Below are 46,103 nucleotides of genomic sequence, written 5' to 3' on the forward strand. Positions count from 1 at the left end.
TATTGGTGCAGAGATTCAAGGCGTTAAACTTTCAGCTGATTTAAGCGATGAAGTGGTACATGATATTAACCAAGCATTATTGCAACATAAAGCTATTTTCTTTAAAAATCAGCAACACTTAGATGACGCAGCTCAAGAAGGATTTGCAGCACGTTTAGGTACGCCATTGAATCACCCAACAGTGCCAGTTAAAGACGGTTCAGCACATATTTTAGAAATCGATTCACGCGGAGCACGTGCTGACAGTTGGCATACAGATATCAGCTTTATTGACGCGTATCCAAAAGCGTCTGTACTGCGTAGTGTGGTGGCCCCTAAAGTCGGTGGAAACACTGTATGGGCAAATACCACAACTGCATATAATGACTTACCAGACGAACTTAAAACGCTTGCAGACAGCCTACGTGCTATTCATAGCAACAATTTTGATTACGCAGCAAAAGCAAGTGTACCGAAAGAGGTTTTGGAGAAATATAAAAACCTTTTTAACTCAACTGAATATGAAACAGAGCACCCATTGGTCCGTGTACACCCTGAAACAGGTGAAAAAACATTGCTCTTGGGGGCACTTCTTTAAAAACTTTGTCGGTTATAGCACAACTGAATCTCGTCGTTTATTTGACTTGTTCCAAAGCTATGTTGAAAAACTTGAAAACATTGTGAGCTGGCGCTGGAGTGAGGGGGATATCGCGATTTGGGACAACCGTGCAACCCAGCACCGTGCAATTAACGACTATGGTGATCAACACCGTGTGGTACGTCGTGTGACTTTAGAAGGTGATGTGCCAGTTGGTGTTGATGGTCGTCCAAGCCAACAGGTTCGTAAAGAGTTAAAGCAAGATATTAGCAATTTGCGCTATAGCGAAGGCCAGGTTTATGAAAAAGTTTCATAAGGTTTTTAATTTAGATTAAAAACTATACATATAAAGTGCTAATGAATTAAGAATAAATGATTCGTCAGTAAAACATGATCCATCTAATATACATTTTTAAATATTTAGGTGGATCAGTTTATGAAATTTCAGGATTTTAATAATGTGAATTATCACATATTAAAAAATATATTTAAAAATGTCTCTGATGAGAAAGTTCAATATATTTTAAAACATGCAATTGTTCGAAAATATCAAAAAGGCGATTTAATTTTAAATAAAGAAAATTGTCGATCGGCATTATATATTCTGCTTGATGGAATTATCCAAATTGGATATTTAAGTCCATCGGGGCGTTTTCACGCCTTTAATTATTATTCAGAAAAGCATCTGATTAATTTATTGCCTTGTCTCAATGCACAAGTGGTCGACTATGATTATTATGCATTTAACCAAGTTAAAGTTTTACAAATCCCACAGCATATTTTTGCCGAAGAAATACAGCATAACAATGACTTAAAGCAAGATGCATTACAGATTTTAAGTCTGAGAATGCAGTACCTCATCCAGCAGGTTAAGTTTTTACAAGTCGCGAACTTACATCAAAAAGTCTGTAAAGTCTTGCATGATTTATCGTTGCAATACGGTGTTCAGCATCCTCTTGGCACTGAAATTAGCTTAAAAATTTCCCAGCATGACTTAGCAGATTTATTGTCAGCATCACGCCAAACCATCAATAAAGAAATAAAGCAATTGGTCGCGAATAATGTCCTTATTTGGCAATATGAAAATATTTTTATTAAAAACAAAGAGTACTTAAATTATCAGATTAAGTGGATTTAAAATAATATTTTTAGATTTGATAAAATAAGATATTAAAATCTATTTATATTATTTTTGCGTATATTAAAAATCGGTCATATTTAATCCAAGCAAAACAAGAGGAATTAAAAATGACGATTCAATCTATTAATGTACGTAATCAATTAAAAGGCACAATTCAAGAAATTGTAAAGGGAGATGTTGTTTCAGAAGTAGATGTGGTGACCGCATCTGGAGTGTTTACTTCAGTCATTACCACACGTTCTGTAGAAGAGCTGGATTTGCAAATTGGTAGTCAAGTCATCGTATTAATCAAATCGACCGATGTGTCACTTGCGAAACTGTAGGTGTGTACATTCCATGAAGCGATATTTTAAACAGGGAACTGCTGTACTTAGCCTACTCACTGCAAGCATTGCACTGACGCATGCCAATACAGATGTCACACAATTACAGCAGCAAGTCAGCCAATTAGAACAATCATTAAAACAACTGAAAACACAGTTAAGTCAACTTCAACAACAAGACACGGCTGCTGTGACAGATGAACAAAACCTAGATGAAAGTGAAAATGCAGATGATCAAAGCTTTGTAACCCGTACCGAGTTACAAGGTCTGCAAAGCGATTTAGAAAACTATAAATATCAAGTACAACGTGATCGTGAAACCAAAACTGCGTTATCTACCCGTCAGTTGCTGATCAATGGTGTAGTGCAAGCCAAAGCGTCTTATATAGATGAAGCACAGCGCAGTGCGCCAGTCGGCAATAATATCGGTGCAGCAGTCAATGATCGTCATTCATCCTTTGACTTAGGGGCGGTGCAAATTGGTTTCATTGGTAATTTGTATAAAGATTATGAGCAAGGCAAAAACCTCGACTTTAACTTACGTTTTGGTACTTCACCACAAACAGGAACCAATAACAGTTATCTAAACTTGCTTGATGCACAATTGACTTATCAAGTGTTACCAACCTTAAGTGCGGATAAAGGACGCTTAAGCGTGACCTTAGGTCAGCAATTATTGCCATTTGGTCAGGAAGTCCAAGCCACAGAAGACTTGAAGCCAACAATTAACAATGCACTCTTTAGCTTACCAGGCTATGGCTATGGTTTGGCACTGCGTGAAGTCGGTCTGATTGTGCGTGGTGATGCCTTCCCAACCGTGGATTATGGCTATAACTACCGTTCGCCAATGATTAGTTATGCCTTTGGTCTAGTTAATGGCAATGGCGCAAACAAATCTGATGATAACGATGACAAAAACTTCATCGGCCGTCTGCGCTATACCTTACCTGCGGAATATAACTCTTGGTTACGTGAGCTGAGTTTTGGCGTGTCTTGGTATCAAGGTAAGAGCAACCTATTTGACTTAAGCGGTGCCAATGCAGCCTTTGCCGGTAAGGGCGATATCCTACGTAAAGGTTTCGATATCTACTATAACCACCATCCTTTTGGTGTCACCTATGAATATGTCCAAGGCGAAGATGAGACTTATGTCAGTGCAGCTGCTCCGACCTATAAGCGTGAGAGTGAGTCACATACAGGCACCTTATTCTGGAACTTTGGTGAGCAGTTTGTCAAAGGCTTCCGTAATCAAGGACGTTATGACGATTGGTGGCCGAAGTCTTATCAAACCTTTTATCGCTATGACTCGATTGACCGCGATACAAGTCGTGCCAATCAAACCATTGATATCCATACCTTGGGTTTAAACGCCTTTTTTGCTGAAACCACGAAGTTTCAGATCAACCTAAACCACGTCAATAACGACATTACTAACAAGAGCTACAACGAATTGGTCGCACAGTTTCAGTACGGCTTCTAATGTTTACAAGATTTTTGAGGATTCTTCCCATGTTTAAATGGTCAAAAGTGGTATTTGCTGGCCTTCTCTCTACAGCAACTCTTTTACCCGCAGTACAGGTATATGCTGAAGCAAAACCGACAGTGATTCGTTTGGCTTCTCCTTTGGTTGGAAGTGGAAATCGTCCAGTAGGCTATGGTAGTTATTATGCAACGACTCAAACTTTAGGTTTGCTCGAAAAAGAATTCCAAAAAGATGGTATTAAAATTCAGTGGAATAACTTTAAAGGAGCAGGTCCTGCCATTAATGAGTCCTATGCCAATGGTTTGGTCGATATTACATGGTTGGGTGATTTGCCTGCATTGATTGGCAAAGCCAGCCGTTTAGATACCAAACTGATTTTGGTCGGGGGGACACATGACAATACTTATTTGGTCGTGCCACCCGGTTCATCTGCAAAAAGCTGGGCAGATTTAAAAGGCAAGCGCATTGGTTTCTTCCGTGGTACCAGTGTGCATTTAGCACTCAACCAAATTATTAAAAAATATGGTTTTACCGAAAAAGATTTCCGCTTTGTCAATGTCGATGGTCCAGTGGGCTATTCAGCATTGGCAAGTGGTGACTTAGATGCGCTGTTTACTAACCAGTCGATTTTCCCTGTGATTGATCGTGGTATTGCGAAACTGATCTACAGTTCGAAGAAAGAACCTGCTCAATATCAAAGCTCAGGTTATATTTTAGTTAATTCAAAATTTGAGCAAAAATATCCAGAAACTGTACAGCGTGTTGTCAATGTCTTAGTCAAACAAGCTGCTTGGGAAGCAAATTCAGCCAATCGTGAAGCCTTATTTAAACAATGGTCGAAATCGGGATTGTCTTATAACGTTTTTGTTCGTGCCAATGAAGGTGTTGATCTAAAACGTCATAGTGCACCAATTTTTGATGCGTATAACGTCAATTTAATCAAACAAAAACTGAAAGCAGGCCAAGAGCTAAAATTAATTCGTGGCAATATCGATGTTGATCAATGGATTGAACCGAAGTACCTCAACAATGCATTAAAGAGCCAAAACTTACAAAACTTCTGGAAACCGCTGAATGCGAACGGTCAGTAATTTTGACCGTTAAAAGGAGGTATTGTGATGTTACATGAAATCGAACTTGATGCCCCCAACGCAGTTGAACACCCTAAGACCATTTCAAAGCGACAAGTTTTGCTCCAATGGCTAAAACAGCAAAAAATATTGATCTGGGGGATCGGTCTGATCTTCCCAACCTTTTTGCTGTATGTCTGGCATATGGCTGTCGAAAAAAGTTGGGTCAATCCATTATTGCTCCCTGCACCCGAGTTGGTCGGAGTTGCCTTAAAAGATCTGTATCAATCGGGTGAGCTTTGGAGCAATCTGAGCGTCAGCTTAAGCCGTATTGGATATGGCTTTAGTGCTGGGATTTTGATTGCGTTGGCATTGGGATTGACCATGGGCTTGTCGCGTACTGCAGAGGCTTATATTTGGCCAACCTTTAAAGTGATTAACCTGGTGCCCGTAGTGGGCTGGATTCCACTCTTGGTGCTGTTGGTGGGTATTGATGAAGCTTTAAAAATTATTCTGATTGCCAAAGCGGCTTTGGTTCCAATGACCATTAATGTCTTTAAAGGTGTGCGTAATATCCCTCAGCAATTGACCGAAGTGGCTGAGGTCTATCAATTGGGGACTTGGTCGAAGTTTAAAAACGTGGTGTTACCGGGCGCATTTATGAGCTTTATTGGTGGCTTACGTTTGTCACTGGCCAGTTCATGGGGAGCATTGGTTGCTGTAGAACTGTTGGCTTCGAGTGAAGGGATTGGTTATGTGATGGTCTATGGGCGTCAAATCTTCCAACTCGATGTGGTCATGGCAACAGTCGTGGTGATTGGTCTTGTGGGATTTGCATTTGACTTTGCCATTCGCATTTTACAAAGACAATTTTCCGGTTGGGATCAGGCAAGGTAGGGCAGATCATATGAAAAAATTCGATTATCGTGGCTGGGTCATTCCTTTGGTGCTGTTGGCAGTTTGGACATTAGTGACCGCCAAACAATGGGTCGATCCTGCGTTATTGGCTGCACCACAAGCGGTATGGCAAGCATTTTTAGAGAGTTGGCAGGCGGGTGAAGTCACTGAAAATATCATCGCCAGTCTGCTTCGTAATACTGCAGGTTTTATTGCAGGTGGTCTGATTGGTGCAGCATTCGGGTTGTTGCTGGGGCTTAATATTTGGCTTGATCGCGTGTTCTCACCGACTTTAAATGCCATCAAGCATGTCGCTGTTTTTGCTTGGATTCCGCTCATGATCATGTGGTTTGGACATGGTGAAGTATCTAAAGTGATGTTTATTGGTTTGGTGGTGTTCTATCCCGTGTTCTTTAACACCTATGATGGTGTGAAAAATGTCCCTGTAAAAATTAAAGAAGTCGCACAAATTTTTCAGCTGAGTCCAATACGCACCTTTTTTAAAGTGATCCTACCAGCGGCAGCACCGAGCATTTTTGCAGGACTCAATATCGCTTTAGTATTTTCATGGGTAGCAACAGTCGGTGCGGAATATTTCTTTGTATCTGCCGTGGGTGTGGTCAATCCAATTATGGATGGTCAGAACCTGTTCCAGATGGAAGTGGTGCTGTACGGTATGGCGATTATTGCGATTGTTGGATTGTTATTTTCCAAAGCCGCACAATTTTTTGAGAACTATAACCTACGCTGGCGTCAGTCCGTGCAGAAATAACAAGATGTGAGAAAAGAAAATGAATCAACAGGTAAATGTTAAGGGACATGTCGAAATTCAGCAACTCGACAAATTCTTCCCGAAAGATGGCGCAGAGCTGCAAGTTTTAGATCAGATTAATCTGAATATTCAGCCGGGCGAATTCATTAGTATTGTGGGCAACAGTGGTTGTGGTAAATCGACACTGCTTCGCTTACTGGTAGGTTTAGATGCAGCTTTTCAAGGCAAAATTTTAATTGATGGTCAACCGATTCAAGGCACCAGTTTAGACCGTGGGATTGTGTTCCAAGATCACCGCTTATTTCCATGGTTGAATGTGGAACAAAATGTAGCATTGGCACTGGAAAAATCAGGCTTAAGCAAAGCCGAAAAGCAAGAACTGATTGATTATCACCTTGAATTGGTACAACTCAGCCAGTTTAAACATGCTTATCCAAGTCAACTTTCGGGTGGTATGAGTCAACGTGTAGCGATTGCACGAAGCTTAGTCAACCGACCACAAATCTTATTGCTTGATGAGCCGTTTGGTGCTTTGGATGCTTTAACGCGTGCGAACTTGCAACAAGAGTTACAGCGTATCTGGCAGTCTGAAAAAATCACTTCTATTTTAGTCACACATGATGTGGAAGAAGCGGTGCTTTTAGGTGATCGTGTGGTGGTGATGCAACCGCATCCGGGACGGATTAAACGCATTGTTGATGTGGATTTGGCACGACCACGTAAACGCGAAGATTATCGTTTGGCAGCCATTAAAAATGATATTTTGCGTGATTTCCAAGAGCATGTAGAGACGGTACCGCATGAGCTAGAACAATACAAATTGGCTTGGTAATGCCCACGCCCACAATGCCCGCGAAAGCGGGTTTTTTTATATATGGAGCTTTGTTGTGATTTGGTGAAGGAAGTACAGTCTATTGATTGTATTTCTTTTGGAATTATTTGAAAAATAAAGACTTATTAAACATAGATAAATCATCAAATTCAATCGAATAACCTAATGAAAAATCAAGATAAATCCGTGCATAAAAGTCCTTTATAGTCTAAAGACTCACTTCTTCATAAGTGACGATGAAGATGGAATTGAAAGGCTTCTGCTTCAATCTTCCATAAGACCCATTTAAGCTTCAACAAGAGGACTTTTAAAATGACGGAGCAACCTGAATGTAGAATCTCCATTCAACAATTACATAAAAGTTACCGCACTGAACAGAATCAACATGTACTGGTACTCGAAGATATTAACCTTGATATCCATAGCGGTGACTTTGTCAGTGTCATTGGCAATCCAGGCTGTGGCAAATCCACTTTACTACGCTTACTGATGGGCTTAGAAAAACACCACAAAGGACAGATTTTGATTGGTGGACAACAGCATCTCGAAAATGCACAAGGTCTCAGTATTGTGTACCAAGATCATCGCTTGTTTTCATGGCTGAGTGTCACAGAAAATATCCGTATGGCATTACATCAGACGTTTTTAAGCAAAGAAGAAGAAAATCAGCGTATTCAAGATCAGCTTGAACTGCTTGATTTGACCGCATTTAAAGATGCTTATCCATCGCAGCTTTCCGCAGGGATGAACCTCAAAGTCGCGATTGCCAAAAGTTTGGTCAATCAACCTGAAATTTTACTTTTAGATGAACCATTTGCCTGTCTTGATGCCTTAATGCGTCAACATTTACAAGACGAACTGCAGCGAATTTGGCAAAGCCGAAAAATGACGGTGATTTTGGTGACCCATGATGTGGCAGAAGCCTTACTGCTGAGTACCTCTGTGGTGGTCATGCAAGAAAATCCGGGACGGGTAAAACGTATATTGAGCTTACCATTTCATGCACCCCGTAAACGAAGCGACTCTCGCTTACAGCAGTTAAAGAAACAGATCTTAACTGAACTGAATGCCCTTCATCCCAAGCAGTTGCTTCATGCGACAGGGCAGTTTAGTTGGTAAGGACATCTCTTTGGATGACTAAATTAGTACACGAATCGCTTTTTTCTTCCAGATAAACTGATAGTACAGCCCCTGCATGATGCAAAGACTGACAAAAGCCAAAGCATAGGCATACCAAATACCTTTTAAGCCCCACCATTCACTGAATAGGTAGGCACACGGCACTTCAATGCAAATAATGGCCATAATATTAATAATCATCGGCACGGTCACCGTTCCGCTAGCCCGCATAATGGAAGCAAAAATAGCACTGGCACCAAAAAATAAAATCGACCAAAGCACAATGAACAGCAATTCTTGACCGAGAATCACAACTTCAGGATCTGTAATAAACAGCGCCATTAAATGTTTAGAGAATAAATAGCCCAATGCCACCAAGATACCAGTAATTATGAAATTCATCCCGATGGCCGTACGTTTCACGCGATTAATTAATTCAAATTGACCCGAACCGATGGCTTGCGCGGCAAAAATAGAAGCCGCAATCGCGATGGACAAGGCGGGGAATTGGATATAGTTCAAAACCTGATTGACCGCGCCATATGCAGCAGTGGCATCAGCCCCATGGCGGTTCACTAAACCGACAATCACGAGACCGGCCACAGAGGTCGTGACCATCTGAATACCCGTAGGAATGCCTAGTTTTAAGATAATTTTGCTGAGATCATGTTGATGGCGAATATGACGAATCAACTCGAAGTCGAGTTTGAGCGGGTGATCTTTCTTTTTTAAATAGAAATATAAAAATACCAAAGCAATTAAAAAGCCGATATGACTGGCAATGGCAGGGGCAATAATACCTAAACTTGGAAATCCAAATTTTCCTGCAATCAGTATTGGTGTAATGATCAGCCCTGAACCAATGGTCATACCCGATGCAATCAGCGGTGTTGTACTGTCACCGACCCCACGCAAAATCGAGGTATAAATAATATAAATAAAGAGCAGTGGGCTACCGGCAAGCATCCATTGCACATAAGGCAAAGATAAATGCATCACGTCTGGGGCTGTGCCTAAGGCCAATAAAATGGGCTTGGCAAATATAACCCCTAAAAAGGCAATAATGCTGCCACCAATCAAGGTCATAAACAGGGTGGAACCCACCACAGTACGAACTTTTTCAAGGTTTTGTGTGCCCCAAGCTTGACCTACCAACACGGTTGCGCCTGCCGAGAGTCCAATCACAAAAGCCATTAAACAGAACAAGATCGGGAAAAATACCGCAACCGCTGCAATGGCATGCACCCCAAGCATCTGACCGACAAAAACGGTGTTAATGGTCCCAGATAAATTCTGCAAAATATTGGTGGCGATCAAAGGCACCAGAAAAACTAAAAACGTTTTCCATAAATTTTGCTGAGTAACGAGGGACTGTTGTTTTGACATGCTCAGGTCCTAGACGCGGCTTTTTTATGATTTTAAGTTACTGATAACACTATCATGTTTGCATTCAAAAAAGCCTTAGTTTTTGAGTAACCAAGGCTTCATTATTTCTACATGTCTCTTTTAAAAAACGTTTGGGCAGATACTGCTTTAAATTGCGGAGAGAATCTCTGCAGCTCGATCTAAGGTGGCATCTTGTTTGGCAAAACAGAAACGTAATAAGCGTAAATTTTCCGGCGGTTTTTGATAGAACACTGAGACAGGAATCGCCACGATTTTATGTTGTTCTGCCAACAACTGACACATTTCCACATCGCTTAAATCTGGGCGTATGGCACTGTAATCAAGGTTTTGGAAATAGGTACCTGCCGATGGAATCAACTCAAATCTAGAGTGGCTTAAGCCCGCATTGAAACGGTCACGTTTAGCTTGGTAAAAATGTGCCAATTCAGCAATGTGCTCAGGATGTTCTGCCATAAAGTTAGCCAATGCCATTTGTATGGGCGTAACACCGCAGAAATTTGCAAATTGATAGATTTGGCGAAACACTTGCATCAAGGCTGGCGCTGCAATGCAATAACCAGTTTTCCACCCTGTGACATGAAAAGTTTTACCAAATGAACCCACGACAAAACTACGTTCACGCAGCTCAGGAAATGACAAAGCAGATAGATGCTGACGACCATCAAAAATTAAATGCTCATAGACCTCATCCGACAGCACAATAATATTTTTATCTCGAATCAGTTCGATCAAGTTGAGCCAGTCCTCACGATCCCAAATAGCACCTGTTGGATTATGCGGTGTATTGACAATAATCATCCGGGTTTTATGGTTAATTGCAGCGGCAACACGATTCCAATCCACAGTAAAATGGGGCGTCTCTAAGGCAATGTGAATGGGATGAGCCCCAACCAATTTTACACTGGGCGCATAACTGTCATAGCTCGGATCAAAAATAATCACTTCGTCACCCGCATGAACCACGGCTTGAATGGCACTAAAAATACCAATGGTTGCACCCGGGGTAATGGTCACTTCGGTGTGAGGGTCAATATTTAATTGGTCTCGATGGGCAAACAGTTGGACCAATTGTTCACGCAAATGTATCAGTCCATCGCCGGGTGCATATTGGTTAAAACCTTGTTGCGTCGCATCACTTAGCGCATTTAACAGCGCTGGAGGTGCAGGAAAATCAGGAAAACCTTGAGATAAATTCAGTGCATTTAGACGCTGCGCCATTGCGCTCATGACGCTAAAAATAGTCACACCTTGTGCAGGCAGTTTGGATTCAATTGTGATCATGGAGCTTAAAATTTTTAATAGGTTGCATTTTGAGTGTAGCAGCATCTCAGCGGCTGCGAAAAATTAGATCGGTAAAAATGATCCACTATTGACATTCCTATTCACTTGAATCCTAAAGTGATGTAAAAGCCAAAAAGAAGAATTCAACAAATTATTTGCAAAATAGGGTAGACGAAAAAATAAACATTTCCTAAAATGCCGTCATTAAAAAAAATTAAATACATAATAACAATGCTTAAAAATATTCACGCCATGGTGGAAAACTTTGGCTTTAGCGTACAGAAACGTGCGCTACACATTCATTTCTCAAATGAACATCTAAATTCTGAAGTTTTTATTCAACGGATTGAAGGTCAACACCGTATTAATCAAGGCTTTCGTGCGGAAATTATTTGTCTCTCGACCAATGCTCATCTGGCTTTAAAGCAGTTTATAGGCGGCCGAGTGGCTGTCGATCAAGTGACAGATTTGGGACAACTCAGTCGCCTGACTGGTGTGATTACTGGGGCTAGCCAAGGTCAAAGTGATGGTGCACTGACCGTTTATAAACTGGTGATTGAGGACGCCACAGCACTCTGGCATAAGCGTCGTAATAGCCGTGTCTTTATGAACAAATCGGTACGGGAGATGACCGAGATTATTTTTAGTGAATGGCAGAAAAAAAGTGCGCTGTTTGCTGCCAGTTTAAGTCTGAACTTAGAGGGGTTGGCACGTACTTATGATGTGCGTCCATTCACCATGCAGGCGAATGAAAGTGATTATGCATTTTTAACCCGCCTTTGGCGCAGTGAAGGGATCAATTGGTTAATTGATGAAGCGGAGTTATTTGTTGCATTTTCGGCTGCACCGATGCAAGCACAGCGGCTGCGTTTAATTGATACGAATCAGTCTTATAGTGCTTTAGAGCGGAAAAAAATTCGCTTTCATCGGAGTCATGCCACGGAACGTTTGGACACGATTACCAGTTTTGTGGCAGAACGCTTTTTACAATCGACCACGATTCAAACGCAGCGTTGGCAAGCTCAACAATTGGCACAAGACCAAAGTAATCCGCTCTTAAGTGCCCATGCACAGAGTGAGCAACAGCATAATGAAACCTTAAGTTTAGAGCAGGCGTGGACCGTAAGTTCGGCTTGGACAACTGACCTTAAAGGTGCAGATCAGGCGACCACTTCAAATACACAGCAATTGGATCAGTTGAATCGGCAACTCAATCAATATCAGGAATTACAAGCCAAATATTTTACCGCCAGCAGTAGCGTAAGGGATGCACAAGTTGGGTATTGGTTTGAATTAGAAAATCATCCTGAAATCGATCAACATCAAACGACAGATCGTGAATTTCTCATATTGGGCAAAGCATTTTATAACCAAAATAATTTACCCAAAGATATTTTGGTTCAATTAGAAAAGTTACTTGCGGCGAGCCGTTGGCTATCTTTAGGGGATGAACGGCAGGCCAATGAGTTGTATGTGGTCCGTCGGCAAATTTCTATTGTTCCTGAATATGATCCTTTATTACACCGGCCACCTGCGTTTCCACAGCGGGCTAAAGTGGTCGGTCCAGAAGGTGAAAGTATTTATGTCGATGCTTGGGGGCGTATCAAAGTTCGGTTTACGTTTACCCGTAGCGATGACCACAGTCATGATGGCGGAGCAGGGAGTAATGATAATGACAGTGACTCGGCTTGGGTTGATGTACTGACCCCATGGGCAGGTGAAGGTTATGGGGCACGTTTCCATCCTCGTATTGGCGAGATTGTGGTCATCGACTTTTTTGAGGGTGATGTGGATCGTCCCTTTGTGGTAGGGCGTATACATGAGGCTGAGCGCTCTCAGACCATGTTTGATCTCAAAGGTCAGCTTCCTGAAACCAAAAAACTCAGTGGTATTCGCTCGCAAGAAGTTGCAGGAGCAGGCTTTAACCAACTGCGCTTTGATGACACGACGGGGCAGATCAGTACCCAATTACAGAGTAGTCATGCAGCGACACAGCTGAATTTAGGTAATCTCAGCCATCCTAAAGAACAAGACAGTAGTCATGGTCGTGGTGAGGGTTTTGAGCTGCGTACGGATGCTTGGGGGGCAATGCGTGCAGGTAAAGGTTTACTCATTAGTACCTATGCGCAGGATAAAGCCGTTGCCGATCATCTTGCTGCTGCTGAAGCTCAGTCTCTTTTAAATCAAGGGCATCAGAGCATGAATATGCTGAGCGATTTAGCCGTAAAGCAGCAGACCGATGCATTAAATGTGATTAATCGTTTGCCGAAGTTAATAAACTCTTTAGAAATCAAAAGTACTGCCGAAGGTGTCAAAGCGACTTTAAATTTGTTCAAGGAGGATTTAAGTCGAGACCCATTGGCAGCGTTAAAAAACTGCAAAAGTTTTGTCAAAGAAATGGGCTCAATCGCACATGATGTCAAAAGTACAGTAAAAGAATTTAAAGCATTTTTTAATGATGCTGAAGATGCCTTTGATAACTTAAAGTCTGTCATAGATCATATTGAAGAAAATGGTAAAGATGTGATTCAAGGGCGGATCGCAAGTCTGAAAAGCAACCTAAAAGAAGATCCATTAAAAGCATTAAAAGATGTGGGTAAATTGATCGAAGACATCAAATTTAACCCTGATGATTTGTTGAATAATGGTGGTTTTGGTTTGCCACCAGCGATGACACCCATAAAAGCATTAGAAAAAGTACAAGGCTTTATGGAAGGCTATGCGCAAGGTTTAGAAAAATCCAATACAGCGGCAAAACAAGAACAAGGCAAATTATTCCGCCAAGCGTTGATGTTGCTTGCATCACCTAATGGTATTGCACTCACCACACCGGAAGATATTGTTTTACAAGCCTCGCAGGATATTGCAGAAAGTGCGCAAGGTTCGATTAATTTCAGTGCTCAAAAGAATATTGTCGGTCATGCACAAGACAAAATCAGTCTGTTTGCGGCTCAAAAGGGCCTGAGTGCTTATGCCGCAAAAGGGAAAGTTGAATTACAAGCCCAAGATGATGCTATTGAAGCAATTGCACGAAAGGTGATTAAGCTCATTTCAACGGAAGATAAAATTGAAATTACCAGTCCTAAAGAAATCGTGCTGACCGCAGGGGGCTCACAACTGAAAATTAATGGCAGCGGAATATTTACAACAACAGGCGGCAAGTTTGAGAGTAAGGCGGGGCAGCATAGTTTTGTGGGGGGAGCGACTGTAAATGCACAATTGCCTAAGCTGCCTGGTAATGGTGTCTATAGTAATAAATTAGATTTATATAATTTATTTATTGGCGAAAATTTTCAAAAAATTGAATATCAATATTTAGATAGTAAAACAAATACATATGTAACTGGAAATCTTGATGATGATGGTCAAACACAAGATCATTTTTCAGATGAACAAAAAGAATTTGATATTTTAGTTGGTTATGAAACACCTGAATGGCTTAGTGAAGATGATTTAAATTTTGACTATGTAGAAGAAAAAGATATATAAAAAATCAGGAAAGTATTTTTATGAAAGGCAATGTAGAGTTTCAATTTTTAGACTTATTATTCAATCCTATATCTAATTTAGAATATAAGGTTGAAGATTTAAAAAATAAAGTAATTGCTGCTGGAATGAGTGGTAAGGATGGAAAGACAGTCATAATTAGTAGAAACTTAGGTTATATATTAAGAGTTTCTGTAAAAAAGACAAATGGTGAATATAAATATGTTGGCTTATATTGTGTTTATAAAGTTGGTGATTTGAAAATTTTCAGAAGTCCAAAAGTATTAATAAAAAAATTAAAAAAAATTGAAAGTAACAAACAAGAAGGGAAATCACAACCATTTACATATACTGTTAAAGAAAATGATAAATTATTTGATATAGCAAAAAAGTATAATACAACTGTTGCATTATTATGTGGTTTAAATAAAATTAAAGATGCAAATAAAATATATAAAGGTCAAAAAATACAAGTTCATCCAAATTATAAGGCTACTGGTGAGAAAAATGAAAAATCTATCACTAAAAATAATGAAATTTCATTAAATTCATATGTTTATGAAGTTAAAAGAGGGGATACTTTAAGTGGAATAGCTGTTAAAACAGGCCTATCAATAGGTGAATTAAAAAATTTAAATAATATAGCTAATATAAATCAGATATATGTTGGTCAAATTTTAAAGTTGAACCATGATACACCTTCGACACCTTCGACACCTTCGACACCTTCGACACCTTCGACACCTTCGACACCTTCGACACCTTCGACACCTTCGACACCTTCGACACCTTCGACACCTTCGACACCTTCGACACCTTCGACACCTTCAAGAGATAAAATTGAAATAAAACAAGAGCATGAGTTGGATTCGGGGAAGCCTAAAATCAAAGTCGATAACCAACAGATTCGATGTATGTGTAGGGATTATGATCTTATTTGGGGTGCGAAAGTAACATGTGAATTTAGGAAGAAAGTTGTAGAAATTTGTGAAAAATTATGGCCAAGAAACCCACTAAAAATGGCCAATAATTTAATGGCGGTATTTGCTTGGGAATCAGGGGGTACATTTAAAGCTGATGTTCCTAATAGAAAAAATTCAGGAGCTACGGGTTTAATCCAGTTTATGCCTGATACAGCTAAGGGATTGCTAAATACAGAAGTAACTATAGAGATTGTGAAAAATTACTATAATTCTCAAGATAAAAATTTACAAAATTTAAAAAGAGTTAAAGAGTTTGCTCAAATGAGCGAGGTACAGCAATTAGAATATGTAGAAAAATATTTTAAAAAATTAGAAAACAAAGATTTAGAATTTGTAGATTTTTATTTGCAAGTACTTTTTCCAGCTTCAAGTGGAGTACGTGAACACGTTGTATTTGCGGATGATAAAAATAAACTATCTGATAAAAATGATAAACACGCTAGCCTAAGAGTTAATAAGTACAATGGAAATAGCGGTTTAGATATAAATGGTGATGGAAAAATATATAAAGCTGAGATTGCAGAAAAAACTAAATATTTTCTTGAGGATGGAGCTATTTCTGCAAATAAAGATTTAATTGATAGATGTTGTTTAGAAGAAGGAAAAACAGTCACGCCATATCAAAATGCAACACATACTGCTAATAAAGAAAAAAATAAGAAAATAATTGTAATTGATCCTGGGCATGGAATTGTTGGTAGTCAAAAAGTAAAAGCGAATGGAGGGACACAAATCAGATTGCTAAAGTTGAAAAAAAGCTTCGGAAATAAAAATTTTATTGTTGGTCAAAATTACTCTTGGAAAGACTTATCAGATGAAGTTATTAATAAAGCTGATGAATATTTCGAGTTTATAGATGTTAAAGATCCACGCAGTCCTACAGAATTTGAATATGTATATGACAGAGCTTTAGAATTAAAAGAATTATTTGAAAATGATGGTCATATTGTCTATCTAACAAGGGATAAAAAGGAAACGATTGATTATACAGATATACCTAGTATTTCTTCATGTAAAAATTTTAAAATAACAACTACCTCACCATTGACCTACAGGAAATTAATTTCAAATTCCGCTAAAGCAGATTATTTTATTTCATTACATTGTGATGGTATTGAGAATTTGAAAGGTAATTATGCTGTAATGTGTTATTTTGATGATAATGATAAAAAATTAGCTGAAAAAATTGCAAAAAACTATTCTCAAGTTACAGGTAAAGTTGAAAAAAGAATAGATTTAACCGTTTTGGGGAATGGTGGGAAAAATGATGCTAAATATAAAGTTTTAGTTGAATTTGGTTTTATGACAACTCCAAAAATTGCAAAAAAACTAGTAAATAATTCAAAAATTATTGTTAATGATTTATATAAGTCTTTGAGAGAGCATATTAATGAAAATTAAGCTTCTATTGTTTTTTACAAATCTAATTGTGTTAGGTAATGTTTATGCTTTGCCTGATAATTTTTATAAAAAAGAAAGTAGTAAGAGATTTGTTAAATCGATACATCATGATTATTTTTCAATTGAGAAATTTGATGGAGATTTGGTAAGAGTTTATGAAAAAAAAGACATTAAGAGTAATATGTTGATTGCTAAATATGAGGCTGTTTTTATTAATCCTATTGATGGGAATACTTCATATAATAATTTTTATCAAATTAATAAAAATTATGATTATAAAGGTGGGAAAATAGTTTCAGTTAATTATGAAATTGGGAAGATGGAAAGCTGTTTCGTTAAATGTGGAAATGAGGTCTATTATAATGAAGGTAAGATAATTAAAATAAATAAATATCCAGCCTGTTTAAGTTTATTTGATATAGATAATAGGGTGCTAAAGTTTAATGATGAATATGTCAAGAAAAATTGTATTTAAAACAATATTCTTTGAAAAAAAAAGCCGACTCTCGTCGGCTTTATTTATTCAACCTTCCAGCACTTCTTCCAATAACTCTTCACTCGGTGCAAAGTAATAAGCGCCATCCATAGGAGTGACAAAGTGAAGTAAGCGGTCATGAATGCCGTCACCACTGGTGCCAAACATACGTACTAGCATGCTGTCGATAATGCTGAGGTCATGGGTATAAGCAATAAAAAACAAACCTTGGTCACCGCGGCCATCGCCATAAGGCAATGAATGACGCAAAATTGCTAGTTCTTCACCCTCACCATCTTCAACAACGGTACGTGATACATGTGAGTTTTCAGGTTGTTCGTCTTCGTTCAACTCAATCGATTCAAGTTTGGTACGCCCAATCACATGCTCTTGTGCATCAACTTTGAGCTTTTTCCACTTATCTAAATTGTGTGCATAACGCTGTGCAAAGACAAAAGAACCATCAGCAAAAATACCCGCATCTTCTGCTAATAATGCTGTTTCAGCACGGTCATCTGGAAATTGAGGGTTTTCAGTACCATCAATAAAGCCAGTTAAGTCACGGCCATCGAAATTGCGGAAGCAAACACGCTCATCTAAAACCTCCACTTTATCTTGAATGCCATCAAAGAAAGCTTGGCTTAAAGCAAAGCAAATATCTGTACGCTGTGCTGCAATGTGAATCAGTACATCTGCTGGGGCTACAGGCATGTTAAATGAACCTTGAATTGGATCAAGTTGTTTAAAGCCTGCTGGAGATTGAATATAAAGTTGTGCCCAAAGTTCAGGTCCAAAAGCTACAGCTGTTTTAATCTGTGCATTAGGATGTTGGGTAATTAGACGATCACGAGTGCTAAATAAGTCTTCAAGTTGTTCTTTTAATTCGCTAATCGTTAAATCTTTTAAACGTAAAACAATAAAACGAGCATGATCTGAGGGTAATGGCAAAATTACAGATTGAGCAGACATTCATGGCTCCTAAAAATTATAATTTCTGAGTGGCTGTGTATATTGTGCCTTAAGCAGCGCTGAGAGTGTAGCCTTCATTTGGCCTTTTAGCGTGCATTATTGTCATGAAAATAGAGTAAATGTCATATAATACAGACCCATTTCAAACTTGAGCTAATGATGTCCTATCAAATCTGGATTGCATACATGTTGGCATGTTGGGTAATTAGTGTTTCCCCAGGTGCAGGTGCAATTGCGTCTATGTCGAGTGGTTTGAATTATGGGTTTAAGCATGGGTATTGGAATGCAATCGGCCTGCAATTGGCACTTTTGGTTCAGATCGCCATTGTTGCAGCTGGGGCAGGGGTCTTATTTGCGACGACACCATGGGCTTTTCTGATCGTGAAATGGTTTGGAGTGGTCTATTTATTGTATTTGGCTTATTTACAGTGGACAGCGCCAACACAGTCAATTGAAATCCAACAAGATTTACCAAATAAATCACGTTTAAAATTAGTTTTACATGGCTTTTTGGTCAATATGAGCAACCCTAAAGCGATTGTATTTTTGTTGGCGGTTTTGCCGCAGTTTTTAGATTTATCCAAACCCCAATGGATTCAATATGTCATCATGGCTGCAACAATGATTAGCATTGATCTGATTGTCATGGCGGGGTATACCGGTCTCGCTGCAAAAGTGCTGCGGTTATTAAAATCACCTAAACAACAAAAATATTTGAATCGAACCTTTGCGGTATTATTTGCTTGTGCTGCGAGTTTATTGAGTTTGGTGCATCAATAAATCCAGTGAGATGATTCTGAACATTGTATTTGACGTGCAAAAAAAGCCATGCAACTGCATGGCTTTTTTTTTGATATGTCGCGAATTGAACAATGAACGTTGTTACTTAAGCCACTTTCTTAAATTTTTGCAGAATAAAAATCAGGGCAAAGAGCAGCGCCATGGTTAATACAATAGTCAGTCCTGTAGAGGTGTTTAAACCAGCACTTGACCATAACCCCACGGTCACACCGACTTGGGCAATGATGAAAGACCACAGCACCATTTGTTTCGGGGAATTTGCCAATAAACGAGCGGTTAATGCAGGAATCACTAACAATGCACCCATCAGCAATGAGCCGACAGCACGTAAAGCCAATACGGTAAATAATGCCAGTAATAACATAAAAATCAGACGTTGCCATTTGGCACTGACACCTTCACTGACCGCAATATCGGGGTCAATGGCAATCTGAATTTGAGATTGCCAACTTTTATACAGCACGGTCAGTGCCACAATGATCACCACTGCAAAGACAGGCAAATCTGACCAAGAAATGGTGAGTAAATCACCAAATAAATAGCTGAGTAATTCAGGTCTTAAGCTGGGCAAATATTGTATGAAGAGTAAGCCAGAGCACAGGAGTGTTGCTGAACATAGCGCGAGCAAGGCGTCATTGGGCAAGCGAGGGTCGTGTAACACCCATAAGATTGCAACCAATAAGAGCGCAATCAATGTAACGCCTGTCCAAAGCGGTAGACTCATTGCACCGGCAATGGCGACACCGAGTAAAGTGCCATGTGCCATGGTATCCGCAAAAAAAGACATGCGACGCCATAGCATCAAACAGCCGAGGGGTGCAGTCAGGAACACCAGCAAAGTGCCCATGATCCATGCTGGCAAAAGGAGTTGTAGCCATTCCATCATGGATTATGCTTCCGGTTCAGGGTGAATATGGGGACGAGAGTCGTGCTGGCAAGGCGTTGCACTATCGCCATGCGCACAGTGATCATGATGGTGTTGATAGAACACACGATTTGTTCCAAAGATCGCTTGATATTCAGGATGTTGCTGCACATTTTCAGGCAAGCCACTGCAACAAATATGTTTGTTCAGGCAAACCACACGATGTGTTCCTTGCATGACCCACTGTAAGTCATGAGAAACCATCAAAACTGCACAGCCATATTTTTCTGGCAAGCTACGCACGTAGTCATACAGTTCTGCTTCAGACTGGATATCCAGACCTTGCATGGGTTCATCCAAAACCAATACATTCGGTTGGCGCAATAAAGCCCGTGCAATCAATACACGTTGACGTTCGCCGCCCGACAATTGCTGAACTTTAGATTGTTGTAACTTGGCAATGCCTGTATCACGAATAATTTCTTGCTTGATATTGGCATCACATTTTTCTAGGGCCAATAAATCACACACACGTAGCGGTAAGCTGTGTGATGGATTAAATTTTTGTGGCACATATGAGAATTTTAATTTTTGTGTGCTGATCACTTTGCCAGATACAGGTTTTACAATACCCAACAACACTTTGATTAGCGTGGATTTGCCTGCACCATTGGGACCAATCAATGTGACAATTTCTTTTTCGTGTAAGGCGAAATCTACATTTTTTAAAATGTCACGTTCATCGATTCGGACATGAACATGCTCTAAAGCCACAATGGGCTTCATATTTAGTGTTTGCTGCGGCACTGCTGACAGATCCCTGAAATTTCAATAATACTGTGATGTGCAGTAAAGCCATCGGATGCAGACAATTCATCGAGTTGCGCCATCAAGCCTTGAGCAGATGCTTCTTTGACTATTTTACAGTCTGTGCAAATCAGAAATGCTGCTTGATGTCCTTCGCGCGGATGGCAACACGGGATGTACGCATTAATCGAAGTCAGACGGTGAATCAAACCTTTTTCAAGCAGAAAATCCAGCGTACGGTACACCGTCGGCGGCGCTGCAGGTCGGTCAGACTCACTTTTGATTTTAGCCAAAAGGTCATAAGCGCCCATTGGCCCCGTTGCATTTAAGATCAGTTCCAATACTTCTTTACGCAAGGGCGTAAGTCGAGCACCCGTCGCACTACAGAGACTTTCAGCTTCAGCAAGGCGCTGTTCGACATTATGATGATCGTGTACACCATGCAAAGCATTATGATGTTCGTGTGAACATGCGCTCATAGCCAACCTCGAGTACGAAACTGTATAAAGAAAAAGACTTTAAATCTTAACATGAAGCGTAAGGACTTACGAACAGACGTAGGTTTTTTTACGATTTTGTTATATTATAACACTATTCATTTTATGGTGCTCTCTCCCCATGTCCCGTGTAATTCTTTTTTGTAGTTTGGCTTTATTTAGTGTGATGAGCTGGGCGCAAGGCCTCGTTGTTTCTACACAACCGATTTATCTAATCGCGAAGGATGTACTCAAGGGTGTAGAGCAGCCGAAACTATTGCTTGACCATCAATCTGGACATGATGTGAGTTTGACGCCTGCGCACCGTAAAACCGTGCAAGATGCCAATCTCGTTTTATGGTTAGGCCATGCACACGAAGCACCTTTAGCAAAAATGTTGGGTGAAAGTGGCAAAAGTATCGCTATTTTAGACTCAGGCATTATCAGTGCTTTGCCATTACGGGATGTCCGTGGCAACGCATTAAAAGGCACAATCGATACTCATGTCTGGCTTGAACCTAACAATGCGGTTCGAATTGGCTTTTTTATTGCGGCTTTACGTTCACAACAGTTTCCTGAACATCGTGAAAAATATTGGGCCAATGCGCGTGCATTTGCGCAGAAACTCTTGGTCACAGCACAAAAAACTGATGTGTCGAGCCGTGCTCAGCCTTACTGGTCCTACCACGATGCCTATCAATATCTTGAGCGATCACTGAATTTGAAATTTACCGGTGCGTTGACAGATGATCCACATGTCGCGCCGACATTGGCACAAATCAAATACTTGAAAGACCACCGCGTGCAGCCAAAAATATGCTTACTTGCAGAAGCACATGCCAGCCAAAATCAGTATCAAAAGCTCGGTGGCATTGTCTTTCAACCGGTGGACGAAACCATGAGTGGGGCAGGGGATTTTGTAACAGCATGGAAGATGATGGCTGATAAAACCCTTAAGTGCACACTAAATGCGCGAAAGTAATGTAAAAAACAAACAACTATTGATTAGTTTGAAAGCAGTTTACCAATTTAAAAAAACACGACTAAGGTCGGGAAAAGATTGCAAGTTAAGGGGTGTAACTCTATAATGCCTGCGATTAAAAATAATCATCAGTTAAACTTGTCAAGCAGAATTGCTGTGAGTGAACAAAAATGAGTCGAACTAGTCGCATGATTGATCGACGATTAGCGAAAGCTTTAGTCATCTTACAAGCAGTAATGATTCCTGTTTCAGCCCTGATTGGTTGGGTCCTTAAAGACACAATCACAGCATATAGTGCAGCTTTGGGTGCGTTGGTATGCTGGCTAGCAAGTAGCTACTTTTCATGGCAGTCGTTTCGTGCGGCTGGTGCCCGTGCCTCTAAACAGGTGCTGTCAAACATGTATCGTGGCTTAATAGGCAAGTTTGCAATCGTGATTGTTGGATTCATTTTGATTTTGATCAATGTCAAACCGTTGTCAGCGGTGGCATTGTTTTGTGGTTTTATGCTCGTACAAAGTATGTCGTGGGTCGCTCCTTTTTGGGCAACACGCTTAAAAAAACGAGTATAAGCACAACAGAAAATTGAAAAGTTTTTTGGAGAGTAACGAGATATCAGGCAGCACGCGATATTCGTTTTCTCTATTAGTTTTGACATTGACCAGGTGTGATTTATGGCTGCTGAAGAACATGCCCTTACTTCGACCGAGTACATTCAGCATCACTTGACTAACATGACCTATGGCAAAATGCCAGATGGTACTTGGAAGTTAGCTGAGACTGCTAAAGAAGCTCAAGAGATGGGGTTCACTGCTATTCACTTGGATTCAATGGGTTGGTCTATCGGCCTTGGTATTGTTTTCTGTTTGTTGTTCTGGGTTGTAGCGAAAGCTGCAAACTCTGGTGTTCCGACCAAGTTCCAGTCTGCAATCGAAATGATTATCGAGTTCGTTGACTCAAGTGTCCGTGACACTTTCCATGGCAAATCGCGCTTAATCGCGCCGTTAGCGTTGACCATCTTCGTGTGGATTTTCCTCATGAACTTGATGGACTTGATCCCTGTTGACTGGATTCCTTATACAGCTCAATTGATCGGTGCTAACGTGTTTGGTATGGATCCTCACCACGTTTACTTCAAAATCGTTCCATCTACTGATCCTAACATTACCCTTGGTATGGCATTGTCAGTATTTGCGTTAACTATTTTCTATAGTATCCGTGAGAAAGGTCTTGTCGGATTCGGTGCAGAATTTGCACTTAACCCATTTAACCCAAGTAACCCAGTTTTAAAAGCATTACTTATTCCAGTAAACATTATTCTTGAATTAGTAACTTTTATTGCACGTCCAATCTCATTGGCTCTACGACTGTTCGGTAACATGTATGCGGGTGAGTTGATCTTCATCTTGATCGCATTATTGCCGTTCTGGATCCAGTGGGCGTTGTCTGTGCCTTGGGCGATCTTCCATATTCTTGTTATTACGTTACAAGCATTCATTTTCATGATGTTGACTATCGTATATATGAGTATGGCTAGCGAAAAGCATTAATGGTATTGCTCAACTGTCAAAGGGTGGTTGGGCACACAATTTTTTAACTTAATTTGGTATAAACCTAACCTCTGAGGAATTATCATGGAACTCACTTTAGGTCTAGTTGCAATTGCATCTGCTATCTTGATCGCTTTTGGTGCTTTAGGTACTGCGATTGGTTTTGGTCTTCTAGGCGGCCGTTTCTTAGAAGCTGTTGCTCGTCAACCAGAATTGGCTCCACAACTTCAAACTCGTATGTTCTTAATCGCGGGTCTTCTTGATGCTGTGCCTATGATCGGTGTTGGTATTGGCTTGTTCTTCATCTTCGCTAATCCATTTGTAGGTTAATCAGCTTAATTCCTAAATTAAACTATTGAGGAATAGCAATGAATATCAACCTCACATTGATTGGCCAAGCGATTGCTTTTGCGATTTTTGTCGCATTCTGCATGAAATTTGTTTGGCCACCACTAATCAATGCGATTAGTGAGCGTCAGCGTAAAATCGCTGATGGCTTAAACGCTGCTGAAAAAGCGAAAGCTGACCTTGCGGATGCGCAAGCACAAGTGAAAGCTGAATTAGATGCGGCTAAAGCACAAGCGGCTCAATTGATCGAACAAGCGAACCGTCGTGGTGCGCAATTGGTAGAAGAAGCGCGTACTCAAGCTGCGGCTGAAGGTGAGCGTATTCGTCAACAAGCTAAAGAAGCTGTTGATACTGAAATCAATGCTGCTCGCGAAGAATTACGTCAACAAGTTGCTGCTCTTGCAGTTACTGGCGCAGAAAAAATTCTGAACCAGCAAGTTGACGCAGAAGCTCACAATGCCATGCTGACTCAGCTGGCTGCTAAACTTTAAGAGAGGCGGATTATGGCTGAACTCTTGACGTTGGCACGCCCATACGCTAAAGCAGCATTTGCTTACGCTTCTGAGCAAAATGCAACTGACGCTTGGTCAAATGCATTAAACTTGCTCAGTGCTGCGGTGCAAGACGAAGCATTTTCAGCTTATCTAAATCGCCCTGAGCTTACTCCTGCTGAGCAGGTAAGTGTTTTCGCAAAAGTTTTAGGTGAAGACCAGACTGCAGCAGTGTCAAACTTTTTGACATTGCTTGCTGATAATGACCGTCTGGCACTTCTTCCTGAAATTTCAGAAGAATACGAACAGCTCAAATCACAGAATAACAATACTGTGGATGTAGTGATTGAATCTGCATTCCCATTGACTTCTGTACAAGAACAATTACTTGCGCATGCATTAGAGAAAAAATTCGAAGCTGCCGTAAATGTTTCAGTAGAAGTTAACCCAGCGTTAATCGCGGGTGTAGTTATTCGTGCAGGCGACCAAGTGATAGATGATTCTGCGCTTAACAAGCTTGAAAAAATGCGGACTCGTCTTCTTGCTTAACAGCTTGAAGACTGAACTTTAAAAAGATTGAGGTATAGCGCAATGCAACAACTGAATCCATCCGAGATCAGTGCGCTCATTAAACAGCGTATCGGCGATCTGGACACCAGCGCGACCGCTAAGAACGAAGGGACCATTGTTATGGTTTCCGACGGTATTGTGCGCATTCACGGCCTTGCTGATGCAATGTACGGTGAAATGATCGAATTCGACGGCGGCTTATTTGGTATGGCACTGAACCTAGAACAGGATTCAGTGGGTGCCGTTGTCTTAGGTAACTACTTAAGCCTTCAAGAAGGTCAAAAAGCTCGTTGCACAGGTCGTGTATTAGAAGTTCCGGTTGGTCCAGAACTTTTAGGCCGTGTAGTAGATGCTTTGGGTAACCCAATTGATGGTAAAGGCCCTATTGACGCAAAACTTACTGATGCTGTTGAAAAAGTAGCACCAGGCGTAATTTGGCGTCAATCAGTGGATCAACCTGTACAAACTGGTTATAAATCAGTAGATACAATGATCCCTGTTGGTCGTGGTCAACGTGAGTTGATCATCGGTGACCGTCAAACTGGTAAAACAGCTATGGCGATCGATGCGATCATCGCTCAGAAAAACTCTGGCATTAAATGTATATACGTAGCAATTGGTCAAAAACAATCGACTATCGCTAACGTTGTGCGCAAGCTAGAAGAAACTGGCGCTATGGCGTACACAACTGTTGTAGCAGCTGCTGCAGCTGATCCTGCAGCGATGCAGTATCTTGCTCCGTATGCTGGTTGTACAATGGGTGAGTACTTCCGTGACCGCGGTGAAGACGCGCTTATCATTTATGATGACTTGTCTAAACAAGCTGTTGCTTACCGTCAAATTTCATTGCTTCTACGTCGTCCACCAGGTCGTGAAGCATATCCTGGTGACGTATTCTATCTACACTCACGTTTACTTGAACGTGCTTCACGTGTATCTGCTGACTACGTTGAGAAATTCACTAACGGTGAAGTTAAAGGCCAAACTGGTTCATTAACTGCATTACCGATTATTGAAACTCAAGCCGGTGACGTATCTGCATTCGTACCTACAAACGTAATTTCGATTACTGACGGTCAGATCTTCTTAGAAACATCATTATTCAACGCAGGTATTCGTCCTGCTGTGAACGCGGGTATCTCTGTATCACGTGTTGGTGGTTCTGCTCAGACTAAGATCATCAAAAAATTGTCAGGTGGTATCCGTACCGCTCTTGCGCAATACCGTGAATTAGCTGCGTTTGCTCAGTTCGCTTCTGACCTTGACGAAGCAACTCGTAAACAGCTTGAACATGGTCAACGTGTAACTGAGCTTATGAAGCAAAAACAATATGCTCCATACTCAATTGCTGACCAAGCTGTTTCAATTTATGCATCTAACGAAGGCTATATGGCTGACGTAGAAGTGAAGAAAATCGTTGCATTTGATGCTGCGTTGATCTCTTACTTCCGTTCAGAACATGCTGCGTTAATGCAAAAAATTGACGAGACTGGTGCTTACGATAAAGAAATCGAAGCAGCAATCAAAGCAGGTATTGAAAGCTTTAAAGCGACTCAAACTTACTAAGATTCAACGATGTTGAATCTGGTTCTGGTTTGGTTCACGGATCAACCTTCGAAAGCTCGAAAGGGCTTTCGAATACTAGGTTAAGCGTATGGCAAATTTAAAAGAAATTCGCGCCAAAGTAGCTAGTATCAAAAGCACGCAGAAAATTACTCGCGCGATGCAGATGGTAGCAGCTTCTAAGATGCGTCGTGCGCAAGAGCGCATGGCTCAAGGCCGTCCGTATGCCGAAAATATGCACCGTGTAATTGCTCATTTGGTACAAGCGAACCCTGAATACAAACACCGTTATATGGTTGAACGTCCTGTAAAGCGCGTTGGCTATATCATTGTTTCTTCAGATCGCGGCCTTGCTGGTGGTTTGAACATTAACTTGTTCAAAAAAGTGGTCAAACACGTACAACAGCAACAAGAGCAGTCAATTGAAGTTCAATTTGCTTTAATTGGTCAAAAAGCGGTTTCGTTTTTTAAAAACTACGGCGGTAAAGTTCTTGGTGCAACTACAAACGTAGGTGATGCTCCGAGTCTTGAACAGTTAACTGGTTCTGTACAGGTGATGTTAGACGCGTTTGATAAAGGCGAGTTAGATCGTATTTATCTAGTGTCAAACGGCTTTGTCAACGCCATGACTCAAAACCAAAAAATCGAACAGCTTGTTCCTTTAGCAGCTGCTGAGGAAAGCGAAGGCCTAAATCGTCAATACGGTTGGGACTATATCTATGAACCAGAAGCTGAAGAGCTTCTAAATGGTTTATTGGTTCGTTACATTGAGTCTATGGTTTATCAAGGTGTGATTGAAAACATCGCATGTGAACAGTCTGCTCGTATGGTTGCAATGAAAGCTGCAACGGATAACGCGGGTGAATTGATCAAGAGCCTACAACTTATTTATAACAAGCTGCGTCAAGCCGCGATTACTCAGGAAATCTCTGAGATCGTTGGTGGTGCCGCTGCCGTTTAACATTATTAGTTTGAATTGAGGAGACAGCAATGAGTAGCGGTCGTATCATTCAGATCATCGGCGCGGTTATCGACGTCGAGTTTGAACGTAACAGCGTTCCTAAGATCTATGACGCTCTCCATGTTGATGGTACTGAAACTACATTAGAAGTTCAGCAGCAACTTGGTGATGGCGTAGTTCGTACTATTGCAATGGGTTCTACTGAAGGCCTTAAGCGTGGTCTTACTGTAACTAACACTGGCGCGCCTATCTCTGTACCTGTAGGTACTGCATGTTTAGGTCGTATCATGGACGTTCTTGGTCGCCCTATCGACGAAGCTGGTCCTGTTGGTACTGAAGCTCGTTTACCAATTCACCGTCAAGCGCCTTCTTATGCAGAACAAGCGGCTTCTACTGACCTTTTAGAAACTGGTATTAAAGTCATTGACTTACTTTGCCCGTTCGCTAAAGGTGGTAAAGTTGGTCTGTTCGGTGGTGCCGGTGTTGGTAAAACTGTAAACATGATGGAGTTGATCAACAACATCGCGAAAGCTCACTCAGGTTTATCTGTGTTTGCTGGTGTTGGTGAACGTACTCGTGAAGGTAATGACTTCTATCACGAAATGAAAGACTCAAACGTTCTAGACAAAGTAGCGATGGTTTACGGTCAGATGAACGAGCCACCGGGTAACCGTTTACGCGTAGCGTTGACTGGTTTGACTATGGCTGAGTACTTCCGTGACGAAAAAGACGAAAACGGTAAAGGCCGTGACGTTCTATTGTTCGTTGACAACATCTATCGTTATACACTAGCGGGTACTGAAGTATCAGCACTTCTAGGTCGTATGCCATCTGCAGTAGGTTACCAACCGACTCTTGCAGAAGAGATGGGTGTTCTTCAAGAACGTATTACGTCTACTAAGTCTGGTTCTATTACGTCAATCCAAGCGGTATACGTACCTGCCGATGACTTAACAGATCCATCGCCTGCGACTACCTTCGCTCACTTGGACGCGACTGTTGTATTGAGCCGTGACATCGCATCTTCTGGTATTTACCCAGCGATCGATCCACTTGACTCTACTTCACGTCAGTTAGATCCACTTGTAGTGGGTACTGAGCATTACGAAATCGCTCGTTCAGTTCAAAACGTTCTTCAACGTTACAAAGAATTGAAAGACATTATCGCAATTCTTGGTATGGACGAATTGGCAGAAGAAGACAAACTTACTGTATACCGTGCACGTAAGATCCAACGTTTCTTCTCTCAACCGTTCCACGTAGCTGAAGTGTTTACTGGTGCTCCTGGTAAACTTGTACCGCTTAAAGAAACAATTCGTGGCTTTAAAGGTCTTCTAGCTGGTGAATACGACCACATTCCAGAACAAGCGTTCTACATGGTTGGTGGTATTGACGAAGTTATTGCTAAAGCTGAGAAACTTTAATTAGTTCCCTAATTTAGGAGATTCTCATGGCGACTATGCAATGTGACGTTGTAAGTGTTAAAGAGTCTTTGTACTCTGGCGCTGTAACTATGCTAATTGCTAAAGGTGCTGGTGGTGAGTTAGGTATTATGCCTGGCCATGCGCCACTAGTAACTTTGCTCAAGCCGGGCGCAATCCGCGTTCTGCTTGAAAATGGTACAGAAGAATTAATCTATGTATCAGGTGGTGTACTTGAAGTTCAACCGCACGTTGTTACTGTACTTGCAGATACTGCAGTACGTGCTGACAACCTTGATGAAGCAGCAATTATTGAAGCTCGTAAACAAGCTGAACAATTGTTAGCAAATCAAAAGAGCGACTTGGACTCAGCTGCTGCTTTGGCTGCTCTTGCAGAAACTGCTGCTCAGTTGGAAACCATCCGCAAAATCAAAAACCGCGCTCAATAAGACGCAGTTTGAGATTGAAAGAGCCACCCGAAAGGGTGGTTTTTTTATGCCTGAATAATAAATAAATTTGACTATTTGATTAATTTTTAATTTTCATATGCTTAAAATATGTCAATGGAATTAATGATGTCTAATAAAATCTTTTTTACATTAGTATTATCTTTGGGATTTGTTGGGTGTGCGTCCGTACCTAAAGCAGATCAAAATGCTTCAGCACTAGTCGAATAATTTAATTTCCCCACAAGAAGTCAATGCAGGTATTTACGTATATCGCTCAGCTTCTGTGAAAGGCCCTGCCTTAAAGAAAGATGTATGGGTAGATGGGGAATGTTTAGGTGAAACCTCTCGTGGAGTATTTTTTTATAAAGAAGTAGTTGGTAATCACAAACATACAATTTCGACTGAATCAGAATTTTCACCTAACCATTTGGATATTGAAACTGCGGCAGGTAAACAATATTTTGTTCAGCAATTTATTAAAATGGGCGCATTTGTAGGTGGGGCAAATTTAAAACTGGTTGATGAGCAAACAGGAAAAAAGGCCATTAGCGAATATGCATTTGCACAAGCGGTAATTGCAGCAAAGCCACCATCGCATTGAAATAAAGGTTCATATGTAGATAAGAAGCTACTCGAAAGGGTAGTTTTTTATCCCTAAATTAGTTGAAATTGATCAATCTAAAGTTGAATATATTTTATTCAATACAATCTTTATGGTGATAAAATTCAATCAGCTAGCATTGCATCATGAACCTTATCGCCTATGAGCCGCATTTTTGGGAACTTTATCAAGACTTTGATCAATATTATTTGAGCATTGCGGTTGATCTCAGTTCAGTAGTGTCATGTTGGGATGTTGAACTCACCCATGAAGAAGTCCAGCAATATGAACACCGTGGGCGCGTGAGTATTCAAGAACTGGCAAAATCGATGGTCGCTGCTGCCTATAAAGGTGATTTTGCTTCATTAGAAAGTCGTTTAGTGAAACCATATGAGCGTCAGGCCATGCAATCGGCTTTTAAAAAATGGCAAGATAGCCAAAAAGCAGGTTAATGCTCGTTATTCATACATGGGTAAAATTGAAAATTCGCCGTGACTGATAATTTTAATTTTAAAAATTTGATCAAAGCCTTCATCCCGTGACGGAACTTGAAGCTTTCGATAGGTCGCATGCACGCCAACTTCTGGAATATGAGCTTTGCCTTCACGTAAACTGTTGCGCTTTAAGGTACTGTCCAAATCGGTTTCAAAATAGTAAGCAATGACTTCAAACCCTGCATCTACTGCGCGTTTTATATAGCGAGCACGAGCTTCCTGATCTGGGTTGGTATTGTCAATCACCATTTTGGTTTTGGATGCCAAACCTGCTTCAAAGATCATATTTTCCCGATGTCGGGTTTTCAACATATCCAAATTAATACGTAAATGGCTATGATATAAATTCAACATGTAAAAGGTGGATTTGCCAGAGGCTTGAACGCCTGTAAAAATAATCAGCTGCATAGCATTTGCAATGAAAGCACGGAATGAATAGTAGAGTATTAAATCAGCAACCCAGTTTTGCTACAATCTCTGCAAAATAAATAAGAACAAGTTGCAAAGGTCCGTATGCACAAATTTTTCAACAGTTTATCGCTGTGTCTTTGTTATAGTTTGCTCGTTGCATGTCAAAGCCAATACGTCACGACACCCAATCTTCCCACTGAAGCTGCACTTGTCGCTGAATCGGTTGATAATGGCATCAGTACGGAGCTTAAAATCCCATATATGACCGCCTTTCGAAATCTGCGACAAGCCTATAATCACTGTGTTGCGTTTACCGCGAACAATCGCTACGTCTATACCGATAATCGTTTAGAAGAGCATTTGGAGCAGGGGACATTGATGGCACGAACTGAGCATGGGGCGTATTTGCATAAAATGTTGGTCGAAAGTTTAGATCCGCAGACGACACGTATTACCTTATTTTTACCGAAGCAATATAGCTTTGCCCAAGCACGTTTTAAACAAGATGTTCAGCGCGCACTTGGACAAGATAAAAACTGTAATACTTTTGAATTTGCTCAATCCAACTAATTGAACTTTAAGATGCTTGTGAGTTTTCCTGCTCTGGGTGCTCTACACGTTTACCGCCTTCATAACTGGCAAATCGAGCCTGATCACGTTTGAAGACCGGTGCGGGTGTTGGCCAAGGCCAATCTCCAAAATGGGTTTCACGATAGCGTTTAAAAGCCGCATCGAGTTCTTCCGTGGTATTGAGCACAAATGGACCGCGCATCGCCACGGGTTCATTAATTGGTTCACCTTCTAACCACAGAATACGTGCTTCTAATCCACCTGCTTTGAGATGGACGTCGGCATCTGATTGGAGTTCAACCAAATGCTTCATCTGAATGGTTTGACCTTCTATTTCTAATGTATTGCCTTGATAGAAATAAGCAAAACGGTTGGAGCTACTTGTTGTTGCGGGAATCACCAACTCTGCACCTGCTTGCATGGTGATTAAATAAATGTTGACCTTATTTTTTGCGGCAGCCGCCCATGAGTGTGGCGGTCGGGAAATAGCATCAGTGGATTTGAACTGCCCTGAAATCACGCGAATATCCGATTTTTTTCCTTCATTATCCGTTTCAAAGACGTGAGGAATCTCTTCACGCCAAAACATTTTATAGTCAGCATCATGGGTTTTCTGTTCAGCTGATGAATTAAACCAAATTTGGAAAAGTTCAAAAGGATTGGCTTTATCTTCATGCAGTAGGGGGAACATTTCACAGTGTTCAACGCCATTGCCTGTAGACAGCCATTGCACATCACCCGCAGCATAGCGTCCGCCATTGCCTAATGAGTCAAAGTGATCGACATAGCCTTGTTCAACCAAGGTAATGGTTTCAAAGCCAGTGTGTGGATGCTCTGGGAAACCTGGAACCACATCGCCATAGTACATATTGAATTCATCTTTCTCTGCGGCTGTTTTTGGCCCCATGTCTGCATTTGCAGCAGGAAAATGATCAATATGATGAGCAGTAAATAAGAAAGGATCTTTTAAATCTAAACGAAAGGTAATGGGTGTAATGTTATAAATCACAGCGTTTGACATAACTGTTCCATCATTGGCTTTATTATTAAGCATTAATCTAAAAGGAAAAACAGTCGTGTTCTATAGCGGAACTGTAAGAAAAAAGCGTTAGCTCAAGGTCTAACGCTTTTTTGATTTACAACAGGTGGAATGCAATGGAAATACTAAATTTCGCTACTTATTCAGTTTTAGTGGTTGCATTAGATGAGCTTTTAGCTGCTTGGTCTTGGATCAACATACCTGCCAATTTCAGCATTTCCGCTTGAATATTTCCCATTTGATTTTGGATTTTCTGAAAATCAACTTTGCTTAAATCGACTTGTCCATTGAGAAAAGGTGAGGTCAATACTTGCTGATTCGCTGCCTGTAGATTGCTGCGAATATCATTAATCTCAGTGCTTTTTAGATTTAAATCATTCAAAGCTTGATTGAAACCTTTGAGCTGCTGTTGCAGCTGGGTTGCCGCTTTTTGCAATTGGAGATGATCTTGGTTGCTGACTGCGGCTTCTAAATCGACCTGCGTTTGTTTGAGTTGTTCAACATAATTGCCGGCTTTAAGTTGCATATCCGCAACATCGCGAACGATATAAAACATATTGCCGCTTTTTAATTGGCTTTGATCTGTCGCCTGACTTTGTGTCGCAGATTGATCTTCGTTTGTTGATGTTGTTGCAGGGCGATCATTTTCTGCTGCGATTTCTTGTTCCTGTTGCGGTGCTGTGGCAGGTTCACAGCCAATCAGCACCAAAACACCACTAAAAATGGCAAAAGGGAGAAGGGCATTCTGCACAAGCTTTTTCATTCAATCATCACTATGTGTTAAGTCTATGCTTTGAATATAGGGGCAGAATGTGGATAAAAAATAGATTGTTGCAAAGCAATAACAAAATAATCGCTCGAACAAAAAAGAGGGCATTTGCCCTCTTTTGATGTTTTGATGGGTTTAACCTGCAATGATTTTGATCATGGCGTGGCTGACGGCATTCATTAAAATGTAGTCGCCATTCACTTTAATCCATTGTTGGTTTTTGCCTGATTTAGACATTTTTTTATATTTGTTGTGGTCACCTTTGTAGCGATGACAACGGTATTCAGAAGGTACTTTTTGTCCAGAACGCCAATCATGTGAAGGATTTACAGCTTTCTTCTTGTTCTGGCTTTGGTTTTTTACCCGTGTGTATTGTTTAGTGTGCTGTTGGGTTTTCGTCTTTTGAGGATTTTGCCGTGCATCTATTGTTAGCGCAGATACACGTGCTGTCAAAAAATACATAAAACGATAGCTTTCATTAATGTATTCATAAGTTCACCTGTTTACTGCTGGATATGAATTGATAAGACTCATCATAATGAGTATTTACAGGGAAACTTTGAACAATGTGTATGTAAAATATTAAAATAATGAATAAATTATTTAAATTGTCATAATATGATAATTAATAGCTATTATTGTGATAATTTAAAATGATCAATCTCAGTTAAAATCACAACAATCTTAACTGAGATATTGAGATATTGAGATATTGTCGAATTATTTGGCTAATTCAGCGTTAATGGCATCGACAATACGTGCGTCATCTGCCTTGATGTCAGGTGCAAATCGAGCCACAACTTCGCCTTGTTTATTCACGAGGAATTTTTCAAAGTTCCAGAGCACTTCAGGCTTTGGATTTGGTGTTAAACCGTATTCAACTAAATCATCCCACCATGGGCCTTCACCAATGCGTTCAGGAATGGCTTGGGTTAAGGTTTGATAAAGTGGGTGTTTATCCGCGCCTGCCACAGAAATTTTTGCAAAAAGTGGGAAATCAACCTTGTAGTTGATCGAGCAAAATTCTTGAATTTCAGCTTCAGAACCAGGTTCTTGTTCTAAAAAGTTATTGGCAGGAAAACCTAAGACTTCAAAACCTTGTGATTTCTTCTCTGTATAAAGTTTTTCTAGGCCTTCATATTGCGGTGTTAGCCCACATTTAGAGGCTACATTGACCAATAATAAAACCTTGCCTTGGTATTGATTGAGTGTGGTGTCATCACCTTGGATCGTTTTTACTGGGATATCGTAAACTGAAGCTGACATATTCGTTCCTAATTGAAGTTGTGCCTTTCATCCTTGTTTTAAAGGGAAATCTGGTGAACAGCAAGCTTTTATCGATAGGCTTTTCGCATAATTTTTGTAGTAGTTTGCAGAATTCGAGCTGATGCTTGCTTGAGTGCTTGACGTTTAACTAGTGGCGCGGTGTTGGTTTGGGGTTTTTCCTGTATAGCGTTTAAAAAACTCAATAAAGCTTGAGCTGTGTTGATACCCTAATTCATAGCTGAGAGCTTTAATAGACTGACCAGCGCGGAGTTGTTGAATGGCATAAATAATTTTTGCACGGTTTCGCCATTCAGAAAGGCTCATTTGCAGTTCGTTCTGACTCAGCCGCAATAACTGACGCTCACTCAAACCGACATTCGATAAGCATCGCTGTAGGCTCAAGCTAAAATGTTCTACATCTGCGAGCTGCGCCAAGATCGGCTTTAACACTGCATCATGGCTTTGCGGTAAATAATGTTGATGTTTGCGCGCTGTTTTTAACTGGTCGAATAAGACCTGTAGCAGGTGTCGATAGGGTGGTGTGGTATGTTGCTCTGTAGGAAAGGTCAAAATTTCTTGCACCAACAAACGAAAGAAAGGCTGGATGCTAAATACTTCCGTCTGCTTGGGAAAATCTATGCAGAGATCAGGTGCCAGTCGGATTACCACATAATGAATGGGTTGTTCATCAATCGCGACTGAGCAATGTTCTGTCTGTGGGGGAATCCACACCCCATAACTGGCAGGTGAGAGATGATGTTGCCCTTGTATTTCATATTCGAAAATACCATCGAGACAAAAATTAAAATCACCCCAAAGACAACTGTGCGGATAGACAGCATCTAATGTGGTGTAGTGTGCTTCAAAAAGCTCGATCTGTTGTTCAATCGGTGGTGTTGTCATATATGCCTAAGTGTCGATGTCTGAACTACAATATAAATGTCTGAAATCATGTATTTCAATTAAAACAGACATCACTCAAAATACCTAGACCAATCTTTGCACGATATATTGAGGAGTCAGACATGTTGCTTCAAGCGCGTTGGGCGAAATTTGCAATTTGTTTGCCTCTGATCGCAGTATTTATATGGTCGTTAAATATTACCGTCACCCGCTATGTAACTGATTATATTTCACCGGTCAGTATCAGTTTTTATCGATGGTTTATTGCATTTTTGATCCTGACCCCCTTTATGCTGAAAACCGTTTGGCAGCAAAGACAGCTTATCAAGCAGCATTGGCAGCAATTGGCTGTGCTGAGTGCGTTTGGCATGGTGTTATATCAAGGCTTGGGCTATACCGCTGCGCATTATACGACGGCGACCAATATGGGCATCATCAATGCTTTTATCCCTGTTTTTACGATTGCCGTTGCATTTTTCTTAATTAAAGATGTGCCCAACCGCTATGCCATCTTAGGCTGTGCGATTTCATTTACAGGGCTATTGTTTGTCATTGCACAAGGCGATTTCAGTCAATTACTGAATATGGGCGGACATTTCGGCGATATCCTCATGATCTTCGCAGTGTTCTTTTATGCCTTTTATGGGGTGTTTTTAAAAAAATGGCAATTGAAACTTCCGCTACTGTTGAGCTTATATGTACAAATTTTCTTTGCCGTTTTATATCACTTGCCATTCGTGTTGTATTTAGGCATTGACGCGATTAATCCTGCGAATGCGCCAAGTGTATTTTATGCGGCAATTTTTCCATCATTGATTGCACCGTTGGTATGGATGTTGGCTGTGCAACATCTCGGGCCGAATCGCACCAGTATTTTTATGAATTTGATGCCGGTATTTACCGCGATTATTGCCTATTTCTGGTTGGCTGAGCAGTGGATGTTTTATCATACCGTCGGCACAGTGATGGCGATTACTGGGGTGATCTTGGCGCAGCGTAAGTAAATCTAGTAAAAAGTTGAAAATTTATGAGAATTATTGATTAAAAAATAGGCAAACAAACTTATTTTTTATAGAGCAAATCTTTTGAAAATGGATTTTTGAGTGTAAAACTGAATTAAAAAAACAAATTCTCGTCTTAAAAATCAATCAAAAATAGATACATATTTTGACTAAGTGGTTATAAAATCAGAAATAAAGTACTTATCAGTAGTTTTATTTATATAAAAAATATATTTGTTAAATTTAAAAAAATATTACATAATACTTTCATCGTAAATGATGAAGTAATTCTTAATAATTACTTGATATTTACCCAGAGATTGCAAGACCCTCTGGATGTGATTTTATACACATCCTTTTTTATGCTCAGCCATCCCTATATGGCTGAGCTTTTTTTTTCTATATTTTCCCGAAAGGCAGGTGTAGACAGGCATCCGAGCTTATGCACGGATGATGTCACCTGTTTCAGCATCAATAATTTTGCTTGGTTCTTGGCTTAGGCCGAGATCACCATTTAAGTAATTTAGTTCATTGGCAAAATACTGATTGGCTTCTTGTAAGGAACGTGCAGGGGTTAATCCCGCAGGATTGGCACTAGTAGACACAATAAAGCCATTAAAAGCTTGGCATAAAGCCACACATAAAGAGTGGGTAGTCACACGGACTGCGACTTTTGGATGATTGCCTTTAATCCATGTTGGAATATGGTCGCCAGCCGGTAATAACCATGTAGTTGCACGTTCATTGGGTTTACGGTTGGTCCATGTCGCAATGACCTGCTGACGCATATCTTCTGTTAAGCCTTGGAGCAGGTGTTCAACTTGAGCGACATTGGCCGCCAATAAAATCACACCTTTTTCAATGGGACGTTGTTTTAAGCGCAAAATTTCGAGAAAGGCTTGCTCATTGTAGGGATCACAGCCCAATCCCCAAACAGCCTCTGTAGGATATGCGAGAACCTGACCTTTTTTAAGACAGGAAGCTGCTTCTGCAACAGAGGTGGTAATCATTTCTATAGACCTTATCTGATTCGACAAAGGACTATTGTGAACCTAATTTACCCATTCGACAACGTAGGTAGTGTCCGGCTTGTTGTGTGGCATAGCCCATTAACTCTAATTCCATCAGTTGACTGGTCAATGTCGCGGTATCAATTTTGAGTTGAATGGACAATTGATCAAGGCTTTGGCCGACCCAATCGAGCTGCTGATACAGCGCAATTAAATGTTCTGGGATAGGTTCGGGTGGCGGGGTGTCCGGTATTGCTGTTTCGGGTGTCGCTATTTCGGTGTTTGTTAAGGTCTCGGCAGCCTGTGATTGCCACTGTGTGGCTAGTGCCAAGTCTTCAATAACCTGTTGTGGATGATCAATCAAAATTGCACCTTCGCGTATGAGTTGATGGCAACCTTGATGCGACTCACTATAAATATGGCCTGGAATGGCAAAAATAGATTTGCCTTGTTCGGCAGCGCGTTGAGCTGTGATCAGTGAGCCACTTTTTAATGCCGCCTCCGCCACGATGACACCAAGGCTGAGCCCACTGACGATACGATTTCGATGTGGAAAATGGTGTTGCAGGGGTGGAGTGTGTGGAAGAAACTCACTGATTACGGTTCCCCCATGTTGGATGATTTCTTGTCTTAAACTCTGATGTGCGGTCGGATAAGTTTGATCTAAACCTGTACCCATCACGGCAATGGTTCTGTGGTGTTGTATGGCAGCGCGATGTGCCGCTTCATCAATTCCTTGGGCTAAACCGCTATTGATATAGAACCCTTGCTCACTCAGATAATAAGCAAAATCATAGGCAATTTGTCGACCTTGGGGACTGGGTTTGCGGCTACCAACAATCGCAATTTGGGGTTGCATCAAGGCTTGGGCATTACCTTGCCCAAATAGAATCGGCGGCTTGTCGCTATAAGGTAAAAGCTGTTGTGGATAGTTTAGGTCTTCAGGAATCAGTACAAAGTCACTGTATTGTTCAATATCCTTGAGACATTTTTCAAAGTTAAGCTGTCCACTTGGGCTGTGAAATTCCTCAAAGCGCTTTAAATGATTTTTATGCAGTCCTAATTTTTGCCATGTGGTGATTTGATTAGGCTTAAGGGCGTGGTGTAGAGCAGGATAGTGCTGCTGAATTTTATAGAAACTACGAAGTGAGTGTTGCACCACAAACCACAGGCGAATGTAATCTAAATGCAAGTCAGTCAATGAGTTGAGCATAATGAGACCTTTGAACATGTCTTCTTTTTATGGGTTAAAATTATTAGTGATATCGTTGTTGGATAATAAAAAAATGAGGCTGAATACAGCCTCATTTTTATGGATTTGGCCTTAGTCATCCATCAGTGGTGGCTGAATCGTTGCACCCACTTTGATTGGTAATTCGTTCTCAAGTACATAAGCATAGCTTAAGTTATCAAACGTTTTGAATACCATGATGTTGCCAATACGTTGTCCTGGAAGTTGAACACGTTCTTTGGTTTTCGGATCAGTCACGATTTCACCTTTTTGGTTCACGCTAAAGACTTGACCAGATTGAACGCCTTGTAAGCTACCACGGTCAATCGTCACCACACTGTGAACTGCTGCAGTACCAATCGAGCCCATAACACGAACTACACTTCCGCCAGCAGTGACATTTTCAGCATTGGTTGGATAGAACAGCGTTGGCAGCATTGGGTCATATTCAGGAAGAACACGATCGCCACGACGAACTTCGGCATTATAAGTATCGGTTAGTTCTAAAGTGGTAATGTCATTTTCACCACGAACGGCAACACCTGAAGCGACTTGAGTCAGTTCTAAACCTGCGTTGTATTTTTTGCCATTTGCATCGGTAAAGATGTACGGTTCGCCTTCACGGTAAACAGCATAACGTTGACCAACTTGCATACCTTGGCCGCGTGCATAAACTGTTTGGCCTTTGGCTGCCAATACACGTTGATCAGCTGTACCTAAAATGTAAGGTGTGCCTTCCACAGAATCAGCTGCAACAATCATGCTGCGCTCAAGCCATTGCTTAATATATTCCAATGGAATAACAGGAATCGCACTGTTGAGGGACTCAACACGAACTTGTGGTTGAAGTTTAGTGCCACCAGTATAGCGACGAATAATGCCTTCACAACCATCACCTTCATCTTTACCGATGATTGGGCGGCCATTGTAGGTACACATTAATAGGCGGTCACCTGGGAAAATCCAGTGCGGATTTTTCACGTGTTTATTGCTCGCCCAGATTTCAGGCCAGCGCACAGGATTTTTTAAGAAACGCTTGGAAATATCCCATAACGTATCGCCTTTTTTCACCACATAAACTTGAGGCGCACCTGCCTTCAATGATGGTGGATTGATGTTACGAGCAGGGGCAGCTTCTGCAACACTGACCATTCCCATCCCCACACTTACACAGACTGTAAGTGCCAATAATTGTTTTTTAAACCCCAAGGCACTAAAAGTTGGCATGCCCTTCAAAACCTTTTTCATTATCATAATTCCTAAAATTATGTATGTAACTGCGTTATAATAACGATATTACACACAATTTTTTGATGAAGCATTCCTTCATTTTGTTTTTTGATCAATGGCATAAGTGAGGACGTCGTATGGCCTTATTACCTATTTTAAGTTTCCCCGATCCCCGTCTTCGTACCATTGCAAAACCAGTCGAAGAAGTTACTGATGAAATTCGTCAGTTAGCAGCCGACATGTTTGAAACTATGTATGAAGCACCGGGAATTGGCCTGGCAGCAACACAGGTAGATCACCATATTCAGCTGATAGTCATGGATTTATCTGAAGAAAAAGATCAACCCATGGTGTTTATTAACCCCAAAATTACGCCATTGACGCAAGAGACGCAGCCCTATGAAGAAGGCTGTTTATCAGTGCCTCAAATATACGATAAAGTTGAGCGCCCGTCACGTGTAAAAATTCAGGCAATTAACCTTGAAGGTCAATCATTTGAAGTGGAAGCGGACGGACTTCTCGCAGTTTGTATCCAACATGAAATGGATCACTTAAATGGTAAGTTATTCGTCGACTATCTATCGCCTTTGAAACGTCAACGTGCACGTGACAAAGTGGAAAAATTGGTTCGCCAGCGTCAAAAAGATAAAGTCGCAGTTAAGCGTTAATTGATCGCGGTAAAAAATACCTGAGACAAGCCCAATTTTGATTGGGCTTTGTTATACTTGGGTCAGACAAATGTTAGGGTTTGCCTGTATTGTTTCGTAGTGGAGTGCTGCTGTCCTTTGCAGCCGTTTTTTTGCAGATTGCTGTTTTTTTACAGCCATTGTTGCCCAAGCAATATCAAGTTGCTCCGGTCTGCGAAACCATTACGCGTGCACTTTTACTTCCTAATGTTCATGCTGAACATACCACACATTCACACCATTCATCTTCCCCTCACGCTGAGCAAGTTCAAGTCGATCATACTGCCCATGAACATGATGCCAGTCATCAATGTCAGTATTGTACGGTCTATGGCAATTTGGTTTTGCCCCCTGAACTTGATGTGAAAGAAGTGCTTGATCGAATTCAAGTTCGTTTAATTGCTTTTCAAAAAGCTTTCAAGCATGTCTGGTTTGTTCTTCAACAACTCTTTTTACTTCCGCAAGGTCGAGCTCCGCCACTCGCTGCATAAATCCGACGTTTTTTAAACTTGGGTCTTTGAGGACTCAGGTACGCCTTTATTTATGTATTTTGTGAGATAAACATGGCTCAGCCTAAATTTTTTCTACAGCCTCTTGCGGCTGCAATTTGTGTTGCCTGCTATTCAACTTCTGTGATGGCTGACGAGATGTCCGTAGAGATGACGGAAACCAATGCGGTACAGACTTTGGCACCGATTGTGGTGACATCACATCAGGGGAATGATGCCAATGGCCTGATTGTTCGTGCCAATCCCAAACAGCCGATTCAACCGATACCTGCCAGTGATGGAGCAGATTATTTAAAAAGCATTGTGGGTTTTAGTGCAGTGAAAAGTGGCGCAGGAACCAATGGCGATGTGACGTTTCGTGGCATGTTTGGTTCACGCATTAAAATATTGACCGATGGCACAGAAAATTTAGGGGCGTGTCCAAGTCGAATGGATGCACCAACTTCTTATATTTCCCCTGAAAGTTATGACCGAATTTCAGTAATTAAAGGACCTCAAACGGTTCAATATGCCAATACAGGTTCTGCTGCAACAGTCTTGTTTGAACGCAAACCGGAACAGTTCGATGCTGATAAAAACTACCGTGGTCAAGCCAGTGTGATGATCGGCTCTTATGGTCGTTTAGATCATAATGTCGAAGCGGCTGTGGGGGATGAACATAAATATGTCCGTCTAAATGCCAGTCGTTCTGTCGCAGACAGCTACCAAGATGGAGATGGTAATACTGTGCCGTCAGACTGGGAGCGCTGGAATACAGATTTGGCATTCGGTTGGACACCAAATGAAGATACATGGGTAGAACTTACCGGAGGTAAAGCCGATGGTGAGGCGGTATACGCAGGCCGTTCAATGGATGGTTCGCAATTTGCCCGTGAAAGCTTAGGCCTTCGTGTCGAGAAAAAGAATGTCACAGAGGTGATTAAAAAAATCGAAGCACAGGTCAACTATAGTTATAACGACCATATCATGGACAACTTTAGTTTGCGTGAGCCACCTTTAGCTGAAATGACCCATCATGGTATGACTATGATGATGCCGAATCCAATGGCGATGCAGGTAACACGCCGTACATTAAATGCACGTATGGCGGTAACACATGAATGGGATAAGCTGCAGTTCATTACTGGACTAGATACGCAGAATAATAAACATGCCGGCAGCATGACGTCGAAGATGATGCCTTCGATGAATAAGCCCTTAATGCAAGATATGGCATTTCAGTCCTATGGCGGTTTTGGAGAAGTCAGTTATCAATTGAGTGACAACAATAAATTGGTTTCAGGTCTTCGTCTTGATCAAGTGCAAGTGAAAGATGAGCGTGCCGCTTCGAAAGCGAGTGGCTATAACACGGAGCTGAATGAAACATTGCCAAGTGCTTTTATTCGTTTTGAAAATAAACACCCTGAACATGACAATGGTAAAACCTATATCGGTCTAGGCTATGTGGAACGCATGCCAGATTATTGGGAATTATTTAGCCCAAAATCAGGAAATGGTGATATCAATACATTCAATCATATTGATACGGAAAAAACGCTTCAGTTAGATATGGGCTATCAACATCAACATGGTGCTTTGAATTCTTGGGTGTCGGCTTATGCTGGTTTGGTGAATGATTATATTTTAACGAGTTATAAGCCTGGAACAGGAATGATGGGAGGTATGGAAGCGCATAGTCGAAATATCGATGCAACCATTGCAGGTGCAGAAGCTGGGATTGGCTATCAATTTACAGATGCGATCCAAGCAGATGTCAGCGCAATGTATGCGTGGGGGGAAAACACCACGGATAATACGCCATTACCACAAATCTCACCTTTAGAAGCTCGGGTAAATTTACGTTACATTCAGGATAATTATACTTTGGGTGCGTTATGGCGTGTTGTTGATGGTCAAAATCGGATTAGTCCAAACCAAGGTAATATTGTGGGATACGATCTACAGAAAAGTGCAGGCTTCGGTACGCTTTCTTTAAATGGTACTTATCATATTGATGAGGGTGTAGATGTATCTGTGGGTGTAGATAATCTCTTGAATAAAACCTACACCGAACATTTAAATAAGTTGGGGGATGCCGGTACAGGCTTAGCGGCAGATGAACAGTTCAATAATATTGGCCGAAATTATTGGGCACGTATTTCGATGAAATTCTAAGTTCTGATATTTGTCATCCAAAAAGCAGAGCGATCGCTCTGCTTTTTTTATTGGTGCATACTTGCCAGTTGTTTTGCTTTACTTTGATACGGTGCTAAACCGAGTTTTTGAATTGCACGGCCTTTTTGCTGTAATTTTTGATTTAAACTTGGGAGATGCTTAGCACCTGAATACAGGACGAGATTTCTAGCCAATAAATAATAGGCAAACCATGCGGCGGATTGGGGTTTGAGCCCTAATTTATGCATGCGTTTTTTGCCAATAAAAAATTGTGTCAGCTCCAGATGTTGTCGATAAGCCAGTTTTTGCTGAAGTGGTCGAAGGTATTTGTACTGTCGTTCAAAGTGTTCCTTAGAGAGACTGGCGCCGAGAGCCATACTGCTTGCATCGGATTGAGGGTGTACAAATTGCATCCAATACAGCAGTTTCCAACCGTCAGATTCTTTTTCAATTAACCATTTTTCATCAATGCCCATCAACCAGCCGACATAGCGCCAAAAATGCAAAAAGCTTTCAGTTTCTTGTTTTGATGGAAAATTCCTAAAGCGCGAATGCCCAAAAGTACCACACTACTAAAGGCAAGATTGGTCATCGCCAAGTCAAATTGATTGATCGGCACCCCCCACGTTGCAAAATCCCAGCCTTTACCTTTTTGGAGTTGATGCCGTACCAAAGCGTGAATAAAACGCACATAAATTGTCGATGTAAATCCTGCATGCAAACGTTCGAGTCCGCGTTCTTCAGTGATATCTACCCACCATTTAGTGGTTTCAGCCAGACGTGTACCGGCTTGTTTATTTAAAGCACCGGTCAGCATGAGTGGCTGATTGAAACCGGGGAAAAGATAACCCACCATCATTTTGATTAATGATCAGCCATATGCCCCTCACAACAATGAATACGAGAAACTTGTGGCCTATGTGCCAGATAAAAGCCCTATTTATGATTTTTTACAAGGGCAGGAGTTTCTGAATTTAATGTGTGATATTCGAGGGATAGCGCATGAGCAGTATCAAATCTTCATTGAAAAATTTAAATTAGAACACTATTTAGCCACGCCGTTTGCTGACATGTCTTTTGGTACAACCAAAAAGTTTTTATTGGTTGCAGCCTTAATGACTTCGGCACCTTTACTGATTTTAGATGAACCGAGCAATGGCTTAGATCAAAACGCCTTGGCTGAATTAACAAGTATACTTTTACAGCAGAGCCAATCGAAATTGATTCTATTGTCTTGCCATGATCCAGTATTTAGAGACAGTCTTGCAGCAAAAATCATCGAGCTAGATCGGCTAAAGTCCAATGAGCAGGCGGCATGAATAAACAAAGACATGTTGGGCAGCGAACAATCATAAAAACGCTTTTGAAATACCGATGGACATTTTATGTCAAAACCACAGCAGACGCAGTTGCACGGCAAAAGCATTTACTTATTTTAATCACATTAATTCTCGGACCAATGCTATTCGGACTGCTCTTATCTTTAGTGCAGCCCATTATTGATATGGTTTATTGCAAATCAATAATCACGAATGTGTTTATTTGGACAGGCTTTCTTGCCTTAAATGTATTTTGGTGTGCGATACAGCGTAAAGCTTTGAGTGGTGGAGAAGGGTATCGCTATCTAGCGCTATTACCCATCACGCTTAAAAGTCGCTTTGCAGTGGAAATTAAATTTTTAGGCAGTTTAAGCTTTTTGCTGATACTGCCATTTATTTTAGCGCTTCTATATGTTTGGGTTGAGTATGAATTCTTAGCTTCCATTGGCATCAGTGTATTGATGCTACTTTGGATCTTTAATTTATTAATCATACAAATGCTGTTTTTACAACAGAATCAATATTGGGTTTTAGTCTGTCTTTTGACATATTTGCCCATTTTGAGCCTAGCGATATTGGACGCTCAACTCATTGCGGTGTTGTTATCTACTTTCATCTGTATAGCGGCAATAAAATTTTGGCTGCTCGGTAGGAAATCAAAACCAATTAAGCTGCAAGTACCTAGCGTATTTCTGATACAGAAATATAGCCCACTCTGGCTCAATCAAAATAAACTCATTATTCGTCAGGCATTTCATAAAAGATTTCTAACCCATCGTATTGTCAGTATCGGTATATCAGTTACTGCGGTTGTGATTTTGTATCGGTTCGCCACACAGGTGGATACTTGGAACATCATGAGCCTTGATTTCACTGCTTCACAATTATTCCAATTGATGTGTGCCATCTATATTGCACTGAGTTTATTCAATCTAGGCGTGATCAAAATGGACTTAAAATCAAATTTTGAATCTGCAGAACGCTTCTGGATCATTCAAGAGTTCACACTTTGACAGCTCAGGAAATATGAATACTGTGTTTTATTGATGATTGGCTTAATGATGAGTGTGCCAGTTTGGCTGTGGCTACTGCTGAAAGGTGGATTCGTTGATGTGCTATTCATGGCGACATTATTTTGTATCGCCATTCCATTTATTCAATGGTTGTATAGAAAACCTGAAGAAGTGCACGGTGTTATGCCAATTTTAATGTTTATCTTATGGGTGCCTGTGGCGTATTGCATGCTTTCTGTACGCTAAAAGCACTTTTTTAAGTAAAAAAACTTGATTTAGTAGAATAAATAAACAAACGTAATGAAAAATTAAAAATAAATGGAAAAGGGTGTTGCAACGGATGTGAAATGCTGTAGAATGCACATCCATCGGCGGTGATGAAGATTAAAACTTCTGATAA

The 46,103-nt window shown here is 40.8% G+C and carries 48 protein-coding genes and 2 pseudogenes (1 of these 50 only partly in view); 34 read left to right on the forward strand and 16 right to left on the reverse strand.

The annotated features are described in order from the left end of the window. From FTU75_RS15280 to FTU75_RS15320, 10 genes are all read left to right on the forward strand, one after another. Window positions 1–577 carry the 3' portion of a TauD/TfdA family dioxygenase gene (locus FTU75_RS15280; protein WP_257223806.1) on the forward strand. The gene continues 47 nt to the left of window position 1, outside the view, so 577 of the gene's 624 nt are visible here — the last part of the coding sequence; the start codon falls outside the window, past its left edge; its stop codon occupies window positions 575–577. Next, entirely contained in the window at window positions 543–893 is a 351-nt protein-coding gene (locus tag FTU75_RS18535; protein WP_373685881.1) for a TauD/TfdA dioxygenase family protein, read from the forward strand. Before FTU75_RS15280 ends, FTU75_RS18535 begins: the two co-directional genes overlap by 35 nt. A 120-nt stretch (window positions 894–1,013) precedes the next feature. Continuing rightward, a complete protein-coding gene (locus FTU75_RS15285; protein ID WP_180116335.1) occupies window positions 1,014–1,715 on the forward strand; it encodes a Crp/Fnr family transcriptional regulator in 702 nt (233 codons plus the stop codon). 110 nt (window positions 1,716–1,825) lie between these two features. Next, window positions 1,826–2,041, forward strand: coding sequence for a molybdopterin-binding protein (locus tag FTU75_RS15290; RefSeq protein ID WP_180116336.1), 216 nt, complete (start codon window positions 1,826–1,828; stop codon window positions 2,039–2,041). Between the two features lie 13 nt (window positions 2,042–2,054). Next, on the forward strand, window positions 2,055–3,521 hold the full coding sequence (locus tag FTU75_RS15295; RefSeq protein WP_180116337.1) for a hypothetical protein: 1,467 nt from the start codon (window positions 2,055–2,057) through the stop codon (window positions 3,519–3,521). A 29-nt stretch (window positions 3,522–3,550) separates the two neighbouring features. Further along, a complete protein-coding gene (locus FTU75_RS15300; RefSeq protein WP_180116338.1) occupies window positions 3,551–4,615 on the forward strand; it encodes an ABC transporter substrate-binding protein in 1,065 nt (354 codons plus the stop codon). Window positions 4,616–4,642: 27 nt separating this feature from the next. Further along, the gene (locus tag FTU75_RS15305) at window positions 4,643–5,491 is read left to right on the forward strand and encodes an ABC transporter permease (RefSeq protein WP_180116339.1); all 849 of its coding nucleotides are present in this window, start codon (window positions 4,643–4,645) and stop codon (window positions 5,489–5,491) included. Between the two features lie 10 nt (window positions 5,492–5,501). Next, window positions 5,502–6,263, forward strand: coding sequence for an ABC transporter permease (locus tag FTU75_RS15310; protein WP_180116340.1), 762 nt, complete (start codon window positions 5,502–5,504; stop codon window positions 6,261–6,263). 19 nt (window positions 6,264–6,282) lie between these two features. Further along, entirely contained in the window at window positions 6,283–7,095 is an 813-nt protein-coding gene (locus FTU75_RS15315) for an ABC transporter ATP-binding protein (RefSeq protein ID WP_180116341.1), read from the forward strand. Between the two features lie 312 nt (window positions 7,096–7,407). After that, window positions 7,408–8,214 carry an ABC transporter ATP-binding protein gene (locus FTU75_RS15320; RefSeq protein ID WP_180116342.1) on the forward strand — a complete coding sequence of 269 codons (807 nt, stop codon included), beginning with the start codon at window positions 7,408–7,410 and terminating at the stop codon, window positions 8,212–8,214. 18 nt (window positions 8,215–8,232) lie between these two features. On the opposite strand, the gene FTU75_RS15325 is transcribed toward FTU75_RS15320, so the two are convergent. Together FTU75_RS15325 and FTU75_RS15330 are read right to left on the reverse strand one after the other, a co-directional pair. Continuing rightward, window positions 8,233–9,600, reverse strand: a complete 1,368-nt coding sequence (locus tag FTU75_RS15325; protein WP_180116343.1) for an MATE family efflux transporter — start codon at window positions 9,598–9,600, stop codon at window positions 8,233–8,235. 147 nt (window positions 9,601–9,747) lie between these two features. Next, window positions 9,748–10,902, reverse strand: a complete 1,155-nt coding sequence (locus tag FTU75_RS15330) for a methionine aminotransferase (protein WP_180116344.1) — start codon at window positions 10,900–10,902, stop codon at window positions 9,748–9,750. A gap of 231 nt (window positions 10,903–11,133) precedes the next feature. On the opposite strand from FTU75_RS15330, the gene FTU75_RS15335 reads away from it, so the two are divergent. The 3 genes from FTU75_RS15335 to FTU75_RS15345 are packed head-to-tail and all read left to right on the forward strand — an operon-like array spanning window position 11,134 to window position 17,247. After that, window positions 11,134–14,391, forward strand: coding sequence for a type VI secretion system Vgr family protein (locus FTU75_RS15335; protein WP_180116345.1), 3,258 nt, complete (start codon window positions 11,134–11,136; stop codon window positions 14,389–14,391). Window positions 14,392–14,411: 20 nt separating this feature from the next. Then, a complete protein-coding gene (locus FTU75_RS15340) occupies window positions 14,412–16,772 on the forward strand; it encodes a LysM peptidoglycan-binding domain-containing protein (protein ID WP_180116346.1) in 2,361 nt (786 codons plus the stop codon). Beyond that, window positions 16,762–17,247, forward strand: coding sequence for a hypothetical protein (locus tag FTU75_RS15345; protein ID WP_180116347.1), 486 nt, complete (start codon window positions 16,762–16,764; stop codon window positions 17,245–17,247). Before FTU75_RS15340 ends, FTU75_RS15345 begins: the two co-directional genes overlap by 11 nt. Window positions 17,248–17,295: 48 nt before the next feature. Here the strand turns inward: FTU75_RS15345 and FTU75_RS15350 are convergent, their stop codons facing one another. Beyond that, window positions 17,296–18,216, reverse strand: a complete 921-nt coding sequence (locus FTU75_RS15350; protein WP_180116348.1) for a Dyp-type peroxidase — start codon at window positions 18,214–18,216, stop codon at window positions 17,296–17,298. A gap of 159 nt (window positions 18,217–18,375) precedes the next feature. Here FTU75_RS15350 and FTU75_RS15355 point away from each other — a divergent pair, with 159 nt between their 5' ends. Then, complete coding sequence (locus tag FTU75_RS15355) at window positions 18,376–18,996, forward strand: LysE family transporter (protein ID WP_180116349.1); 621 nt, start codon at window positions 18,376–18,378, stop codon at window positions 18,994–18,996. Between the two features lie 106 nt (window positions 18,997–19,102). On the opposite strand, the gene znuB is transcribed toward FTU75_RS15355, so the two are convergent. Genes znuB through FTU75_RS15370 form a run of 3 tightly spaced genes read right to left on the reverse strand, consistent with a single transcriptional unit; the run spans window position 19,103 to window position 21,168 of the window. Next, window positions 19,103–19,903: a zinc ABC transporter permease subunit ZnuB gene (gene znuB, locus FTU75_RS15360; RefSeq protein ID WP_180116350.1), complete on the reverse strand. Its 801-nt coding sequence runs from the start codon at window positions 19,901–19,903 to the stop codon at window positions 19,103–19,105. Window positions 19,904–19,906: 3 nt separating this feature from the next. Then, complete coding sequence (znuC, locus tag FTU75_RS15365; RefSeq protein WP_078194027.1) at window positions 19,907–20,668, reverse strand: zinc ABC transporter ATP-binding protein ZnuC; 762 nt, start codon at window positions 20,666–20,668, stop codon at window positions 19,907–19,909. Between the two features lie 2 nt (window positions 20,669–20,670). Next, window positions 20,671–21,168: a transcriptional repressor gene (locus tag FTU75_RS15370; protein WP_078191481.1), complete on the reverse strand. Its 498-nt coding sequence runs from the start codon at window positions 21,166–21,168 to the stop codon at window positions 20,671–20,673. A 139-nt stretch (window positions 21,169–21,307) separates the two neighbouring features. Between FTU75_RS15370 and FTU75_RS15375 the strand changes: the two genes are divergently transcribed. The 12 genes and pseudogenes from FTU75_RS15375 (at window position 21,308) to FTU75_RS15430 (ending at window position 30,550) form a co-directional block, all read left to right on the forward strand. Beyond that, a complete protein-coding gene (locus FTU75_RS15375; RefSeq protein ID WP_180116351.1) occupies window positions 21,308–22,147 on the forward strand; it encodes a metal ABC transporter solute-binding protein, Zn/Mn family in 840 nt (279 codons plus the stop codon). A 170-nt stretch (window positions 22,148–22,317) separates the two neighbouring features. Next, the gene (locus FTU75_RS15380; protein ID WP_180116352.1) at window positions 22,318–22,716 is read left to right on the forward strand and encodes an ATP synthase subunit I; all 399 of its coding nucleotides are present in this window, start codon (window positions 22,318–22,320) and stop codon (window positions 22,714–22,716) included. Window positions 22,717–22,818: 102 nt separating this feature from the next. Continuing rightward, on the forward strand, window positions 22,819–23,694 hold the full coding sequence (gene atpB, locus FTU75_RS15385) for a F0F1 ATP synthase subunit A (RefSeq protein WP_078194024.1): 876 nt from the start codon (window positions 22,819–22,821) through the stop codon (window positions 23,692–23,694). 84 nt (window positions 23,695–23,778) lie between these two features. Beyond that, window positions 23,779–24,024 carry a F0F1 ATP synthase subunit C gene (gene atpE, locus FTU75_RS15390; RefSeq protein WP_000424060.1) on the forward strand — a complete coding sequence of 82 codons (246 nt, stop codon included), beginning with the start codon at window positions 23,779–23,781 and terminating at the stop codon, window positions 24,022–24,024. A 38-nt stretch (window positions 24,025–24,062) separates the two neighbouring features. Beyond that, the gene (locus FTU75_RS15395; protein WP_078191477.1) at window positions 24,063–24,533 is read left to right on the forward strand and encodes a F0F1 ATP synthase subunit B; all 471 of its coding nucleotides are present in this window, start codon (window positions 24,063–24,065) and stop codon (window positions 24,531–24,533) included. A gap of 12 nt (window positions 24,534–24,545) precedes the next feature. Next, window positions 24,546–25,082: a F0F1 ATP synthase subunit delta gene (locus FTU75_RS15400; protein ID WP_078191476.1), complete on the forward strand. Its 537-nt coding sequence runs from the start codon at window positions 24,546–24,548 to the stop codon at window positions 25,080–25,082. A 42-nt stretch (window positions 25,083–25,124) separates the two neighbouring features. Further along, the gene (gene atpA / locus FTU75_RS15405; RefSeq protein ID WP_078194023.1) at window positions 25,125–26,669 is read left to right on the forward strand and encodes a F0F1 ATP synthase subunit alpha; all 1,545 of its coding nucleotides are present in this window, start codon (window positions 25,125–25,127) and stop codon (window positions 26,667–26,669) included. Between the two features lie 88 nt (window positions 26,670–26,757). Beyond that, window positions 26,758–27,627 (forward strand): F0F1 ATP synthase subunit gamma, encoded by an 870-nt coding sequence (gene atpG / locus FTU75_RS15410; protein WP_078191474.1) that lies wholly within the window; start codon window positions 26,758–26,760, stop codon window positions 27,625–27,627. A 29-nt stretch (window positions 27,628–27,656) separates the two neighbouring features. Beyond that, window positions 27,657–29,051 (forward strand): F0F1 ATP synthase subunit beta, encoded by a 1,395-nt coding sequence (gene atpD, locus FTU75_RS15415; protein WP_078191473.1) that lies wholly within the window; start codon window positions 27,657–27,659, stop codon window positions 29,049–29,051. Window positions 29,052–29,077: 26 nt separating this feature from the next. After that, a complete protein-coding gene (locus FTU75_RS15420; protein WP_078194022.1) occupies window positions 29,078–29,497 on the forward strand; it encodes a F0F1 ATP synthase subunit epsilon in 420 nt (139 codons plus the stop codon). A 126-nt stretch (window positions 29,498–29,623) separates the two neighbouring features. Further along, a pseudogene (locus FTU75_RS18615) lies at window positions 29,624–30,103 on the forward strand (DUF2846 domain-containing protein). A gap of 141 nt (window positions 30,104–30,244) precedes the next feature. After that, on the forward strand, window positions 30,245–30,550 hold the full coding sequence (locus FTU75_RS15430; RefSeq protein WP_168378803.1) for a hypothetical protein: 306 nt from the start codon (window positions 30,245–30,247) through the stop codon (window positions 30,548–30,550). A 6-nt stretch (window positions 30,551–30,556) separates the two neighbouring features. Here the strand turns inward: FTU75_RS15430 and FTU75_RS15435 are convergent, their stop codons facing one another. Next, window positions 30,557–31,000 (reverse strand): AAA family ATPase, encoded by a 444-nt coding sequence (locus FTU75_RS15435; RefSeq protein WP_180116353.1) that lies wholly within the window; start codon window positions 30,998–31,000, stop codon window positions 30,557–30,559. Window positions 31,001–31,105: 105 nt separating this feature from the next. On the opposite strand from FTU75_RS15435, the gene FTU75_RS15440 reads away from it, so the two are divergent. After that, complete coding sequence (locus FTU75_RS15440; RefSeq protein WP_180105979.1) at window positions 31,106–31,573, forward strand: hypothetical protein; 468 nt, start codon at window positions 31,106–31,108, stop codon at window positions 31,571–31,573. Window positions 31,574–31,580: 7 nt separating this feature from the next. Here FTU75_RS15440 and FTU75_RS15445 read toward each other — a convergent pair whose 3' ends face one another. The 5 genes from FTU75_RS15445 to FTU75_RS15465 all read right to left on the reverse strand — a co-directional run bounded on the left by FTU75_RS15445 (window position 31,581) and on the right by FTU75_RS15465 (window position 35,550). After that, window positions 31,581–32,594: a pirin family protein gene (locus tag FTU75_RS15445; RefSeq protein WP_180116354.1), complete on the reverse strand. Its 1,014-nt coding sequence runs from the start codon at window positions 32,592–32,594 to the stop codon at window positions 31,581–31,583. Window positions 32,595–32,751: 157 nt separating this feature from the next. Then, a complete protein-coding gene (locus FTU75_RS15450; RefSeq protein ID WP_180116355.1) occupies window positions 32,752–33,375 on the reverse strand; it encodes a hypothetical protein in 624 nt (207 codons plus the stop codon). A 141-nt stretch (window positions 33,376–33,516) separates the two neighbouring features. Next, window positions 33,517–33,843, reverse strand: a complete 327-nt coding sequence (locus tag FTU75_RS15455) for an RcnB family protein (protein ID WP_249707230.1) — start codon at window positions 33,841–33,843, stop codon at window positions 33,517–33,519. Between the two features lie 258 nt (window positions 33,844–34,101). Beyond that, entirely contained in the window at window positions 34,102–34,647 is a 546-nt protein-coding gene (locus FTU75_RS15460) for a glutathione peroxidase (protein ID WP_111885877.1), read from the reverse strand. Window positions 34,648–34,791: 144 nt separating this feature from the next. Then, window positions 34,792–35,550, reverse strand: coding sequence for a helix-turn-helix transcriptional regulator (locus FTU75_RS15465; RefSeq protein ID WP_180116356.1), 759 nt, complete (start codon window positions 35,548–35,550; stop codon window positions 34,792–34,794). Between the two features lie 122 nt (window positions 35,551–35,672). Here FTU75_RS15465 and FTU75_RS15470 point away from each other — a divergent pair, with 122 nt between their 5' ends. Beyond that, window positions 35,673–36,554 carry a DMT family transporter gene (locus FTU75_RS15470; RefSeq protein ID WP_180116357.1) on the forward strand — a complete coding sequence of 294 codons (882 nt, stop codon included), beginning with the start codon at window positions 35,673–35,675 and terminating at the stop codon, window positions 36,552–36,554. A gap of 437 nt (window positions 36,555–36,991) precedes the next feature. Here FTU75_RS15470 and FTU75_RS15475 read toward each other — a convergent pair whose 3' ends face one another. From FTU75_RS15475 to FTU75_RS15485, 3 genes are all read right to left on the reverse strand, one after another. Further along, a complete protein-coding gene (locus FTU75_RS15475) occupies window positions 36,992–37,561 on the reverse strand; it encodes an L-threonylcarbamoyladenylate synthase (protein ID WP_180079237.1) in 570 nt (189 codons plus the stop codon). 31 nt (window positions 37,562–37,592) lie between these two features. Further along, window positions 37,593–38,774: a DNA-processing protein DprA gene (gene dprA, locus FTU75_RS15480; protein WP_180116358.1), complete on the reverse strand. Its 1,182-nt coding sequence runs from the start codon at window positions 38,772–38,774 to the stop codon at window positions 37,593–37,595. Between the two features lie 111 nt (window positions 38,775–38,885). Continuing rightward, window positions 38,886–40,040 carry a LysM peptidoglycan-binding domain-containing protein gene (locus tag FTU75_RS15485; RefSeq protein ID WP_180116359.1) on the reverse strand — a complete coding sequence of 385 codons (1,155 nt, stop codon included), beginning with the start codon at window positions 40,038–40,040 and terminating at the stop codon, window positions 38,886–38,888. 119 nt (window positions 40,041–40,159) lie between these two features. Here FTU75_RS15485 and def point away from each other — a divergent pair, with 119 nt between their 5' ends. From def to FTU75_RS15500, 3 genes are all read left to right on the forward strand, one after another. Then, window positions 40,160–40,690: a peptide deformylase gene (def, locus tag FTU75_RS15490; RefSeq protein ID WP_078191459.1), complete on the forward strand. Its 531-nt coding sequence runs from the start codon at window positions 40,160–40,162 to the stop codon at window positions 40,688–40,690. Window positions 40,691–40,779: 89 nt separating this feature from the next. Then, a complete protein-coding gene (locus tag FTU75_RS15495) occupies window positions 40,780–41,199 on the forward strand; it encodes a DUF2946 family protein (RefSeq protein WP_180116360.1) in 420 nt (139 codons plus the stop codon). A gap of 144 nt (window positions 41,200–41,343) precedes the next feature. Then, entirely contained in the window at window positions 41,344–43,371 is a 2,028-nt protein-coding gene (locus FTU75_RS15500; RefSeq protein ID WP_373685882.1) for a TonB-dependent copper receptor, read from the forward strand. A 47-nt stretch (window positions 43,372–43,418) separates the two neighbouring features. Here the strand turns inward: FTU75_RS15500 and FTU75_RS15505 are convergent. After that, a pseudogene (locus tag FTU75_RS15505) lies at window positions 43,419–44,236 on the reverse strand (oxygenase MpaB family protein); the annotation flags it as partial. 55 nt (window positions 44,237–44,291) lie between these two features. Between FTU75_RS15505 and FTU75_RS15510 the strand changes: the two are divergent. From FTU75_RS15510 to FTU75_RS15520, 3 genes are read left to right on the forward strand one after another with little or no spacing between them, the layout of a single operon-like run. Next, window positions 44,292–44,690: an AAA family ATPase gene (locus FTU75_RS15510; protein WP_180116362.1), complete on the forward strand. Its 399-nt coding sequence runs from the start codon at window positions 44,292–44,294 to the stop codon at window positions 44,688–44,690. Further along, window positions 44,687–45,703 carry a hypothetical protein gene (locus FTU75_RS15515; protein WP_180116363.1) on the forward strand — a complete coding sequence of 339 codons (1,017 nt, stop codon included), beginning with the start codon at window positions 44,687–44,689 and terminating at the stop codon, window positions 45,701–45,703. The genes FTU75_RS15510 and FTU75_RS15515 overlap by 4 nt, the downstream gene beginning before the upstream one ends. 45 nt (window positions 45,704–45,748) lie before the next feature. Continuing rightward, the gene (locus tag FTU75_RS15520) at window positions 45,749–45,949 is read left to right on the forward strand and encodes a hypothetical protein (RefSeq protein ID WP_180116364.1); all 201 of its coding nucleotides are present in this window, start codon (window positions 45,749–45,751) and stop codon (window positions 45,947–45,949) included. Window positions 45,950–46,103: the final 154 nt, after the last annotated feature.

Source organism: Acinetobacter sp. YH12140, assembly GCF_013418475.1.
GTDB lineage: Bacteria > Pseudomonadota > Gammaproteobacteria > Pseudomonadales > Moraxellaceae > Acinetobacter > Acinetobacter amyesii.

What these genes read in the sequence shown, in the direction of transcription:
- FTU75_RS15345 (WP_180116347.1), top strand. Translation starts at nt 16,762, where the DNA reads ATGAAAATTAAGCTTCTATTGTTTTTTACAAATCTAATTGTGTTAGGT.
- FTU75_RS15310 (WP_180116340.1), top strand. Translation starts at nt 5,502, where the DNA reads ATGAAAAAATTCGATTATCGTGGCTGGGTCATTCCTTTGGTGCTGTTG.
- FTU75_RS15500 (WP_373685882.1), top strand. Translation starts at nt 41,344, where the DNA reads ATGGCTGACGAGATGTCCGTAGAGATGACGGAAACCAATGCGGTACAG.
- FTU75_RS15465 (WP_180116356.1), bottom strand. Translation starts at nt 35,550, where the DNA reads ATGACAACACCACCGATTGAACAACAGATCGAGCTTTTTGAAGCACAC.
- FTU75_RS15450 (WP_180116355.1), bottom strand. Translation starts at nt 33,375, where the DNA reads ATGAAAAAGCTTGTGCAGAATGCCCTTCTCCCTTTTGCCATTTTTAGT.
- FTU75_RS15440 (WP_180105979.1), top strand. Translation starts at nt 31,106, where the DNA reads ATGCACAAATTTTTCAACAGTTTATCGCTGTGTCTTTGTTATAGTTTG.
- FTU75_RS15420 (WP_078194022.1), top strand. Translation starts at nt 29,078, where the DNA reads ATGGCGACTATGCAATGTGACGTTGTAAGTGTTAAAGAGTCTTTGTAC.
- FTU75_RS15460 (WP_111885877.1), bottom strand. Translation starts at nt 34,647, where the DNA reads ATGTCAGCTTCAGTTTACGATATCCCAGTAAAAACGATCCAAGGTGAT.
- FTU75_RS15400 (WP_078191476.1), top strand. Translation starts at nt 24,546, where the DNA reads ATGGCTGAACTCTTGACGTTGGCACGCCCATACGCTAAAGCAGCATTT.
- FTU75_RS15300 (WP_180116338.1), top strand. Translation starts at nt 3,551, where the DNA reads ATGTTTAAATGGTCAAAAGTGGTATTTGCTGGCCTTCTCTCTACAGCA.
- FTU75_RS15430 (WP_168378803.1), top strand. Translation starts at nt 30,245, where the DNA reads ATGAACCTTATCGCCTATGAGCCGCATTTTTGGGAACTTTATCAAGAC.
- def (WP_078191459.1), top strand. Translation starts at nt 40,160, where the DNA reads ATGGCCTTATTACCTATTTTAAGTTTCCCCGATCCCCGTCTTCGTACC.
- atpD (WP_078191473.1), top strand. Translation starts at nt 27,657, where the DNA reads ATGAGTAGCGGTCGTATCATTCAGATCATCGGCGCGGTTATCGACGTC.
- FTU75_RS15320 (WP_180116342.1), top strand. Translation starts at nt 7,408, where the DNA reads ATGACGGAGCAACCTGAATGTAGAATCTCCATTCAACAATTACATAAA.
- FTU75_RS15515 (WP_180116363.1), top strand. Translation starts at nt 44,687, where the DNA reads ATGAATAAACAAAGACATGTTGGGCAGCGAACAATCATAAAAACGCTT.
- FTU75_RS15470 (WP_180116357.1), top strand. Translation starts at nt 35,673, where the DNA reads ATGTTGCTTCAAGCGCGTTGGGCGAAATTTGCAATTTGTTTGCCTCTG.
- FTU75_RS15380 (WP_180116352.1), top strand. Translation starts at nt 22,318, where the DNA reads ATGAGTCGAACTAGTCGCATGATTGATCGACGATTAGCGAAAGCTTTA.
- FTU75_RS15455 (WP_249707230.1), bottom strand. Translation starts at nt 33,843, where the DNA reads ATGTATTTTTTGACAGCACGTGTATCTGCGCTAACAATAGATGCACGG.
- FTU75_RS15290 (WP_180116336.1), top strand. Translation starts at nt 1,826, where the DNA reads ATGACGATTCAATCTATTAATGTACGTAATCAATTAAAAGGCACAATT.
- FTU75_RS15375 (WP_180116351.1), top strand. Translation starts at nt 21,308, where the DNA reads ATGTCCCGTGTAATTCTTTTTTGTAGTTTGGCTTTATTTAGTGTGATG.
- FTU75_RS15520 (WP_180116364.1), top strand. Translation starts at nt 45,749, where the DNA reads ATGATGAGTGTGCCAGTTTGGCTGTGGCTACTGCTGAAAGGTGGATTC.
- FTU75_RS15435 (WP_180116353.1), bottom strand. Translation starts at nt 31,000, where the DNA reads ATGCAGCTGATTATTTTTACAGGCGTTCAAGCCTCTGGCAAATCCACC.
- FTU75_RS15315 (WP_180116341.1), top strand. Translation starts at nt 6,283, where the DNA reads ATGAATCAACAGGTAAATGTTAAGGGACATGTCGAAATTCAGCAACTC.
- znuB (WP_180116350.1), bottom strand. Translation starts at nt 19,903, where the DNA reads ATGATGGAATGGCTACAACTCCTTTTGCCAGCATGGATCATGGGCACT.
- atpG (WP_078191474.1), top strand. Translation starts at nt 26,758, where the DNA reads ATGGCAAATTTAAAAGAAATTCGCGCCAAAGTAGCTAGTATCAAAAGC.
- FTU75_RS15475 (WP_180079237.1), bottom strand. Translation starts at nt 37,561, where the DNA reads ATGATTACCACCTCTGTTGCAGAAGCAGCTTCCTGTCTTAAAAAAGGT.
- FTU75_RS15370 (WP_078191481.1), bottom strand. Translation starts at nt 21,168, where the DNA reads ATGAGCGCATGTTCACACGAACATCATAATGCTTTGCATGGTGTACAC.
- atpB (WP_078194024.1), top strand. Translation starts at nt 22,819, where the DNA reads ATGGCTGCTGAAGAACATGCCCTTACTTCGACCGAGTACATTCAGCAT.
- FTU75_RS15335 (WP_180116345.1), top strand. Translation starts at nt 11,134, where the DNA reads ATGCTTAAAAATATTCACGCCATGGTGGAAAACTTTGGCTTTAGCGTA.
- FTU75_RS15305 (WP_180116339.1), top strand. Translation starts at nt 4,643, where the DNA reads ATGTTACATGAAATCGAACTTGATGCCCCCAACGCAGTTGAACACCCT.
- dprA (WP_180116358.1), bottom strand. Translation starts at nt 38,774, where the DNA reads ATGCTCAACTCATTGACTGACTTGCATTTAGATTACATTCGCCTGTGG.
- FTU75_RS15295 (WP_180116337.1), top strand. Translation starts at nt 2,055, where the DNA reads ATGAAGCGATATTTTAAACAGGGAACTGCTGTACTTAGCCTACTCACT.
- FTU75_RS15285 (WP_180116335.1), top strand. Translation starts at nt 1,014, where the DNA reads ATGAAATTTCAGGATTTTAATAATGTGAATTATCACATATTAAAAAAT.
- atpA (WP_078194023.1), top strand. Translation starts at nt 25,125, where the DNA reads ATGCAACAACTGAATCCATCCGAGATCAGTGCGCTCATTAAACAGCGT.
- FTU75_RS15355 (WP_180116349.1), top strand. Translation starts at nt 18,376, where the DNA reads ATGTCCTATCAAATCTGGATTGCATACATGTTGGCATGTTGGGTAATT.
- znuC (WP_078194027.1), bottom strand. Translation starts at nt 20,668, where the DNA reads ATGAAGCCCATTGTGGCTTTAGAGCATGTTCATGTCCGAATCGATGAA.
- FTU75_RS15395 (WP_078191477.1), top strand. Translation starts at nt 24,063, where the DNA reads ATGAATATCAACCTCACATTGATTGGCCAAGCGATTGCTTTTGCGATT.
- atpE (WP_000424060.1), top strand. Translation starts at nt 23,779, where the DNA reads ATGGAACTCACTTTAGGTCTAGTTGCAATTGCATCTGCTATCTTGATC.
- FTU75_RS15485 (WP_180116359.1), bottom strand. Translation starts at nt 40,040, where the DNA reads ATGAAAAAGGTTTTGAAGGGCATGCCAACTTTTAGTGCCTTGGGGTTT.
- FTU75_RS15330 (WP_180116344.1), bottom strand. Translation starts at nt 10,902, where the DNA reads ATGATCACAATTGAATCCAAACTGCCTGCACAAGGTGTGACTATTTTT.
- FTU75_RS15350 (WP_180116348.1), bottom strand. Translation starts at nt 18,216, where the DNA reads ATGTCTGCTCAATCTGTAATTTTGCCATTACCCTCAGATCATGCTCGT.
- FTU75_RS15445 (WP_180116354.1), bottom strand. Translation starts at nt 32,594, where the DNA reads ATGTCAAACGCTGTGATTTATAACATTACACCCATTACCTTTCGTTTA.
- FTU75_RS15325 (WP_180116343.1), bottom strand. Translation starts at nt 9,600, where the DNA reads ATGTCAAAACAACAGTCCCTCGTTACTCAGCAAAATTTATGGAAAACG.
- FTU75_RS15340 (WP_180116346.1), top strand. Translation starts at nt 14,412, where the DNA reads ATGAAAGGCAATGTAGAGTTTCAATTTTTAGACTTATTATTCAATCCT.